This is a genomic window from Mesorhizobium norvegicum, from assembly GCF_004919685.1.
Lineage (GTDB): Bacteria > Pseudomonadota > Alphaproteobacteria > Rhizobiales > Rhizobiaceae > Mesorhizobium > Mesorhizobium norvegicum.
The window spans coordinates 1-45820 of sequence record NZ_SMYZ01000133.1 but is presented as its reverse complement, the minus strand read 5'-3'; the positions used below and the strand labels follow the sequence as shown (position 1 = coordinate 45820).

The 45820-nt window shown below is 62.3% G+C and carries 38 protein-coding genes; 6 read left to right on the top strand and 32 right to left on the bottom strand.

Going from position 1 to position 45820, the window contains the following annotated elements; all coding sequences use genetic code 11:
* The 4 genes from FCU66_RS37950 to FCU66_RS37935 form a co-directional block, all read right to left on the bottom strand.
* Positions 1-231: ABC transporter permease subunit (locus tag FCU66_RS37950; protein WP_425462888.1), on the bottom strand; the 231-nt coding region annotated here is incomplete at its 3' end.
* A gap of 2 nt (positions 232-233) precedes the next feature.
* Positions 234-1331 carry a putative B6 ABC transporter permease subunit 2 gene (locus tag FCU66_RS37945; RefSeq protein ID WP_136616605.1) on the bottom strand — a complete coding sequence of 366 codons (1098 nt, stop codon included), beginning with the start codon at positions 1329-1331 and terminating at the stop codon, positions 234-236.
* The gene (locus FCU66_RS37940) at positions 1328-2896 is read right to left on the bottom strand and encodes a putative B6 ABC transporter ATP-binding protein (RefSeq protein WP_136616606.1); all 1569 of its coding nucleotides are present in this window, start codon (positions 2894-2896) and stop codon (positions 1328-1330) included. The genes FCU66_RS37945 and FCU66_RS37940 overlap by 4 nt, the downstream gene beginning before the upstream one ends.
* A 77-nt stretch (positions 2897-2973) precedes the next feature.
* Entirely contained in the window at positions 2974-4002 is a 1029-nt protein-coding gene (locus tag FCU66_RS37935) for a putative B6 ABC transporter substrate-binding protein (protein WP_136616607.1), read from the bottom strand.
* A gap of 98 nt (positions 4003-4100) precedes the next feature.
* Here FCU66_RS37935 and FCU66_RS37930 point away from each other — a divergent pair, with 98 nt between their 5' ends.
* Positions 4101-4526: a hypothetical protein gene (locus FCU66_RS37930; RefSeq protein WP_136616608.1), complete on the top strand. Its 426-nt coding sequence runs from the start codon at positions 4101-4103 to the stop codon at positions 4524-4526.
* 38 nt (positions 4527-4564) lie between these two features.
* Here the strand turns inward: FCU66_RS37930 and FCU66_RS37925 are convergent, their stop codons facing one another.
* The 9 genes from FCU66_RS37925 to FCU66_RS37885 form a co-directional block, all read right to left on the bottom strand.
* Entirely contained in the window at positions 4565-5575 is a 1011-nt protein-coding gene (locus tag FCU66_RS37925) for an ABC transporter substrate-binding protein (RefSeq protein WP_136616609.1), read from the bottom strand.
* A gap of 39 nt (positions 5576-5614) precedes the next feature.
* Complete coding sequence (locus tag FCU66_RS37920) at positions 5615-6430, bottom strand: ABC transporter permease (RefSeq protein ID WP_136616610.1); 816 nt, start codon at positions 6428-6430, stop codon at positions 5615-5617.
* Positions 6427-7257, bottom strand: a complete 831-nt coding sequence (locus tag FCU66_RS37915; RefSeq protein WP_136616611.1) for an ABC transporter ATP-binding protein — start codon at positions 7255-7257, stop codon at positions 6427-6429. Before FCU66_RS37915 ends, FCU66_RS37920 begins: the two co-directional genes overlap by 4 nt.
* Positions 7258-7387: 130 nt before the next feature.
* Complete coding sequence (fhmpcd1, locus tag FCU66_RS37910) at positions 7388-8317, bottom strand: 5-formyl-3-hydroxy-2-methylpyridine 4-carboxylate 5-dehydrogenase (RefSeq protein ID WP_136616638.1); 930 nt, start codon at positions 8315-8317, stop codon at positions 7388-7390.
* Positions 8317-8937, bottom strand: coding sequence for a glutathione S-transferase family protein (locus tag FCU66_RS37905; RefSeq protein WP_136616612.1), 621 nt, complete (start codon positions 8935-8937; stop codon positions 8317-8319). Before FCU66_RS37905 ends, fhmpcd1 begins: the two co-directional genes overlap by 1 nt.
* Positions 8938-8963: 26 nt before the next feature.
* On the bottom strand, positions 8964-9374 hold the full coding sequence (locus FCU66_RS37900) for a RidA family protein (RefSeq protein WP_111546110.1): 411 nt from the start codon (positions 9372-9374) through the stop codon (positions 8964-8966).
* Between the two features lie 6 nt (positions 9375-9380).
* Positions 9381-10538 (bottom strand): LVIVD repeat-containing protein, encoded by a 1158-nt coding sequence (locus tag FCU66_RS37895; RefSeq protein ID WP_136616613.1) that lies wholly within the window; start codon positions 10536-10538, stop codon positions 9381-9383.
* 55 nt (positions 10539-10593) lie between these two features.
* Entirely contained in the window at positions 10594-11745 is a 1152-nt protein-coding gene (locus tag FCU66_RS37890) for a cupin domain-containing protein (protein ID WP_024505127.1), read from the bottom strand.
* 290 nt (positions 11746-12035) lie between these two features.
* Entirely contained in the window at positions 12036-13664 is a 1629-nt protein-coding gene (locus FCU66_RS37885) for a GMC family oxidoreductase (RefSeq protein WP_136616614.1), read from the bottom strand.
* A gap of 203 nt (positions 13665-13867) precedes the next feature.
* On the opposite strand from FCU66_RS37885, the gene FCU66_RS37880 reads away from it, so the two are divergent.
* A complete protein-coding gene (locus FCU66_RS37880; RefSeq protein ID WP_127265462.1) occupies positions 13868-14545 on the top strand; it encodes a FadR/GntR family transcriptional regulator in 678 nt (225 codons plus the stop codon).
* A gap of 43 nt (positions 14546-14588) precedes the next feature.
* Positions 14589-16172, top strand: coding sequence for a GMC family oxidoreductase (locus FCU66_RS37875; protein WP_246094188.1), 1584 nt, complete (start codon positions 14589-14591; stop codon positions 16170-16172).
* Between the two features lie 22 nt (positions 16173-16194).
* Here FCU66_RS37875 and FCU66_RS37870 read toward each other — a convergent pair whose 3' ends face one another.
* The 6 genes from FCU66_RS37870 to FCU66_RS37845 all read right to left on the bottom strand — a co-directional run bounded on the left by FCU66_RS37870 (position 16195) and on the right by FCU66_RS37845 (position 25579).
* Positions 16195-16947 (bottom strand): GGDEF domain-containing protein, encoded by a 753-nt coding sequence (locus tag FCU66_RS37870; RefSeq protein ID WP_136616615.1) that lies wholly within the window; start codon positions 16945-16947, stop codon positions 16195-16197.
* Positions 16948-17242: 295 nt separating this feature from the next.
* A complete protein-coding gene (locus tag FCU66_RS37865; RefSeq protein ID WP_246094187.1) occupies positions 17243-17923 on the bottom strand; it encodes a thermonuclease family protein in 681 nt (226 codons plus the stop codon).
* Positions 17924-17980: 57 nt separating this feature from the next.
* The gene (locus tag FCU66_RS37860) at positions 17981-19180 is read right to left on the bottom strand and encodes a type 1 periplasmic-binding domain-containing protein (protein WP_136616617.1); all 1200 of its coding nucleotides are present in this window, start codon (positions 19178-19180) and stop codon (positions 17981-17983) included.
* Positions 19181-19271: 91 nt separating this feature from the next.
* Entirely contained in the window at positions 19272-20030 is a 759-nt protein-coding gene (locus tag FCU66_RS37855; protein ID WP_136616640.1) for a lytic transglycosylase domain-containing protein, read from the bottom strand.
* Positions 20031-20062: 32 nt separating this feature from the next.
* Positions 20063-20434 carry a hypothetical protein gene (locus tag FCU66_RS37850; RefSeq protein WP_136616618.1) on the bottom strand — a complete coding sequence of 124 codons (372 nt, stop codon included), beginning with the start codon at positions 20432-20434 and terminating at the stop codon, positions 20063-20065.
* A 60-nt stretch (positions 20435-20494) separates the two neighbouring features.
* Entirely contained in the window at positions 20495-25579 is a 5085-nt protein-coding gene (locus FCU66_RS37845; protein ID WP_136616619.1) for a beta strand repeat-containing protein, read from the bottom strand.
* Between the two features lie 375 nt (positions 25580-25954).
* Here FCU66_RS37845 and FCU66_RS37840 point away from each other — a divergent pair, with 375 nt between their 5' ends.
* Complete coding sequence (locus FCU66_RS37840; protein WP_425462887.1) at positions 25955-26845, top strand: transglutaminase-like cysteine peptidase; 891 nt, start codon at positions 25955-25957, stop codon at positions 26843-26845.
* A 25-nt stretch (positions 26846-26870) separates the two neighbouring features.
* Here FCU66_RS37840 and FCU66_RS37835 read toward each other — a convergent pair whose 3' ends face one another.
* The 13 genes from FCU66_RS37835 to FCU66_RS37775 all read right to left on the bottom strand — a co-directional run bounded on the left by FCU66_RS37835 (position 26871) and on the right by FCU66_RS37775 (position 43300).
* On the bottom strand, positions 26871-27512 hold the full coding sequence (locus FCU66_RS37835) for a ribbon-helix-helix domain-containing protein (RefSeq protein ID WP_136616621.1): 642 nt from the start codon (positions 27510-27512) through the stop codon (positions 26871-26873).
* Positions 27502-28791, bottom strand: coding sequence for an HlyD family type I secretion periplasmic adaptor subunit (locus FCU66_RS37830; RefSeq protein WP_109659510.1), 1290 nt, complete (start codon positions 28789-28791; stop codon positions 27502-27504). Before FCU66_RS37830 ends, FCU66_RS37835 begins: the two co-directional genes overlap by 11 nt.
* Before the next feature lie 42 nt (positions 28792-28833).
* The gene (locus FCU66_RS37825) at positions 28834-30966 is read right to left on the bottom strand and encodes a type I secretion system permease/ATPase (RefSeq protein ID WP_136616622.1); all 2133 of its coding nucleotides are present in this window, start codon (positions 30964-30966) and stop codon (positions 28834-28836) included.
* A 39-nt stretch (positions 30967-31005) separates the two neighbouring features.
* Positions 31006-32454 (bottom strand): TolC family protein, encoded by a 1449-nt coding sequence (locus FCU66_RS37820; protein WP_136616623.1) that lies wholly within the window; start codon positions 32452-32454, stop codon positions 31006-31008.
* A 484-nt stretch (positions 32455-32938) separates the two neighbouring features.
* Complete coding sequence (locus FCU66_RS37815; RefSeq protein ID WP_136616624.1) at positions 32939-33487, bottom strand: invasion associated locus B family protein; 549 nt, start codon at positions 33485-33487, stop codon at positions 32939-32941.
* Positions 33472-33933, bottom strand: coding sequence for a DUF4189 domain-containing protein (locus tag FCU66_RS37810; protein WP_136616625.1), 462 nt, complete (start codon positions 33931-33933; stop codon positions 33472-33474). Before FCU66_RS37810 ends, FCU66_RS37815 begins: the two co-directional genes overlap by 16 nt.
* 37 nt (positions 33934-33970) lie before the next feature.
* A complete protein-coding gene (locus tag FCU66_RS37805) occupies positions 33971-34639 on the bottom strand; it encodes a hypothetical protein (protein ID WP_136616626.1) in 669 nt (222 codons plus the stop codon).
* Between the two features lie 13 nt (positions 34640-34652).
* Complete coding sequence (locus tag FCU66_RS37800; protein ID WP_136616627.1) at positions 34653-35210, bottom strand: invasion associated locus B family protein; 558 nt, start codon at positions 35208-35210, stop codon at positions 34653-34655.
* 7 nt (positions 35211-35217) lie between these two features.
* Positions 35218-39459, bottom strand: a complete 4242-nt coding sequence (locus tag FCU66_RS37795) for a YadA-like family protein (protein WP_425462889.1) — start codon at positions 39457-39459, stop codon at positions 35218-35220.
* Positions 39460-40069: 610 nt separating this feature from the next.
* Complete coding sequence (locus FCU66_RS37790) at positions 40070-40516, bottom strand: helix-turn-helix domain-containing protein (RefSeq protein ID WP_136616629.1); 447 nt, start codon at positions 40514-40516, stop codon at positions 40070-40072.
* A gap of 165 nt (positions 40517-40681) precedes the next feature.
* Positions 40682-41605: a helix-turn-helix domain-containing protein gene (locus tag FCU66_RS37785; protein WP_136616630.1), complete on the bottom strand. Its 924-nt coding sequence runs from the start codon at positions 41603-41605 to the stop codon at positions 40682-40684.
* 286 nt (positions 41606-41891) lie between these two features.
* Positions 41892-42095: a hypothetical protein gene (locus FCU66_RS37780; RefSeq protein ID WP_168991758.1), complete on the bottom strand. Its 204-nt coding sequence runs from the start codon at positions 42093-42095 to the stop codon at positions 41892-41894.
* Between the two features lie 167 nt (positions 42096-42262).
* A complete protein-coding gene (locus FCU66_RS37775; protein WP_136616631.1) occupies positions 42263-43300 on the bottom strand; it encodes a LacI family DNA-binding transcriptional regulator in 1038 nt (345 codons plus the stop codon).
* Positions 43301-43585: 285 nt separating this feature from the next.
* On the opposite strand from FCU66_RS37775, the gene FCU66_RS37770 reads away from it, so the two are divergent.
* Together FCU66_RS37770 and FCU66_RS37765 are read left to right on the top strand one after the other, a co-directional pair.
* A complete protein-coding gene (locus tag FCU66_RS37770; protein ID WP_136616632.1) occupies positions 43586-44605 on the top strand; it encodes a sterol desaturase family protein in 1020 nt (339 codons plus the stop codon).
* A 95-nt stretch (positions 44606-44700) separates the two neighbouring features.
* Complete coding sequence (locus tag FCU66_RS37765; protein ID WP_136616633.1) at positions 44701-45687, top strand: sugar ABC transporter substrate-binding protein; 987 nt, start codon at positions 44701-44703, stop codon at positions 45685-45687.
* Positions 45688-45820 lie beyond the last annotated feature (133 nt).

Sequence of the window (45820 nt, the reverse complement as noted above, 5' to 3'; positions counted from 1 at the left end):
GGTGCCGCCGGCGGCACCGGTGAGAAAGCCCAGCCACAGCGATCCGGAATAGAAAGCGCCGACAAAGCCGAGATAGGCGCCGGCCAGCATCATGCCTTCGATGCCGATATTGAGCACGCCCGCCTTCTCGGAAATCTGCTCGCCGAGCCCGGCAAGCAGCAGCGGGATCGCCGCGGTGACGGCGCCGAACAGCAGCGCGCTGAGAAAGACTTCGCTGAAGAGCCCGGTCATGCCTAGGCCCTCCGCGACTGGTTGTATCGGTGATCGAAATATTCGGCGAGAGCGAGCACGATCAGCACGATGGAAACCAGCACCAGCGTGAAATGATTGGGCACGCCGAGCCGCCGGGCCGCGCTCTCGCCGCCGATCGAAAGCACCGAAAGCAGGAACACGAAACCGATGGCCGCAAAGCCGTTCATGCGGGCGAGAAACACGGCGGGTATAACGGCAAGCCCGTAGGCGGGATTCCAGTCGGCGCGGACATTGCCCTGGACGCCGATGATGTCGACGGCGCCGGCAAGCCCGGCCAGCCCGGCCGAAATGGCAAAGACTGCAACGGTCAGGCCGGGGACGCCGAGCCCCGAGTGAATCGCCGCGCGTGGATTGGCGCCGACGATCCTCAGCTTCAGCCCGAACGCCGTGCGCGTCATCACCAGATGCACGATGACGATCGCCGCCAACCCAAGCAGCAGGCCACTGGTGATGGTCGTTTCGAACAGGCGCGGCAGCCGGTCTTCCACCGGCAGCGTACGGGTCTGCGGCACGGTCGTGTTTGGGTCACGAAACGCCAGCTTGACCAGCACATTGGCGAGCGAAGTGCCGAGGAACGTCATCATCAGCGTGGTGATGATCTCGTTGACGCCCTGATAGGCACGCAGCAGGGCCGGCACCAGCGACCAGATCATCGCCACCACCATGGCGATGAGGAATGAGCAGACCAGCGCCAGCCAGGCCGGCATGATCTGCACGAACACGGGAGCGCTGGCCGCCGCCGTCACCGCGCCGAGCAGGAACTGCCCGTCGCCGCCGAGATTCCACATACCGGCCCGAAAGGCCACGATGAGGCCGGCGGCAAGAAACAGCAGCGGCGCCATGCGCGTCAGTGTCTGCTGGATGCCGAGCGGCGAGAACAGTCCTTTCTCCAGCACGAAGCCATAATAGGCGAGCGGGTCGACGCCGACGGCAAGCAGGATACAGCCGGCTATGACGAGAGCGATGAGGATCGGACCAAGCGTCATCAGCAGCCGATGCAGGATGTCGCGACGCGTCGTCGCCCCGCTCGTGGCATCGAGTGCGGTGGCACCGACCGTGGGTGCGGTGTCGATGCTCATGCGGCAAGTCCGATCATCAGGCGACCGACCTTGGTGCGGGCGTCGTCGGCATTCTCGACGGTACCGACCAAAGCTCCATTCGCGATGACGGCGATGCGGTCGCACATACCAAGCAATTCCTCGAGGTCGGTGGAGATCAGCAGCACGGCAAGGCCACGCGCCGCCGTGTCGCGGATGCGCTGACGCGACGCCAATGTGTTGGCAAGATCGAGCCCATAGGTCGGTTTGTTGAAGATGACCACCTTGGCGCCCTCAGCCAGTTCTCGCGCCAGAAGCACCTTCTGGATGTTGCCGCCGGACAGCCGCGCGACCGGCGTCTTCAGGCTCGGCGTGCGCACATCGTATTCGCGCACGAGCTGGGCGGCGCGCTTGTCGATCTCCGCGCGCTGCTCGACGCCGTTGCGCCAGAACGGGGCCGCGCCGACCTGCTTGAGGAAGAAATTGATCGAGACCGGGAAGGTGCCGACAGTGCCCTCGCCCAGTCGGTCGTCGGTCAGGTAGCGAAGGCCGCGCCGGCGGCGTTCGCCGACGCTCAGCGTCTCGATGGCGGCGCCGTCCAGCCGCACCGAGCCGCTGGTGGCTGTGCGCTGGCCGGCCAGCGCTTCCGCCAGCTGCTTCTGGCCGTTGCCGTCGATGCCGGCAATGCCCAGGATCTCACCCGGGCGGATGTCGAAGGAGATCGACGACAGGCCTGGTGCATTGTCCGTCGCTGCGACCGTCAGATCCGCGACCTGAAGCAGCGGGGCCGTTCCGGCGCGGGCAGTGCGGACAGGACGCTCGACGGCTTCCGGATCGTCCTTCTGCTTGCCGAACATCAATTCCACGATCTCCGAGACGATCTCCTGTTCGCCCAGCGCGCGAAACCGCTCGGGCGGGATCTCGCCGACCTTGCGGCCGAGCTTCAGCACCGAGATGCGATCGCCGAACGCAGCCGCCTCCTTGAGCTTGTGGGTGATGAAGACGATCGCCAGGCCCTGCTCGACGAGGCGGCGCATCAGCGCGCCCAGTTCGTCGATGCCTTTCGGCGTCAGCATGGAGGTGGACTCGTCAAGGATGAGCAATCGGCTGTTGCGCACCATAGCGCGCAGGATCTCGACCTGCTGCTGCTCGCCGAGCGACAGCTCCGATACCTTGGCATGCAACTTGACGGTGATGCCGAGCGTGCTGGTGATCTCGGCGACGCGCGCCGCCAATTCCCCGGTCCTGGGGCGCCGCCACCACGGCCCGCCAAGCAAGAGGTTTTCCGCCACCGTCAGCGTCGGCACCAGCATCATGTGCTGGAATACGGTGCCGATCCCGAGAGCCAGCGCATGGCGCGGCGAGGTGATCGGGGTCGGTTTGCCGTCGACCAGTATGCGTCCTTCGTCCGGCTGCTGCAGGCCGGACAGCATGCCGATCAATGTCGATTTTCCAGCGCCGTTCTCGCCCAGCAGCACATGCACTTCGCCCGGGCGGATCGACAGGTCGACGCTGTCATTGGCGACGATGCCGGGGAACCGTTTGGTCACGCCTTCAAGCGCGACGATGTCGCGCCTGTCGACGGACGATGAAGAAAAACCGCTCATGAAAGCCCAGCACCAAAAATTGGGAATCGACCGGAGGGGTGAACGGATCACCCCTCCGGCAGCTGACCGTGATCGCCTTACTGGGCGACGCTGGTCATCAGTGCCCTGACGGCGGCCGCGTCATAGACCGGATCGACCTTGATCTTGCCGGAAATGACGTCTTCACGCAGCGCCTGGATTTCTGCCCAGACATTGTCCGGAATCGCGGCGGTTTTCAGCAGCTTGACCGAGTCGTCCTTGAGCCCGATCGTATAGTGTTTGGTGCCGAACGTGTCGGCCTTCAGGTCGGCAATCATCGCCGCATAGACCGGCTCGATGTTCCACACCACCGACGACAGCAGGAAGCCCTTGTCGATCGGCGACTTGTCGCCGATGACGTCGATGAAATAGACCTTGCCGCCATCGGCTGCCTTGGTCGTCTCGACCGCCTGCAGCATGCCGAAGCTCGAACCGTTGCCCTGGCCGAAGATGATGTCGGCGCCTGATGCGATCACGCTTTCGGTGACGCGCTTGCCGCCGGCCGCATCGCTGTAGGCTGCCGGGCCGATCACCGCATAGGTGATCTTGACGTCCGGGTTCTCCGCCTTCACGCCTTGCGCGAACGCCGCCGATTGCGAATTCCACGATGGCGGTTCGCCCGAGACGACGATGCCGACCGACTTGGAACGCGACACCTTGGCGGCGAGACGGCCGGCGAGATAGGCACCCTCGTGGCCGCTCAGCGTGTAGTCGGCTACAAGCCCCTTCTCCAGGCCGTTCGGCGTGTCGACGATCGCCACCGGAACTTTCAGTTCCTTGGCGATTTCCGGAGCCGAGGTGTTGTAGCCGCTGGCATGCGCAATCAGCAGGCTGGCGCCGTCGGAGGCAAGTTCCCGCAAGGTCGGACGAACATCGCCATAGCCGAGGCCCTGGGCCACGACCACTTCGACGCCGGCGGCCTTGCCCGCCGCCTTGGCGGCGTCGATGCCTTGCTGGTTCCAGCCATAGTCCGTGCCTTCTTCGGGCGTCAGGATGGCGATCGACTTGACCTCGCCGGCAAGCGCGCCGCTCATCAAGACACCGGACAATATAACTGCACTTACACTGTTCTTAAGAAGCTTTAACATGTTACCCTCTCTGCTGTTTTACCAATCAATATTCTTATTGTTATTGCGCGAAAGCGAGATAGACTGCCTAGGAAAATTACACATGGAGCTCAGGCAAAGTGAAGATCCGTTATGCCCTTCCGGTGATGCTGGCGTTATCGTCCTTCGCCAACGCGGTTGAGTTGCACCATGTCAGCGTCCGCACCGGCACTGACGGGCTCGACATGGTTCCGTTGACGATTTCGAATGCGGGCAGCGAAGGCCTGTCCTGCAACGCCGACTTCGCGCACTGGTATTCGGCCGGGATCGCAACGGTCGAACCGGGCAAGAGCGCTCGCATCGAACTCTGGTTCGATGCGAAGACCGGCACGTTCACGATCCTCAACGACAAACGCGAGAACCTGCCCGTCGAGCGGCTTTGGTGCGGCCTGTCTGGCCGCGCATATGCCACCCGCGTGCAGGTCACGCTCGACCACGCCGATGCAGCCAAAGGCGAGCGTGCGGTGTCCTGCGCCGTGGCGCAGGACAGCCTGGTCTGCCGATAGGCGCTCATCGCTCCGTCCGTTCGAACACCGCGCGCCCCTTATTCTTTTGCCAGGAATGCGTCGGTGAAGACGTCGTCCGCCGACAACGCCGCCTTGAGCACGCCCTGATCCGTCAGCGTCTTCAAGGTCTCCTCCCACTGTGTCTTCGTCATCCAGCCAAGACCATGTTCCTTGGTGTCGGGGCTGCTGAACGTCGATGCGATGTCGGCGTTGATCTGCGCCAGCAGCACATCCTTCTTCTCCGCATAGCCGGGCGCTGCCTTGGCCGTGATCTCGGCAGCCTCTTCCGGATGAGCCACGACGTAGTCGAAGGCCTCCCTGTAGGCCTTGACGAAGCGGCGCACGACGTCCGGCTTGTCCTTGATCATCGCCTGCGAGGTGAACAGGCCCGAGCCATAGGCCTTCCAGCCGTAGTCCGCCCCCATCATGATGCTGAGTGAGCCTGGGCCTCCAGCCTTTGCCTCCAGTTCGGGAACCTCCGCGTCGACATAGCCGACGACCGTCTGAACCCGGCCAAGCAGCAGGTAGCTTTCATAGGGCGGCGAGACGCTGTTCAGCGTCATGTCCTTTTCGGTCAGGCCGTTGGCGGCCAGGAAACCCTTGAAGAAGATGTAGGTGGAGCCGGCCGGATGAATGCCGATGGTCAGTCCCTTGAGGTCGGACGGCTTTGCGAGCTTCAATGTCTTGGCCAGCGAAATGATCCCCAGCGGCGATTGCTGATTGACCGCCGCCAGCGCCACGACCGGAACATTCTGCGACCGTGCGACGGCGAGCGTGGGAAGATCGCCGAACCCGAAATCAGCGTTCTCATTGCCCACCAGCCGCATCGCGTCCGGCGAGCCGGAGCCCTTGCGGATCTCGGCCACATCGATGTCGTTCTTGGCGAAGAAGCCCTTTTCCTTGCCGACAAAGAACATGGCGTGATTGCCGCGCACCACCCAGTCGAGCTGGACGTTGACCTTGTCGGCCGCCAGAGCCGCACCGGAGAAGCCGAGTGCTGTGACAAAAGCCGCGACGGTAGCGGCCTTGATAAGTGAGCGTCTCAGCATTTTTTGTTCCCTTTTATGACGTTGATTGATCGAGCGGGCCTAGGACTGGCTGAATTTCGGCGCCCACGGCACCACGATGCGTTCGAGGATTTCGGCGGCGTAGTAAAAGGTGATGCCCAGCACGGAAACCAGCAGCAGCGCTGCGAAGACCAGCGCCGTATCAAGCTGGGTCGAAGCGAACTGGATGACGTAGCCGAGACCGTCGGAAGCGCCGGCAAATTCGCCGACGATGGCGCCGATCACACTCAAGGTGGCGGCGATCTTGGTTCCGGCCATCAGGTTCGGCAGCGAGTGCGGAACGCGGATCCTGAACAGGATCTGCGTCGGGCTGGCCCCGACCGAATTCATCAGCGCCAGCAGCGAGCGGTCGACCGATTGCATGCCCGCCAGCATGGACAGCGTCACCGGGAAGAAGGCGATGACCAGGATCAGGCCGATCTTGGGCGCCAGCCCGTAGCCGAACCAGAGGATGAAGATCGGCGCGAGTGCGACTTTCGGTACGTTCTGGAACAGCACCACCAGTGGATACAGCGCGCGTCCCAGCCAGTCGAAGCGCACGATGACCAGCGCAATGGCAATGCCGACCACGACCGAGACCAGGAAGCCGAACAGGATCTCGCCCGCCGTCACCAGCGTCGCCTGCATGAGCGTGCCCCATTGCGCGACCAGCGACTTCGCGATCTCGGAAGGGGCGGGAATGATGAAGGCGGATATGGCAAAGATACGCACGGCGGCTTCCCAAAGCACGATTGTCACCAGCAGCAGGATGACCGCCGGAAGCCAGCTGCCGGTCGCAGCGCTCCAGCTGGAGGCGAGCCGCGGCTCGGAAAGGTCCGTGATGGGTTGGTCGCTCATGACGCGCCTCCCGGTTGATGGCTGGAGCGCAGCATCGTCCGCAACTGAACCACCAGCCTGACGAACTCCGGATCTTCGGTGACCGACAGGTCGCGCGGATAAGGCAGCGCAATGTCGAGGCTCTCGGTGATCCGCCCCGGCTTGATCCCCAGCACGTGAACATGGCGCGACAGATGGATGGCCTCGTCGATGGAATGGGTGACGAGCACGATCGTCTTGCCGGTACGCAGCCATATCTCCAGCAGCGACTGGCCCATGGAATCGCGGGTGATTGCGTCGAGCGCGCCGAACGGTTCGTCCATCAGCAGCACCGCCGGATCGAGCGCCAGGGCCCGTGCGATGGCGACCCGCTGCCGCATGCCACCCGACAGTTCGTTTGGGCGCTTGTGGGCGCTATCGCCCAGCCCCACCAGCTCCAGCATTTCCTGGCCGCGCGCGCGCAAATCCGAGCGCGACAGCGACTTGTCGGCGATGCCGAGCAGCAGCGACGCATTGTCGACGGCGTTCTTCCACGGCAGCAGATTGGCGTCCTGAAAGACGAGGCCGATCATGCGCTTGCGCGCCGCCTCGACCGGCGCGAGCCCGGCGATCGAAACGCTGCCCTGGGTCGGCTGCACCAGCCCGGCCAGCACCTTGAGCAAGGTGCTCTTGCCACAGCCGGAAGGACCGATAAGGGAGACGAACGACCCCTTCGGCACCGAGAGATCGATATCGCTGAGGATCAGCTGCCGGGCGATGACCACCGAAACGCCCTTGGCGGAGATCAGATCGTCATGGCGGATATGGACCGGCCTGTCGCCTGCGGCTCGAATGGTTTCAATGCGCATGGCTTGTCGCCCCGCGCACTGTTTTCTGCCGCACCCGCACCATCTTGATGGCGAAGGCGCCCTTCACACAAACAGCCGACCGGTGGAACTCCTCAAACCGGCCTGCCCTGTGCGCACCATGTGACATTGGCTACTCCCGGCCTTCCAGGATGCGCCGCACCGCGACGAGCTTGCGCGCCCGTTCGCCTTGCAGCGCCTTTGTCTGCTCGGGCGTGTAGGCAAACATGCCCTCGCCCGACTTGATGCCGAACTTCGACGCAGCCGTCTTCTCCAGCACCATCGGCGCGACATCGTCACGCTTGGAGAGATCGGCATTCAGGAAGGATGAGACGGATTTGTAGATGTCCAGCCCCGCCATATCGAGCAGCGCCATCGGGCCGATGACGGCGATCTTGTAGCCGATGCCCCACGACACGCAGGTGTCGAGATCCTCCGGCTCGATGACGCCGCGCTCGACAAGGTCGACGGCCTCGCGCAGCAGCGCATAGAGCACGCGGTTCTCGACGAAGCCTGGAACGTCCTTCTTCACCACCACCGGCAGCAGGCCGATCGAGCGGATGAGGTCGCGGATCGTCGCCACGGTTTCAGGCGCGGTCTTTTCGCCGCCGATCACCTCGATCATCGGGATGATGTGCGGCGGGTTCGACCAGTGCATGCCGACCATCCGCTCGGGATGCGAGATATGCGCCTGCAGCTTGGTGATCGGGATGCCCGACGTGTCGGAAGCGACGATGACCGACGGGCCGATCAGCGGATCGATGTCACGATAGGTCTGCGCCTTGATGTCGATATTCTCGGGCACATTCTCGATGACCAGTTCGGCGCCGTCGACGGCCTCGGCGATCGTTTCGACGAAACGCACGCTGCCTGCGCCTGTCCCGGGCGCCTTGATGTCGAGACGGTCGAGCACGCCGCCGGCAAGATCGAGCATGCCGCGGGCACGCTCGACTGCCCCCGGCGAAACATCATACGCCGTGACATCGAGCCCGCCGCGCGAAAGCCGCGCGGCAATGCCCGGACCCATCGTTCCCAGTCCGATGAGGGCGGCGCGCTTGATCATCATGCCGCCTTTGCGGGAGCAGCAGTGGTTGCCGTCTTGAAGGCCGGCCGAGCGGCGATCGCGGCAACCCAGCGCTCCAGATCGGGCATCGACGGCCGGTCGATCTTGAAATCGACGCAGCGCTTCAGGATGGGCGCGCAGGCGATGTCGGCGAGGGTCAGCTTGCCGAGCGCCAGGAAGTCCTTGCCGGCCAGGTGGCCGTCGACGATCTTGAGCTGCGCGACAAGGTCCTTCACCTGTTCCTTGTATTCCGCGGTCTGTTCCTCGGGTGTGAGCTTGGCGCCCTTGAAGGCCGCCAGGTAGCCCGGATTGACCGCCGCCAGCAGGAAGTCCATCCAGCGCTCGACCTCGGTCTTTTCCGCCGGCGTGGCGCCATTCAACTGTTCGCCGCCGGATGCCGCGAGATAGCGCAGGATGGTGTTGGACTCCCAGATCACGGTGTCGCCGTCGACCAGCGTCGGCACCTTGGAGGTCGGGTTGAGCGCCTTGTATTCCGCCGTCTGGGTGTTCTCGAACTGGCGGCCATAATCCTCGCGCTTGTAGGACGCCCCAAGCTCCTCGAGCATGAAGAGCACCTTCTGGACGTTGCCTGATGTCTGGCGGCCTAACAGCTTGTACATGTCGTCTCCTCGATTGTGTCCAAGGCCTACTTGCCCGCCGGCAGCGGCTTGTAGACGATGGCGTCCATTTCGATCTTGGTGTTGATGACCGCCTTTGCCTCGACGGTCGTGCGCGCCAGGACGGCGTCGCCGATGCCTTCGAGGAACGCCTTGTTGTAGCGGCCGAAATCGCGCGTATCTTCGAGATAGGTGGTGATCCGCACGACATCCGACAGCGTCGCGCCTTCATGCGCGATGACGCGCGCGATGGTCTTCAGCGTGGCCAGCGTCTCTTCCTCGATCGTGCCGCTGATCATGTTGTTGTTCTCGTCCTTCGGCACCTGGCCCGAGACGAAGATGAAATCGCCGGCACGCACCGCCGGATGAAACGGCAGGTTCGGGTTCTTGTTGCCGATGGCGTAGTGGCTGGCGGATTTTCGCGTGCTGTCGCTCAACATACCCCCCTAGAGAACACTGGTTTCGATGATGTCGACGCCACGGATACGATCGATCAGGTAGACGATGCCACGGTCGTCGATGGTCACGTCGTTGGACGAGGAACGCTCCGCCCCCTCCGGCGCGTCGGGTATGAAATGGCCGACTTCCTTTGGCGCGAACGGGTCGGCGATGTCGACGAGGCGCAGCCCCTGCGCGAACCATGCAAACGGAATGATCGTGCCCTTGAACCGTTCGGAAGGCTGATGGCAGCCCGTCATCGGCGGCTGCGGCGCGCCGTCCGGGTCGAGGCCCGGCACCTGGAAGGTCGAGATCGGCAACGGGTTGGTCTCGTCGGTAATGTCGTAGATCCAGGTAAAGGCCGGCGGCGAAGGGCGGAGTTTGGCGACGTCCTCGTCCGCCACCACCATGATGTTGCGGCCCTTGAGCGGCTGTGGAATCGGCAGGCAGGTGTGTGTGGGATGCGGAAAGCTTGGGCTCGAATTGACGTGCGAGATCAGCTTCGGCTTGGTGATGTCCGAAATGTCGAGGATGAACAGGCCGTGATGCCAGTAGCTGACAAAGAGCCGGTCGCCCATGCGCAGCGGATGGTGGCAACGCGGCGTGACATAGTCATGCCAGGGGTATTCTTCGCCGCCGCCGGTCCATTGGCCGGGTATCCACCAGCGTCCGACCTCGACTGGCTTCGTGGGATCGATCAGGTCGAGGATCATCACGATATTGCCGACATAACCGTCGGCTGTCGGCGAGATGTAGACGTAACGGCCGTCGAAGTCGTAGCGATGAACGCCCTTGCCGCCGGTTATCCATTTCGAGATGAGCTTGGGCTGTGTCGGCTTGGTGGTGTCGTAGAGCGCCAGTCCGCCGCCGAAATCGGCCGGGCCGGCATCGCCAAAGCGCTCGTGGTTGATGATCATCAGCCCGTCCTTGGCGCGCACCTTGTGCGAGTGCCAGCCAGGCGGAACATCGATCGTGGCTATCTTGCGCGGATTGCGTGGGTCGGAAATATCGACCAGCGTCGTGCCGCTCGGCGGCCGCATGTGGCCGATATAGAGGATGTTGCCGTCGACCCAGACCTGGCCGCCGCCTGGGCAGTCGACGTGGCCGATCTGCTTGGTGTTGAACGCCGAAACCAAATGCATACGCCCTTGCTGCTGAAACGTCATCTCGATGTCCCCGCCGCCATTGGCGGCAGGACAGTGCTTGCCGAAGGACCGGAAACTAGACGAGGCGAAGCAGATCGCCGGCCTGGTTGCGGCCCCAGCGCTTGTAGAGGAGCAGCGCCTTTTGCGTCGGCGCATCGGTGGCGCCGAAGAAGATCACCGGCTCGCTGGAAGAGCCGTTGACATGTTCGACCCACGAACCGCCGGGTATGGCGATGGTGTCGAACTGGTTCCAGTCATAGCGTTTGCCGTCGATGATCGAATGGCCGTTGCCGCGGAACGGCGCCAGAAGCAGGCTGGCGGTCTCGCGCTGCGGCAAGGTCTTCTCACCGGGGCGCAGCATCTGCACGTAGAAATTGATGGTGTGGAAGACCGGCCCGCCGGTGGTCGGATCGACATAGTCGATGACGATGCCTTCATGGGGGTCGCCATCCCAATCCTTGTGGGCATCGAGGACCGCTTCCATCTTCTCCCAGCGATAGACATACATCGGCGACGACAGGCCGCCGCCGCGCTTGTGGTCGACGAAACGCGGCATCAGCCCACCCTCGCCATAGATGCGCTGTGAGTAGTCGCTCGGATAGCGGGCGGTCTGCACCTTCTTCTCGACTTCCTTGCCGTCGACCATCTCGGTGTATTTGTGGTCGAAATGGACGGCATGCAGCGTTTCGACCAGCGGCAGGTCGAGCACCGACAGGTTGACCGCCTGCTCGCCGCCGACGGTGCCATGATTGTGCCAGGCGTCGTTGGGCGTCAGCACCATGTCGCCCGGGCCGAAGACCACGTCTTCGCCCTCGACGCCGGTGAAGTTGCCCTTGCCGGTCAGGCCGAAGCGGATGGCGCTCGGCGAATGCTTGTGCGGCGGCATGATCTCGTCGGGATCATTCAAGCGGTAGGCGGTGTACATGGTGCTGACCGATGCGCGTTTGGGCGCAAGGCCAGGATTGACCAGGATCAGCGAACGGCGCTCGCTGTCGTCCATGGTCACCAGCTCGGCGGCGCGCTGCAGCAGCGGCTCGATGTCCGAATAGGACCACACGAAGGGAACGGCCTTCGACGTCGCCATCAGCTGCTTGATCTCGTCATGGTCGACACCTTCCGAGGTCGCCCAGAACGGAAACATGTTTTTCGCGTAGAGGGCGTCATAGAGGCCCTTGAGTGCTGCCTTCTTGTTGGTGAGCACATCGTTAGCTGGTTGCGCCAGGGACATATCGGACACCTCTCGTCACGAAGAAAATGCTTCTAACCAACTCAACCGTATTCGCATTGGTTTTGCTCGACAATCCCCAAATTGCGAATTTTATAAGTTTTTGGTTGAGATGCATTTTCGGCAGGCAAATGCCTAAAAATAGGCAGAAATAGCCAGAATTCGCACAAAATACACTCAGAAAGGCGTAATGAAGCCTACCCGCCACGGCCGTGCAGGCTCACACGGCAGTCCAACCAACGTAGCTTTTTTATCTCAACCAAAAGATTTTGGTTGCATTCCGGCGGCCGCTATCAGGCCGCCACGCTCTGTTGAGCGCGGCTGCGGATCAGATCCACGGCCTTTTCGGCGATCATGATGACCGCCGCATTGATGTTGCCGCAGACGAGATCCGGCATCACGGACGCGTCCACGACACGAAGTCCGGCAACGCCGCGCACCCGCAATTCCGGATCGACCACCGACTCCGCATCGACACCCATACGGCACGTACCGGCCGGATGATGCACGGTGATCGACGTCTTGCGAATATGCTCGTCGATCTCTTCGTCGCTCTCGCATTTCGGGCCGGGGAAGAATTCCGCGCCAACGAACGGGGCCATGGACGGCTGGCTGGCAAGGTTGCGCGCAACACGAAAGCCGGCGCGAAGCGACTGCCAGTCGCGCTGCGAGGACAGGAAGTTCTGGTGGATCAGCGGAGCGGCGACCGGATCGCTCGACGCCAGCTTGACGCTGCCGCGGCTCTCCGGCTGCACGGCAACGATACGGGTCGCAAAGCCGTCGGCGAACGGCGCCTTGAACGGCGACATATAAGGCCATGCCCCAAGCGGGGCGGCGGTGAAAAGCAGCTGTACGTCCGGCAACGGCCGGCTTGCGTCGCTTTTCAGGAATGCCACGACGCCGCCAGGCACATCTCCCGAAAAGCCCTTTCCGGTGAGATAGGTCTTGACGAAATCCAGCCCGATACGATCGGCCCGCATCATCTTGAGAAACGGTCCCGGCTGTTTGCGTCGATACATCAGGATGACCGAAACATGGTCCTGCAAATTCTTGCCGACCTGCACACGATCAACCTTCGTCTCGATGCCATGCGCCGCCAACTCGCCGCTATCGCCTATACCCGACAGCATCATCAGCTGCGGCGTGTTGATGACGCCGCCGGCAAGCAGAACCTCGCGCCGCGCCAGAACTTCATGGCTCGACCCGCCTCTGCTATAGGCAACGCCCGTTGCGCGCCCATCCTTCAGCAGGATCTTCGTCGCCATCGCGCCGGTCAGCACCTTGACGTTGCCACGGCGCATGGCCGGCCGCAGATAGGCGGTCGCGGTCGAGCATCGCCGGCCGTTCGCAATTGTCATCTGCAGACGGCCGAAGCCTTCCTGTACGGCGCCGTTGTAGTCGTCGGTCTGCGGGTATCCGGCATCACGGCTGGCCGTGGCGAAGGCATCGATCAATTCGTCCTTGTAGCGGCAGAACTGGGTGTTCAGCGGCCCGCTGCCGCCACGATACCGGCTTTCGCCCGCCTCCCAGCGCTCCTGCTTCTTGAAGTAGGGCAGCACCTTGTCGAACGACCAGTCCGTCAGGCCGCTTGCCGCCCAGCGATCGTAATCGCCGCGATTGCCGCGCACATAAGCCATGGCGTTGGTGGAGGAAGAGCCGCCGATGACCTTGCCGCGCGCGCATTCGACCTTGCGCCCGCCGACATTGGCCTCGGGCTCGCAGAAATACATCCAGTCGTGGCGGCGTTCGGTCAGTATCTTGCCCCAGCCGAGCGGGATGTGGATCATCGGATCGCGGTCCCAATCCCCCGCCTCCAGCAGGAGCACCGACACCGCAGGGTCTTCGCTCAGCCGGTTCGCCAGCACGCAGCCGGCCGATCCCGCACCGACAATGACGTAGTCAAAGGTTTCGCCAGCCGGCATGCGTGATCCTCGGGAGAAAGACGGTCCGCCGCGATGGCAACCGTCGACGAAGGCAGTCAACCATCGCGCAACTGGTGTTGTCAACCATTGCGTACAGTTGTAGATTGGTTGAATTGGTTGAGTGCCGTCCATCAGGTTTCGTGTCACAATATGATGTCAGGACGTTGAGTCGGCGATCTGCCGATCAGACAGGAGATTTGGTTTTGAGCGCATTCGAGCCGCAGGTCGGACCATCGGATCTCGACGACATCATTGCCGCGGTCCGCCAGTTGCAGCAGGGCGGCGGCAAGCTTCCGTCCGAGCGCGATCTTGCGGAACATCTGAGCGTAAAGCGCCATCAGCTTCGCAAGGCGCTTGAAGTGCTGCGCCATTCCGGCGACCTCAAACCAGCGCGCGCCAGGCGGGCGCCGACCGCCCTTCCAAGATATGGGGAGGAACTGGTCAGGGTAACCAATCCAATCGAGGTTCTGGAATTGCGCCTGATCATGGAGCCGGGCCTTGCCCGGTTGGCGTCGCTGCGCGCCTCCTCCTTCGAGACGGCGCGGATCCTCGACGCGGCAACCACGCCGGAGAATGCCCCGTCGGGTGAGGTCGACTTCGCCTTCCATCTCGCGATCGTCGCCGCCGCTCGCAACCATCTCGCCGCGGAATTCTACAAGATGCTGCGTCAGGTCGGCGTAGATGCGCGGGTGAAGGTTGCGCGCACCGCGGCCCCCACCTGCCCCAAGCGGATCGCCCAGCGCGACGGCGAGCATCGCCTGATCGCCGAAGCGATCTCGCAGCGCGATCCCGAAGCGGCGGAGGCCGCAATGCGCGCGCACCTGCTGTCCGTGCAGAGACAGATCATGGAACGGTCGAATGCCGGCGCCTTTGCCGCGTGATCGTATCGCCTTCTGACATCGAGCCTGTGCGGGGAATTTCAAATTGAAACGTCATTTCGACGTGCTGGTCATCGGCGCGGGGTCCGCCGGCTCGGTTGTTGCCAGCCGGCTCAGTGAAGACCGGTCGTGCCAGATCGGCCTCATCGAGGCAGGGGCGATGCCGGCAGATCCCGATATTGCCGACCCGCTGAAATGGACGATGCTTCAGGGCCGCGCCTATGACTGGAGCTACCGGACCGTGCCCCAGCCTTTCACCGCCGACCGCGTCCATGAATGGCCCCGAGGCAAGATCGTCGGCGGCTCGAGCTGCCTGCATGCAATGGCCTATGTGCGCGGCCATCCCGATGATTTCGAATCCTGGGCGCAAGCCGGCGGCGAGCGCTGGTCCTATCGGGGATTGTTGCCGGGCTTCATCCGCAGCGAAGCCTTCACCGCCTTCGACGGGCCGACACGCGGCAGGAGCGGCCCGCTGGACGTCTATCTGCCGGACGCCGAGGTCAGTCCGGTCGTGCGTGCTTACATCGCCGCCGGGCGGGCCATGGGGGCTCCCGCCCTGACCGACCACAACAGCGGCGAACTGGTCGGCACCAGCCTCAATTCGCTCAACATACGCGACGGTAGGCGCCTGAGCGTCGCCGACGCCTATCTGCCGCCGCAGGTCATGGCGCGGCCGAACCTGGCCTTGCTCGCCGGCCACGAGGTCGAGCATCTGGTGCTGAACGGCCACAAGGTCACAGGTGTAAGCGTGGTGTGCGAGGGTGAGACCAGAACGCTCTGCGCCGACCGGATTGTCCTTTGCGCCGGCGCCGTGTCCACGCCGCTCATCCTCATGCGGTCGGGCATTGGCTGCCCGGATACGCTGAAGCAGGCGAGGATACGCTGCCTTGCCGATCGACGCGATGTCGGTCGCAACCTGCAGGACCATCTGCTGGCTCTTGGAAATGTCTACAGCACGAAAAAGCCGGTGCCGCCGTCCCGTCTGCAGCACTCCGAATCGCTGATGTACCTGCATGGTGACGACCCGAGCCGTTCCACGGGAAGTCCCGACATTGTGCTCGCCTGCGTCGTCGCTCCGTCAGCGGCCGAGGGCCTGAAGGCCCCGCCCTATGGCTCCGCCTTCACGATCCTGTGCGGCGTCACCCATCCGACAAGCCGCGGGCGCATCGCCCCAAGCGGGCCGGGCCGCAACGACACGCCGGTCATCGATCCGCATTATCTCGAAACCGAACACGACCGCACGGTCTTCAGGATGGCGTTGAAGCGGGCGCGCATGGTCGGCCATCATACGGCTCTGGACGAATGGCGCGATGCGGAGATCCTGCCGGGTGCACCGGTTCAGTCCGATGACGAGCTCGACGCCTTCATCGCAAGGGCTGCTTCCACCCATCATCATCCGGCCGGCACATGCCGGATGGGTCGTGACGCCGACGCCGTCGTCGACCCCGACTTGCGGCTGAACGGTTTTGACAACATCTTTGTCGTCGACGCCTCGGTGATGCCGGCGATCCCGAGCGGACCGATCAACGCCGCAATCGTCGCCATCGCGGAAACCTGGGCGGCGTCTTCAGGGGTTACCGCGTCGGCAGCATCGACGGCGGCAGTTGCGTCTGATTCCCCTGGGGTTTAGTGGCGCTGGCGCCCGGCGGTTGTCAGCTGTGGAGATGCGTCAATTCAAACGCGGCTCCGTCCTGGACGCCGGCCATGCGCTGCTCGGCCGACCGGAACATGTCCGCGAACTCCACCTCGTTTTCGAACACCACGCCGCCGACTTTGACCGTCAGGGTATCCTCGGTTCCTTTTGGTGCGAAATAGACTTGCGCAATACGCGCCCGGATACGCTCGCCGATTTCCCTGGCTTCTGCTTCGGTGGCCCCTGAGAGGAAGACCCCGAACATCGAAGTCCCTATGCGTCCAACCAGATCCTCCGCGCGCACCGAGGATTGTATGGTTGAGGCTACGAGCCGCAAAGCCTCGTCGCCCCATTCAAGACCAAAGCGCAGGTTGATGGACCGCAAATGTTCCGAATGGATGACCAGGAAGGCACCCGATCCCGGACCCGGCGTCGCTGGCCTTGCTGTTCTTCGTTCGACCATCGACGTGAAGACCGCTCCGTTCAGGCAGCCTGTCATGGTGTCGAAGGTTGCCGACTTGTCGAGTTCCCGGCGATAACGACGAAGCTCGATCTGCTTCAATCCAATGAACAGAAAAACCGGAACACCAAGGACAACAGGCAACAGGATTGCCGTGACCATGCTGCGCCCAAATGGCGTCAGCGCCTCCGAGAACAGGAGCAGATAGTTGAGGCCGATGGAAAGGGCCAGGATACCCGTGGTTCCCAGAAAGGTCAGCCAAGTGACGCCTTTCCATGCCTGGGCGGTGGTGGTCGCCATCGTCTTTGTCACTGGCCGATCTCCTGTGGATGGGCTGGTATAGGGCCGGTGTGTTGCAATTTCAGTTTCAAGGAACCTTGCAATTTAATCGATTGCGCGATGACCCCATGAAAGGCTGCGGACGAAATTGGCTTGCTCCCAATGCATGTCGCCCAAAAGTGACCTCGGTTTTGGGAAAACGACATGCATAGAAAACAAAGACCTAAAGCGCGTCGCCTGAATCCGTTAAATGGATTCAGGCGACGCGCTTTAGGAAAGCTGCGCCCGTGACGGTTAACAAACAAAATATCAGGGGTTGAATGGCCAGCTATTGTGCCGGACCGAATATGCCCATCTGCGCGTTTCTGGCTGTCGCCTCCGCCTTGCCGTAGATGCCGCTCGGCAGAGCAGTGGCCCAGCCGTTGGAGACTAACCAGGCGCCGACATCCTGCTTGCCCAGGCTGCACGGTGCGGCAATGGCAAAACGCTCGACCGCCGGCGGCACGGAACATTTCAGCCCGCGTCCCCTTAGCCAGGAATTGAAAGCGGCGCGTGCGCGCTGGCCGCAGGGCCAACTGACCTCGTGGAACGAGCAGGATCTGTCGAGATCGATGCCTTGCACCCCGCTGATGACAACCTTCCGGCCCATGGATTCGAACATCGCCGACGATGTGGCAACCGGGCGGTAGAGCAAGACCTCCCGCCAATCTTCAGGCAGCGGCGTTTTCAGGGGCACGGCGAGACCGAGCTCGCTGAGTGGCGGACGGGGCTCGGCCCGTTCGATCTCCGCGGGATCAAGCCGTGGCGGAGCGATGAGGTCTTGTGCAACCTTGCGTGCCGGTTCTCGGCGCTGTGCGTCGGCAACGGGGGCAACCGGCCGGATTGGCTGCATACCGTCAACATCCTTCGAAGGGGCAAGGACAGGCCTATCGACCGAAAGCAAAGCCCGGGCCTGAATGATCAGCAGGACTCCGGCCAGAAGCAACAGGCTTCCGAGCGCGATCGCCAAGCGGCTGCGGCCCGGCCCGCCCATCAGCTCGAACAGCTTCTCAAGGAGTCACGCCGGTCAGAAGCCCGACGTTGATTTGGCAACCAGCTTGAGCGCACCTTTTTCAATCCGATAGAACGGCATCGATCGTTCGCTGGATCCGTCGGCCCGAAACCGAAACAGGCCGGTCGACCCACGAAACCCGTTTGGATTCTCGAGAACCTTTTTGCTGAAGCCATCAGGCCCGACCGCGCTGGCAATCCCTGCAGTCAGGGCAACCATATCATAGGCGTAGGCCACATTGACGTCGGCCGGATAGTTGTATGTCGTCCTGAAGCGGTCGGCGATCGGTCCGGTTTCACTCGGATCGAGCGTGGCGATATATGCCCCCCCGAACAGCGGATCCATGGGGTGTTCCAGCCAACGGTTCGTTCCGACGACGGAGATGGTCTTTCCCGGAATGCCCTTTGATTTGAGGGCGGCAAGGATAGGCGACGGGCTGTCATTGCCGCTCGCAACGATGACGGCGTCGGGATTGTCTACGAGTGAGCCCATTTCGTCGACCGCCTTCGCGCCACCGTCACCGGCCGAATACGGGAGAGTGACCGCGAGCGTCGCGCCATAGATGCTGAGGCTGTTGGCGACCCGCTTCTCCATGGCGCCGGCGTCTGGGCCCTCCGCGACAAACAATACGAACTTCTTGCTGCCTTTCGCAGCCAGTCCCGCGGCGCCCGCCGCGGCGCTGTCCGCTTCGCCAAGGAGCACGGCATAAACCCCGGCGCCGCCGGCGAAATTATCGGCAAGCGCCAGGACCGGTGGCCGCTTCGATCCAGACAGCGTGGCAATATGCTGGGCTGCCGGCAGTTCGGTCGGGCCGATCACGACCTTCGAGCCCGTCGTTATGGCCGTTATCGCCATTTTGCTGGCCAGTGCGCTGTCGCCTTTGGTGTCTTCTACCGTCAGCGTAAGCAATCCGTTGCCAATATCCGTCATCGCCAGCTTGGCGGCATCCAGCATCTTCCTGCCGTTTTCCCCTGCCGTCCCGGCGGCGGACAACGGCAGCAACATCGTGATTTTTGTCGAACCGGTACCCAGCGACTGGGTCGCTTGGACCGGGCCAGCAACAGCGGCGCCATTCTGCCCGGCAGGCACGGTAACCGCCGCCGGATCGAGCACTTCGGAAACGCCGCCTTTCGACTGGCAGCCAGACACCGTCATGGCGAGCGCAAAGGCGATTGCCCGTGTCCGCGGACAGTGGACCTGTCGGCCAGCTTCCATGATTGCTCCAACCCTCTGTGCCGCCGGGTATTCTTCCCGGTCTGATCTTCAAGCCATGTTACGGCGGACTTGCTGTGCCGTCTGCATTTCTTTAGCCATCGAAAAGCCTGGCTCTGAGCGCCTTGATCTGTCTTGCCTGCCCGGCACTTCGATAGTCGGCGCATTTCATGTATCGCGGCCCGGGCACGAACAGGCGGCGCACGCAAACGCCCTTTCCCTGGGCAGGGGCTCCACCTTCTCCTCCTGGCGAAAATGCGGAAAAGCCGAATGTCGCCACCGGCAAAGGCCCGGTCACTTCAATCCCTTCCCTTGCCAGGATTGCCCGTGCACGTTGGCAGTAGCGGACCGAAAGGGCCGAGAACCGGCTTTCATTGTGCCCGGCGCGATACTTCATGACGGTGGTACACAGATCGCCGGCGGCGAGCCTGTTGGCCTGCGCAAGATATTTGACCCCAAGCGCGATGTTGGTCGCTGGCGCGCTCAGATCGTCCACGGAACCTCGAAAGCCGAGCATTCTGGCCGTAGCCGGCATCACCTGCATCAGGCCGACTTCGCCGTCGGCGCCCTGCACGCCGGGATCGAACCCGCTTTCGATCTCCATCACGGCATGCGCCAGCATCGGCTCCAGGCCATAGATCGATGCCTGACAGCTGGCGAACGCCTTGAATGTCTGCCGGGTCCACTCCGTGACTGCGTCACAGTGCACCGGCCGCGGCAGATGGGACGACTGACGTTGTTCCACGAACGGTCGTTCCAGCCAGTTGGCGTGGGCCAGCGTGACAGTGAGGCCAAAGCCGACGAACGCGATCGCGCCTGCGATCGCCTTCAAGAATGATCCGTCGGCTGTCATGATGGCCAACAGGCGTGGGTTCGCCTATCCAGTCAGTTCATGTACTCGACCATGCGATCGTGAAAACACTCGCATTTGTTGAGGTAGTCTTCGTCTTTGTAGTTCGTCTTGAGGTAGCCATAGGCCTTGCCGCAAGCGACCTTGGCCTCCGACGCCCAGACGAACACGGGACGCGACGAGTGGATCCACTCCGAGCTGTTGGCGACGGCGACCGACTCGTCCATCAACTTCACCACCTGCTCCCTGAGATCGACGATGTTGTCGTTCAGCACCAGGTTGGACGTCCCCACGACACGGCAATAGTCGCCCGTCGGACCTTCGATGATGTCGGCGGCATAACCCGTCGACCCGACTGCCAGCAACAGCGTCGCAGCGGAAACCAGCAGTCTTGCAGAACGTTTCATGTTGAGCTCCCCTAGATATTAGCGATGTATAACATAGTCGAGTGGCCGCGCGCTATGCCGTTAGATCGTGGCTGTGTGCTGTGTGTGTGCCGTGTCGTCGTAAAGTATGTTGATGGTGCCGGACGTGGCCGGTCCGTTCTGCAGCACGGCCACGTCAACGAAACTGGCCGCATTGCCCGAACCATCGGTGTCGACGCTCAGCGTCTTGGTGCCGGTGTCGTAGTGCACGTAGTCGGCGATGGTCCCCGCAGCCTTGTCGAACAACGCAGTCAGGTCGATCTGATCTCCTTCTCCTTTATTGTAGTCGATGATGAGATCCTTGATATTCAGTTCGAGATGATCGAGCTTGAACGTGTCGGCGCCGGTGCCGCCGGTAAGCGTGTCCTGGCCGAAGCCTCCGATCAGCAGGTCGTCGTTGGCACCGCCGTTCAATTGATCGGCTCCCGAGCCACCGAAAAGCGTGTCATTGCCCGCGAGTCCGTTGATGATGTCGTTACCGGACGTCCCCGCCATTGCCTCGTCGCCCGCCGTCCCAGAGATCGGGGTACCCGCCGGGTGTTCGCCCAACGTCGTGATCGACAGGGTTTGATTAGCCGAATGATCGCCATCCCCGTCCACACCTGACACGGAGAAATTGAACGTCTGGTCCGACGGCAAGATAAGCTTCGAATAGCCGAAATTGTCGAACTTGGCTTTGCCTTCCGTGACGGTGAACGTGATGGAGGTGAAGTCACCTGTCGGATCGATGGTAAGCAAGCCGTCCACGGAGGTCGTGGCGGTGCCCGTCAGACCGGTATTGGTCGTGTAGGTCATGGTGAAAGCACCGGCAGCCTCGTGCTCGACGAAGAAGTTCAGCTTGTCGATTGCTGTTGCGAAGTTGATCTGGAACTGCTCTCCAACATCCAGATTTCCATTTTGGACGCCAAAGCCATTGCTCGTCGGCTTCAGCTCTTCGGCGTTGCCGATGCTTCCATTGCCGTTCGTATCGACCGCCTTGAACGTAGCATCTCCCAAGGTGAACTGTATGGTGCTCGCACCACCAGACACGCCGCTGAAATCGAATGTCTGATTGGCAACGGGGCGAGATTCGATCAAAGTAAATGTATAGGTTCCGTCCGCACTGACCTTCAGATCGAAGAAATTCGATCCACCTGCCTGCGCAATGAGATCCGACGAGCCATCGGCATTGTGGACGACAGGCAGATATGTCAGTCCGCTGATATTGGTCAGCGGCATGATCTCGATCGACTGCTCGCCATCGGCGCCGAAGGCAAGGTCGTGCGTGCCAACCACAACATTGTTGTCTTGATTAGCGACGATACCATTCGTGATATGTGTGAAGGTTGGCGTGTCGTCGTTCACCTGCACCATTAGCGAGCCGTTTGCCGTATCGGAGTCACCGTCCGTGACCGTGAAGCCGATCGTCACATTCATGGTCTCTTCCGTCGTGCCGACGGTGGGGTGCACCAGCGGTTCCGACAGAGTGAAGGCGTAGGAACCGTCCGGCGCAACGTCGAGCACGAACACTATGCTGCCCGAGATCACACCAGTCGCGGTGAGGATCGTGTGTCCAGCATTCGTCGCCGTTGTGTATTGCACGCCCTCCTGTGCGGCGAGCCCGCTTGGGGTCTTGTAGATCGCCATTACATTGGGACCGGCAAAGCTGAGTGCTTTCAGGCCGTCCGCGCCAGCCGTAAACAGCGACCCCGCGCTGCCCGACAAGACTTTCGCATCTGCGACATCGCCCGTCCCGCCCGGATTGCCAGCAAACAGCGCCTGCGCATCGTCGTCCAGTACGGGTGTTGCCGCCACGACTTTCGCAACCGGGATGTCGTCGTCGACGGTCACGGTCAGCGTGCCGGTCGCGGCCGTGGCCGCCGTGTCGTCGGCGTCGTAGACCTTGTAGCTCAGGTTGAAGCCGAGATTGTCCTCGGTCCCCGCCGTCGGATGCTGGACCGGCGACAGCAGCGTCACCGTATAGGTGCCGGTGACCGCATTGGTCAGGTCGACCTGGAACACATTGACGCCGCCGGCCGACGCGATGATCTGCGTGCCCGCTCCGTTCGCCGTGTAGGTGTAGGTGGTGCCGTTCACCGTCTCCGAGCCCGACACCAGCGCGATGTGGCCCGCGCCGTCCGCACCATAGTTGTGCGTCAGCGTTCCGGGCTGCGCGCTCGGCGCATCGTCACCCAGAGCGTTGTCGTTGTTGCCCGTCGCAAGGTTGTCCTCGTCGACCAGCGTTGCCGACACACCCGCCGTCGCATGGTTGTTGTCGCCCGAGAAGGTGAACGACAGAACCGCCTGCGAGGTGTCCCCGTCCGCGTCCTTCATCGTGTAGGTGAAGCTGTCCACCGTCCCAGCCGGCACCGACGCCTTCGGGGTATAGATGTAGGAGCCGTCGCCGTTCAGCGTCAGCGTGCCATAGGCCGTCACGATCGGATTGCCAAGCGTGCCGCCCGTCACCGCCGTCACCGTGCCGGGCTGATCCGCACCGACATGGTCGTTGGCCAGAACACCAGTGGCCGCAGTCGCCACGATCGCCGCGCCGCCTTCCGTCGCGGCCTGACCGTCATTCACCGCAACCGGGATGTCGTCGTCGACGGTCACGGTCAGCGAGGCATTGGCCGTGTCGTTGTCGCTGTCGGTGACCTTCACCGCGAAGTTTTCCCCGGTCGCCTGGTCGGCGGCCCCGGTCTGGTTGGGATCGGCGTTCGCCACGTTGTTCGAGAGCGTGTAGCTGTAGCTATAGACACCGCCGCTCACGGTCACCGTCAGCACGCCGTTGACGCCCTGGACCGTGCCGCCAGAAGTGACATCCACCAGGGTGCCGTTCTTGTCCATCACCTCGAGCTTCTGCAGTGTGTCGCCGCCCGTCGTGATGTTGAACGTGCCCGCCGTGGTTTCCGATTGATCCGAGTTCAAGGCCGGGTCGGCAACCTCGCCTGTTCCCGCCGGCAGGCCCTTCTCGTCGACAACCGCGGTCGCGTTGACCGACGGCGTCCCACCATCCGGCGTCACATCGATCGTCGGCGTCGAGTCCTTCAACAGGTTGATCGTCACCGTCGCCACCGACGGGTCGCCGTCGCCGTCAACGATCTGGTACTGGAACGTCACCGTCCCCTCCTCGCCGGCAACCGGCGCGTAGGTGAAGGTGCCGTCATTGTGGTAGGTGACCGTTCCGGCGCCGCCGTTCAGCGAGTTCGCCACATAGCTCACCTTGGTCGGATCGGTGATGGCCACTCCATCCGCGCCAGGCACGTCGTTGGCGAACACGTTCACCGTCACAGCAGCGTTCTCGGTCGCCTGCGTGGCACTGTCATCATGCGCCGTCGGCACGTCGTCGACGATGTTGATGGTGAGCGTGGTGGAGGCCGGGTCGCCGTCGGTATCAACCACCTGGACGGCGAAGTCGTCATGCGTGGTGTTGCCCGAGGTGTTGTCCAGCAGCGTGTAGGAATAAGTGTAGCCGGTCCCCGGCGTGCCGGTGATGGTCAGGTCGCCATACTGGCCGTGCACCAGGATGCCGCCGGCCGCGTTGGTCACCTCGATCTGGGTGTTGTCCTTGTCGGTCACATAGAGGTGGCCGATCGTGTCGCTGCCCGTGGTGATGTTCAGCGAGCCCGTCGCCGTCTCGCTCGGATCGCTGTTGTTGGTGCCGTTGTTGTCGGCAATCTCGCCCGAACCCGCCGGCTCGATACCGCGCACCGCAAGGCCCGCTTCGTCCACCGCGCTGTGCCCCGAGGCATCGGGAGACTGAGGCGTCACATCGATCGTCGGCGTCGAGTCCTTCAGCAGGTTGATCGTCACCGTCGCCACCGACGAATCGCCATCACCGTCGATGATTTGGTACTGGAACGTCACCGTCCCTTCCTCGCCGGCAACCGGCGCGTAGGTGAAGGTGCCATCATTGTGGTAGGTAACCGTTCCGGTGCCGCCCGCCAGTGATCCCGCGACATAGCTCACCTTCGTCGGATCGGTGATGTTCACCCCGTCCGCGCCGGGCACGTCGTTGGCAAACACGTTCACCGTCACGGGCGTGTTCTCGGTCGCCTGCGTGGCGCTGTCGGCAACCGCCGTCGGCACGTCGTCGACGATGGCGACGGCAAAGGTGGTGCTGGCCGAATCGCCGTCGACATCCGTGACAGTGATGCTGAAATTATCCGGAACCGTGTCGTTGGGATCGAATCCGTCCGTGTGCTCGGGATGAGTGACCGATTCGGTCACCGTGTAATTGTATTCGATGGCACCGGTGCTCGGATTGTAGGAGACGATCGTCAGGAAGCCGAACTGCCCCGGGATCTCCTGGCCGACGGCGGTGACGGCGACGCCGTTGATGATGATTGACCCAATTCCATCCGGTGCGGTGATGTTGATCGTTCCGATGCCGGAGGTTTCCGAATGGCTCGGCGCGTCGCTGCCGGGCGATTGAGCCGGACCGCCGTCAAGGCCGGTTTCGCTGGCAGCCTGGTCCGGGCTGAGCAAGGACGTGGCCACCACTGAAACCTGCCTGTCGACGATAGACGGGAAGAGTTCGCGGCGATCCAGAAGCCCAAACTGCAAGGCAGTCGGGGGCAGCAGGGCCGACAGGTCGAACCCATCGCCGATGCCGCCGGGGGGAACCGAGAAGTCTCCGCCTGCGCTCGAGTTCGAACCGCCAGGGCCGGCCGAGATGGAACCGTCGGCACCGAAGGCGACATCGACATGGCTGGCTTCCAGCGCTGCCAGCAACGCAACGCGCGGCACCTCGACGTCGCCAATGATGAAGGTCGGCACGTTCAAGGCGCCATCCTTGATCACGATCACCGAGCCGTCAGCCTGTTCAAGCACAAGGTTATGGCCGTCGACCTTGATGTTGTCGATCGAGACGTTGGCTGGAAGCCTTACCACGTGGCTGGCGTCGGCCACATATTCGTGCGGCGCAGCTGCCGGCGGTGCCTTTGCTTCCGCGGGGGCTTCTGGTTTGACAGGCGCTCCGCCGCCGACATCGACCGGCACCGGTTCGGACGCTGCCGGTGCGGCCTGCTGCGTCGAATTTGCTTGTGCGACCTGCATCTCTGCCGGCGATGTCTGACCGCTGTGTTCATTGGACGCGGAATGCTCGTTCAAGGAACCCGAAAAACTGTCCAACTCGATATTGGTCGTCATGGCTGAAACCCCTCCGATATTTCCCGGAAAGAGACAGCGGCCACTTCTACTTTGCAACAGTCCCGAAATCTATTTCATATATTCCGATATGCATTGATCGGCATTTTTTACACGTGGTAAACCTCAAACATATAACCTGATATATGTTGGCTTCCGTGCGGCTTACTTGGCGGATGGCAGGTCGGGGTTTTCTGGTAAATGAAAGTATAAAATTGAATAAAATTTTATAGAAAATAGACGTAGTGATTTGCGAGAAAGTTATCCACCTTCCTTTCCAATAATTTGAGACAAGATTGGTAGCGTCCACAGTCAAAGGTGGGCGTTATGAAAAAACAAAAATCAGCCCCGGGAAAAACCGGGCTCCAAGTGCTCCTGATGGCAATCGGGCTTGTCGGCCTAGCCGGGCCGTCATTCGCGAACGCAGTTTCGAGTGATGTCGCTATCGGCACGCCTCTGGAAAAGGCCCAGACGCCGCCCTTCCTCGGTGGCGTTTCGCTGGTGAGATCCCAGCCCTGGCAGCCTGCGGTCGCTTACCGGATCGGCATGGTGACCGGCAGCTATGGCGCGGCGGTTGCCGACCGCGGCGACGGCTCGTCAATGGCACAAGGCGAGGCCGGCATAGATCCGGTGCAGACGGCGTCGATCATTCCGGGCGTGTTCGGATCGGTTGCCTTGTCGATGCGCAATTTTCCCGTCGCGGCGCGCTGGGCACCCGTCTACCGGGCCATCACCGCCTGCTCGGCAGGCAGCCCCTGCGAGCGCAAGAGCGCGGCTTTTGCCGGCATGATCTCCGCCGCTCAGGGCAAGGGATTCAGCGAGAAACTATCTTTCGTCAACAGCAGCGTAAATCGCCTGATCGCCTACAGGAAAGACAGCGTCGTCTACGGCAAGCTCGACTATTGGGCAAAGCCTTCGGAGATTCTCGAGCGGCGCGCCGGCGACTGCGAGGATTTTGCCATCCTCAAGATGACGGCTCTGTTGAGGGCCGGCATTCCAACGCAAAGCATGGCGCTGGTTGTTCTCCAGGACCGCAAGCGAGGCTTCTTTCACGCTGTGCTGTCGGTGAGCACAGGCAGCGGCACCTTCATTCTCGACAGCCTCAGCAACAGCGTTGTGCGCGATAGCGATCTCCCGGATTACGTTCCGCTCTATTCGTTCAGCACCGACCGGGCCTGGATCCACGGCTCAAGACCGGGCGGAGCCCAGATGGCCGACATCAAAGGCGGTTTCGCAACCGTCGCACCTGGCGAAGGTTTTCAGCCATAGGTTCTCGTTAGGATTGGCGGTGCATTCAGCCGCCGAAGACGAACGCCATCAGCAACTCCGGCTCGACCACCGGGGCCCGCACCGCATTTAACTGCCCTCGGTATCGACGGTCACCGGCGCCGATGACAAAACCGGTCGCCACCGGCGCTTCGCCGTTGGCATCGAGCCGCGCGAATATGTCGGCCACATTGAGGTCCAGCGCCAGCTTGAGATCGTGCCGTGCATCATCGCTTGGGGCTATGGGCAATTGACGCTTGACCAGCTGCTGGAACGGCGCGTTGAACGACAGGATCTTCTTCGACGATGCCAGGGCAAAGGCTGGTGACGGGCAAGCGACCAGTATGGCGTTGATGGTATTGATCGACGCAAGCCTTCGCAAAGTCAGGTTTTCGTCTCCCAACCCACGCATGCAAGCCACCCTGATCGCGGATGTCAGGTTCCCTGTCTGCGCCTGGCTTTCGGCGATCTCGTCGATGAGCATGCCGATCGTGCACTTCCTGCTTTCAGCCATCTGTTTCAGCGACATCCAGAATGCCCGCTCCAAACGGATGCCGCGTCGTATGCCGCCACGTGCCACAACCCGAAATTCCAGCCCAAAATCCTGGGCCGTGACCGCAGGAAGCAGCCGCTCGCCATCGGGATGATGAAAGCTCGCGCTACCGCTCACTCATCGCCTCCTCACGCGCTTTGTTGATCGGCTTCAAGAGGTAGTGCAGGATCGTCTTGCGCCCGGTCTTGATGTCGACTGAACAGATCATTCCGGGGATGATCGAGTAGGCCTTGCCGTCTCTCTCAAGTGTCGATTTGTCCGTCGACACGCGCACCTGATAATAGGGTTCCCCTGTCTTCTGATCGACCAGGCTGTCGGCTGTGATATTCGAGACCTTGCCCTCGATGCCGCCGAAGATCGAGAAATCGTAGGCGGTGACCTTGATGAGCGCTTCCTGGTCGGGGCGGATGAACGCGACATCCCGTGGCGAGACCCGTGCCTCCACCAGCAAGGTCTCGGAGGTTGGCACGATGCCGGCCACGACGGCGCCAGGCTGGACGAAGGCGCCGACCGTGTTCAGCTCCAGCGTGTTGACGATGCCGTCCACCGGAGACCGGATATCGGTGCGCGCGACCTTGTCGGTCGCCCCCCTTATGGTTTCATCCACCACCGAAAGGTCCGCCAACGCCTGGGTAAGATCGTCCAATGCCTCCTGCTGCAGCTGCAGGCCGAGCTCTTCGACCTGAAGCTGGGCTTCCGTGATCGACGATTTGATCTTCTTTATTGTTTCGCCGGCCAGGTTCAGCTGGCCGTTGAGTTCGGTCTGTTCGCGCTCCACCCGGAGCTGCTCGGTCCTTGCCATAAGGCCTTTCTTGACCATCGCGTCGACCAGTTTTGCCTCCTGGTCGCTGACGACCAGGTTCTTGGTCAGACGGTCGGAATTGGCCACCGCCTCGGCCAGTTCCCTCTCGCGCTGATCAAGGCGTGACTTGAGCACGGACAGCTTGTTATCGAAGTTCTCGCGTCGGGCGATGAGCAGCTTCTGTTCATTGTCGCAAATCTGCGGAGCGACTGACTGAATGTCCGGCGGGCACGGGAATGGTCCCGAGAGATTGCCGGCCTGTTCGTATTTCAGCCTTGCTATGCGCACTTCCAGCGCACGCGCCTTGGCCTGCTGCTCGCCAAGGCTGGACGTGTTGAGCGTGTTGTCCAGGCGGATGATGAGATCGTTCTTCTTGACGATCTGGCCAATCGTGACTGCGATTTCCTGCACGACGCCGGCTTCGCTCGCCTGAATGATCTGGGTCTTGGAAGCGGGTATGACCTTGCCGTCGCCGCGTGCGATCTCATCGACCTCGGCAAAGGACGCCCAGGCGACAAAAACGACGAAGAGCGCTCCGATGATGAATATGGACGCCGACGCAAACAGCGGCGGTCGATCTTCTCTGGCAAGCATTTCCCACGCCCCAACGCATTGGATGCAGCAATATTTGTTTTGTCAGGCGCTTGTTTTCTGCAACGCCTGTATGACTTGGTCCTTCGGTCCGTCAGCTACGATTTTGCCCTGTTCGATAACGATCAGGCGGTCGGCCAGTTCAAGCATGCTGAAGCGATGTGTGGAGACGATCAGCGTTGTGTCGCTGTCAAAGGCGACTTTGAGCTGCTTGATCAACTGGCGTTCCGATGCGAGATCCATCGAGCCCGATGGCTCATCCAGAAAGACGATTTTCGGTTTGGTCAGCAGCAGGCGTGCGATCGCCACCGTCTGCCTCTGGCCGCCTGAAAGATTGGTGCCGCGCTCGCCCACATTCATGTCGTAGCCGCGCGGGTGGCGCGAGACGAAATCGTCGACGCCTGCCGCCTTCGCCGCTTCGATGATCTGCTCATCGGTAGCCTCGGGGCATGCCATCAGGAGGTTCTCCTTAATGGTGCCCGAGAACAGATCGCCAGCCTGCGCAACGATGCCGACCGCGGCGCGAACCTCGGACGGGTGATACTGGCGAATATCGATCCCATCCAGCAGCAGCTCACCGGAGGTCGGCAGGAAAAGCCTGCCGATCAGCCGACCCATCGTCGTCTTTCCCGATCCTATGCGGCCGATGATGCCGATCCGCTCACCCGGCTTCACAGAGAAATTCAGGCCGGTCAAAACCTCGTTTTCCGAGCCGGGATAGACAAACCCGACATTCCTGAACACCATCGCCCCCTTGCGAATGGGGCGGTTGACGAAACCCACCGTGTCCGGTCGGTCTTCCGGTTGAGCCATGATCGAGTTCACCATTCTCAACGAGAGCATGGCCTGGCGAAACCGGGACAGCGTGATGGCGATCTGGCCGAGCGGCGCCACGGCCCTGCTCGCCAGCATCACCGTCCCTATGATTGCTCCCGTCGAAACATGGCCTTCCGAGAAGGCATAAGCGCCGGCCACGACCAGAGCGACGGTCACCAGCTGTTGTATCGACTGGGTTATGTTGCCCGCGGCCGCCGAAAGCTGCTTGATCTTCTCGGACGTGTTGGCGGCGTTCTTGGAGTGCTCCCCCCATTTGCGCAGCAGATACGCCTCGGCGCGCAGCGACTTGATGGTCTCCAGCGTGGAGATGGATTCGACCAGCAGGGCCTGGCGCTGCGAAGCTTCGTTCATCGAGGCGGCGACACGCTTGCCGATGCGGCGCTGGGTGATCAAGCCGACGATGACGGACATCACGAAGGCCAGCGCCGGTATGATCACCAGCCAGCCGCCTATCGCATAGATGACAAGAAGAAAGATGAAGACGAATGCCGTGTCGATGAACACGCTGATGGTGTTCGAGGTGAAGAACTCTCTGACGAACTCGTATTGCGTGACCCTGTTTGCGTATTCACCGGTCGAGCCGGGACGCGCCGACAGTGACGAATTCAGCACTTTCTCGAACAGAAGATAGGATATCCGAAGATCCGCTTTGCGCCCGGCATAGTCGATGAGAGAAGCCCTGGCCGTCTTCAAAAGCAGGTCGAACAGGATGACGGCGCCAATGCCGATTGCCAGAACCCACAGCGTGGATACTGCCTTGTTCGGCAGGATCCTGTCGTAGACGTTCATGGTGAAGATGGGCGAGGCTATGGCCAGCACATTGATGAACACCGCCGCCAGAACGACCTTCGAATAGGTGCGCCAGAAAGCGCCCATCGTTCCGGTCAGCCAATGTCTCCGCTCGATCTTGGCTGCCGAGCCGACCGTCATGCCTTCGGCGGCGTTGGCGTAGGTTATCGAGAACGATACGCCGCCGCTGATATAGCTGGCGGCGAGTTCCGATCTGTCGATTGCGGTGCGGCCGTCTTCCTGCGGCGCGGTGATGTATGCACCGCCTTCGATTTGGGCGAGCAGGGCGACTGGCAACTGGCTGACGCGAAAGACGATGGCGGGAAGGTCTACGCGTCCTCTCAGAAAGTCGCGGTGGCTGAATTCGGTGACTTCCAGGCCGATGCGCTCGGCAAGGTGCCTGATGTCGTCGACTTCAATTCGCGTGTCCGAGAGCGGCACGCCGGCGAACAGCACGGTCTCCGCGCTCGGCCTGCCGAGATATCCGGCAACCGCCGAGAAGCAGGCCTTGAACGCCTCCTTGGGGGAGAGGATGTTGGGTTGCTGGTTCACGATCTGCCCGTCAGGACTCTCGCTGGGCCTTGTGCCGTCTTACTTCTTCCTTACAGGGGCGAGGATATCGAAAGGCAGGTCGTTCTTCTGCTCCGACGGCGTCCGCGCATAGGTTTCAGTGTCTGCGGTTTCTGGTGCCGCAAACTCGGTTCGCGCATAGGCCGTCGCTTGTTTTGCCGGCTGGAGGTTCATCGTTTTCAGCAACTGTCCGGTCGCGGCCAGAAGCCGGTACTGGGCAAACAGCGATGCATAGGACGCGGTATCCGCCAGCGTTGCCGTGTTGAACCGCGTATTCTGCGCATCGAGCACGTCGAGTAGCGAGCGCTGTCCGACTTTGAACTGCTCGCGATAGGAAGCAACCAGCTTCTCATTGGCGGCGGCTTGTTGCCTCAGGGTCTTTGCCAGATCGGCTTGCCGGAAACGGCGATCCCACGACGTGCGAACAGCTTCCTCAATTTCGCGCTGGACCTGATGCAGCGCGAGACGCTGTTCACTGGTGCGGCGGATCTGCTCCTGCTCATTGGCCTTGTCGATGCCACCGCGGTAGAGGTTCCAGCGCAGGACCAAGCGCGCTTGCAGGTCGGAGGTGTCGCCATCGTCACCGTCAATGTCAGTTCCCGCCCGGGCGACACCTTCAGCGATGATGGAGGGGCCAAATTTGGCCCGCGCAGCATCCACGAGGGAGGCCGCCGCGTCGATGTCGCTGTTGGCCATGTGCACGCGCGGATTGCTTTCCCGCGCCAACCCTATTGCCTCGTCAAGCGAGCGCGGGAGTGCGGCCGAGACATCGCCCGGCCTCGAAGGGCTGGTCAGCGGCTTTCCGACGGTCTTGAAGAAGCGGATCTTGGCCGCTTCCAGTTCCTCGGTCGCCTCCTGCATGCGCGCCTTGGCGGCGAACAGCCGTTCCTCGGCCTGTTGCCGGTCGGCCTCGTTCAGCGCGCCGCCCGAGATGCCTTGCCGGATGTCGCCGAGAATTGCCTGGTGGAAGCCGAGATTTTTCTTCGCTTCGGCAACGATCGAAGCCTGCAGCATGTACTCCAAATAGTCCTGGACAACGGACAGCCCGATGAATTCGGAGCGTTCCAGCACCCGGAACGAAGCGCCATCGACGCGCGATGCCTGACGATTCAATTCGGCCCGCCTTGCACCGCTATCATAAAGCGTCTGCGAAACGGTAAGGTCCGTTTCAGCCGGATAGAGCGCGTCGTCTTGGATGGAAAGCGAGCGCCGGGATGGATTATCGAGCCGGCGAACGCCAGCCGATGCCTCGACATCGACACTGGGAAGATAAAGGCCTTTGGCCTGCCGCAACTCGAACTCGATTGCTTCGCGGTTTTCGATTGCCTGTCCAATCTCGGGATTGGACTCCACCGCAACAGCCATCGCCTCCTTGAGCGTGAGCGCATGAGCTCCCCCGCAGGTCAGCATGGTGGCTGCCATCAAAAGACCAAGGCGCTTGCCTATGGTCGACATACTTGTCGTATTCATCCAACCCACCCTAACGTTTCCCCAGCGCCCTTTTTAAGAGCGCTACAACCAAGCCAAGGCCTGCCCGTCGACCGATTATCCACAAATTCACGAAATATGTGAGCGATTATTGATTTAGTGGCCGCTAAAACGCGGTTTCAGGCAACAAGGCTGCGAGATGTAGCAAAAATGGCACATAAACATCGGCCCGCTGCGGTTGCAGCCGGGGGCTGCCACGTGTGGGAAAGCACAGAAAACAGAGGCCCTCGGACCGGTGTAGCCAGAATCATAGCAGGCGCGGATAGCCGCTCTTGACGACTGAATCCGGAGTTGGATCGCTGTTTCGGACAACGCCACCCGAGATGCCGCGTCGAAAAATGCGCCGTCGGCGGCAGCCAACGAAAGCGTCATGCCGCAGACATCGCCCGCTACAGCCGCATGGCTTGGCAGTGGCGAGACCGCTCCGGAAAAACACAATTTTGGTCGCGGGCTGACCCGTTTCGCCTCAACGCGCGCTCAACGCCACCATGCGGTCGAGCGCCGCGGTCAGGCCGTGGAGCGACACCGGGAATGTCAGCGGGGTCTCCGCGTCCGTTGTGACATTGAGCTTCAGCACCGAGCCTCCCCTCATCTTTCCAAGCGTCGGTCGATCGATGGCAAAGACCGCAATGCAACCCGTTGGCAGGCAGGTCCTGAATCGCTGCTGGGACAATGGCGGCTGATCGTCGATCTGCAGCGTCACGCCCTGATCGAGCAAGATGCCGAAGGGCAGAAGCAGGGTAGCCGTCGTCGAACCGTCCGCGCGTCCCGCGATCTCCACGGCAAGAAGCCTTTGGCCGTTCTGCTGCACCTGGTCCTGCGCAAGCGAGCACGCTCTCGCCTTCTCGCGAACGGAACAGGTCACGCTCCAGTCCTGGTAGACTTCACGCAGAGACGACGGTCCATCCGGGACAGCCGCCACCTGCTGCTGCGCCGAAGCCGGCGACATCAACGAAAATAGGATTGCCCCGCATGCGCAGGCGGCCTTGAGGCCACGCTTCATGTGCAGACCCACTCACGGATCTTGCATTTGCCTCCCGCCGCCTCACAGGCCTGCAAAGCGAGGTCTTCGGCTTCCCGGCGGGTCTCGGCCGAGTTCACGCCCCAGGGCGTGAAACGGTTCTCGACTTTGTCTGCCAGGGCGAGCGCACCGCAGTGCTTGTAGGGAAAGCCGGTCTCGTCGTCATCATTCCAATGGCGATGGTTGCGGAAGACGGCGACGACGTTGCAGGCCTTTCCGCCCGCGTTCTCGCAATATTTCTGCGCGATGTCCTTCGCCTCCTGCCGCTTGTCGGCGCCCCAGAAGAAGCCGTATTTGCTATCGGCCTGCGAATAGGCGATGGCCGCCCAGATGCCTTTTTCCTCCTGCTGCGGCTCCGACGGCGCCACCAGGTCGGCCGAGACGACTTGCCCGCTCCACAACAAGGTCAAGCCCAAAACCGCCAAAGCCTGCAATCTCATGGTCGGCACCCCTTTCCTCAATCCCAGTCGCTTCGCCTTACTTTGCCGCCGAAGCGACGGAGATCACCACGCAGCTTTTGCCCGTCGGCAAGAGAAGGGCTTCACCGGCGTTGCCGCCGAGCTCGTACACCTCGACCTGCCCAAGATGGTCGGTGATCTTGCTGCCCTGCGGAAGAATGGACGGGATGTCGGCACACGGGCTGGCGAATGGCGCCACCCGCACCATCGCCCCCTCGCAACCCGAAGCGGTGGGCGATGCGAAAACGACGCCGGCGGCCGGGCCGCTATATCTCTCCGTCGCATAGTCCATGCCGACAAAGGCCTGGACGGCATGTTTGTCGGCGGCCTGGTCGTTCCACAAGGATTTGACGCTGTATTTGGTGCCGGTCGTCAAAATCTGTCCGAGCACCGGATAGATGGTCGAACAGGCCTGCACCCCGGCTTGCTTGACGTGCTGGAGGAAAGGCGTGTCCGGAAGCGCCGGGTTGGCTGTCTCAGGCTGTGCGGCCGTCGCGCTGCCGACCAGATTGGCGATCGCGGCATAGTTGCCGGCGGCGAAGCCAAAGCCCGCCACGACAAGCCCCAACAATGAAAATCCGACGACACGCGGCCATCGCCGCCGCGTGGGTTCGACCAGCCTCTGCCGATCCGCCTCGACGGTTGGGCTGCTGCGTTTTGCGGATATGAACTGGTCCTGCTGGCTCATGGTGCTGCCCCCGTTATTTGACTGGCGAAAGGGCCGCTGTCAGCCCCTTGAGCGTTGCGGTCACGGTGATCGTCCCGCCATCCACGGTCGGGTAGGAGATCGCCGGCGTCGCATTCTGCGCTATCTGCCGGCGCATGACGGGGCCTACCGGCAACATGCCGACACAGACCATGTCGTTGCAGCCGTTGAGGTGAACGTCGATCGCCTGGTTTTGCCCATCGAACTTCAACGACACCAGGCCATCGCTCCTGGCATTCGGCGCGGTGCGCAGGATCATGTAGGGCTTGCCGTCCTGTGTGGCGGCAAGCGACCAGCTGAAGGCCATCTTGCCGGACGCGTCCTCGATCACCTGCGAGACATTGCAGACCTTCTTGCGGGCTTTGAGGTTCTCGTCGCAGATCAGCGTCCAATTCTCGAATGGACGGATGGTGCGCTGGTACTCGCCCAGTTTCACGTCGGGCGGTAGCACCACATCCGAAGGCTTGATTCTGTAGGGCGAGGCAACCTGCCCGGCAGCCGGTGCGAGGCCGCCGCAGAGCACCAGGCAAGTCAGTGCGGCAAGTCCTTTCATTCCTGCCTCAGTTCAAGGTGAAGCTGATGCCGGCGCCGACGCCGACGTTTCCACCCGCCGCCGTGCCCGACACATTGCCGCGGATGCGGCCGTCCTCGCTGGTGTAGCCCGCACCGAAGGCGAACGCGCTGGCGTCCCGCCAGAAGCCGCCGCCCGCCGCGACGCTCAGCTTTCCGGGACGGTCATCGTAGCGCAGCGAGGCTGCGGCGAGCCCGATCGCCGCCGCTTGCCGGGCTTCGTCACGGATGCCGGCGACGTCCGTATTGAGCTGACTGAGCTTCTGGTCGGTGTAGTCATTGGCCTGCTGCAAGGTCGTGGCCGCCACCTTGTCGGTATAGGCGTTGGACGTGTCGATGGCGTAAGCTACCCGGTTGTCCGTATAGCTCTTGCCCTCGGTCAGGCCCTGGTTCAGCTGGTTGACGTTGACCGCATCGGTGCCGGCAACGCCCGGGCCGACATTGGAGATGACGACCGGCGCGTTCACGTCGCCGCCCTGCAGCGTGATGCTGTTCTTCTTGCTGCCGTCCGGATTGGTGTCATAGACCACCGCGTTCTGGCTGAGCGTTCCGATGCCGGATTTCAGATCCTCGATCGCCGTGTTCGTGGCGTAGAGCTGCGAGCCGTTTATCGCATCGGTGCTGTCGGCGGAAACGCGGCCGGCAGCGACATTGGTGATCGTCCGCTCGGCGCCGGCATCGCCGACGCTGACGGTTCCGACCGGTGTCGTCCCGGCATAGGTGTAGGTCTTGCCGTTGATGACGGTGCTGGACGTGCCGACGGCGGTCTGCGTCACCGAGCCGGAACCGAGCGCCACGTCGTTGGCATTGTTGGCCTGGGCGCCCTGCCCGAGTGCCACGGCGCCTTGCGCACTTGCCGTGGCGCCGTGCCCGGCGGCAAGGCTGTCGGTGCCGCTGGCCACGCTCTCCGGCCCGATCGCAACGGCGTCGGTGCCGCTGGCGGCGGAGTCGGCCAGCGTCGAATTGGCGTGGAAGTACTTGATGCCGCCGCCATTGCTGATGTTGGTCAAGGCATTGTCGATGGCCGTGAAGCCGTCATAGACGGTCGAATAATTGTTGCCCTGGATGGTATAGGTCGGGCCGGTGATCGAGCCGTCCGGATTGACCGTCGTGCCGCCGCCGAACAGGTTGGTCACGTTTTGCGACACGCCGCGAAGCTGCGAGACATTGACCGCGTCGGTATCGGCCGAACCCGCCGCGACATTGGTCAGCTTACGTTCGGCCCCGGCAGCGCCGATCGACACTTCGCCGACCGAGGTCTGGGGGGCGGTCAGGGCAAAGGCCGTGTAGCCGGCCTGCGCGCCGACCGTGGTGATGGACTGCGCGCCCAGCGCGACGCTGTTGATGAAGGTGCTTTGGGCGCCGGCGCCGAGCGCCACCGACTGGATGCCGGACGCCAGCGAATTCGTGCCGAGCGCGAGACCGTCGGCCAGCATCACATGAGCGTTCTGGCCGATGGCGGTTCCGCCGGGCGCTGTCTGGTCGACGATAGCGCCGTTGCCGATGCCGATGCCGTTGTCACCGTTGACGACGGTCGTCGGGCCGACCGCGACCGACTCTGCTCCGACCGCGAGCGAGTCGCCCGCCGCCGAATTGGCATGGAAATACTTGGTCGACGTTACCGAGACCGAGGCGATCGCCCCCTGCAACTGGCGGAGCGTCACCGCATCCTGGGCTTGCGTGCCGTCCGCGACATTGGTGATCTGCCGGTAGGAGGTGGCGGTGCCGACCGAAACGGCGCCGAGCAGCGTCTTGTCGGTCGTGTTGTACTGGATGAAGTTCGATGGGCCGGCCGCGATCTGGCCGCTGGCCGGAGCCAGCGCTCGATCGGAGACCGAGCCGGAACCGAGCGCCACGCCGCCGTCGATGCTGACATTACTGTCGCGGCCGAGCGCCAGTCCGCTGACACCGGTCGCGGTCGCCTGGTAACCGACGGCGGTGGAGCCGACCCCTTGAGCGAAGGAATCGGTTTGCGCCAACCCGGTCTCATTGGTGCGGGCATAGCGAATGCCCACGCCATTGGCGTCGGTATAGGCGGTCGAGGTATCGCCGGCGATGTTGTTGATCGTGTTGCCGAGATTGGTGACACCACTGCCGATATTGGCAATGTCGGTCGTGTTCTGCGTGACCTGCTGGTTGGTCGCGAAGAGCTGCGAGCCGTTGACGGCGTCGGTCGAGCCGCCGTTCAACTGTCCGGCCGCGACGTTCTGGATCTGGCGCTCGGCTCCAGCCGAGCCGACCGAGAAAGCGCCGGCCGGCGTAGTGCCGGCGAAGGTATAGTTGACGCCTCCGATTGTTGTTCCGCCGACATTGGTCGTTGCGCCCGACGTCGAATTCAGGCCGATCGCCACATCACCGGCATTGTTGGCCACCGCGTTCGGGCCGACAGCGACGGAATCGGCTCCCAGCGCCTGGGAATCCGCCAGCGTCGAGTTGGCATGGAAATACTTGACGCCGCCGCCGACGTTGATGTTGTTGACGACGGCGCCGATGGCGTCGACGGCCTGGTTGGTGGCGAAGAGCTGCGAGCCGTTGATGGCGTCGGTCGAGAGCGCGCTGATCCGCCCCGCCGCCAGATTGGTGAGCGTGCGTTCCGCCCCGGGCGCGCCGATGCTGACCGTCGAGGTCGGATTGGTGCCCTGGAAGGCGTAGGTCGTGCCGTTGACCACCCCGCTGGCCGTACCGACGGCCGTGGCGGTCACCGAGCCCGAGCCCAGCGCCACGTCGCCGGAGCTTGCCGCCGCCGTCGCGCCATTGCCGAGCGCGACATTGCCGGCGAGGCCGGCTGCGCCCGCCGTCGAGCCGTTGCCCAGCGCCACCGAGCCTTGCCCGATCGCCTTGTTGCTGTTGCCGATGGCGACAGCGCCGTTGGCCATATTGGCCGCGGTGGCCGACGCCGTGCCGTCGCTGTTGGCGATGTTGTTGGCGCCGCCGGTGAAGGCGCCGGTGCCGCTGGCATAGCTCGGATCGCCGATGGCCACCGCGCCGTCGCCATAGGCAACGTTGCCGTAGCCGATCGCGACCGCCTTGCCGCCATCGGTAATCGCGCCCGTGCCGATGGCCACGGAGTCGGCGGAGAGCGCAGTGGACTGTAGACCGACCGCGATGGCGTTGGTTGCAGTCGCCTGGCTGTCGCGTCCCATCGCAATGGCGTCGTCCTCGGATGCCGTCACGTCCGTGCCGATGCCGATGGCGTTGTCTCCACTGGCGCTCGTTGCAAAAGTGCTCGAGCCGACATAGACGGAACCTATCCCGGACGCCCTCGTCCCGGCGCCGAGGGAGATGGAATTCACGGCGCTGCTTTGGGCGCCGCGGCCGAGCGCGGTACTGTTGAGTCCGGTGGCGCGGGATTCACGTCCGACGGCAGTGGAATTGTCGGCGCTGGCTACGGTGCCGATGCCGAGAGCGGTGCTGGCGCTTCCGCCGGCGTTGGCGCTGACGCCGGCAGCGAGAGAATTGTCTCCTGCCGCAGTTGCTCCCGACCCGAATGAGGAGGCGTTTATGCCGCTGGCGACGGCCGTGTTGCCGACCGCCGTGCTGTCTACACCGCTCGCGGTGGCGCCCAGCCCCAGCGCGGTCGCCTGCGCGGCGCTGGCGGTGGAGTTCGCGCCCAGGGCGGTCGAATTCAGGAAGCTGGCATTGGCGTTGAAGCCGAGAGCGGTCGCTTGAACGCCGGACGCAGCCGTGTTCTGGCCGATCGCGGTGCTGGACGTCGCTGAGGCATTGGCGTTGGGTCCGACGGCAGTGCTGTATTGGCCTGTGGCCTTGGCTATGTATCCCAACGCCGTTGAGTCGAGGGCCGATGCGACGGCCTCACGTCCTAGGGCGGTGGAATCGGCACCGCTGGCGACAGATCCCCAGCCTGCGGCTGTCGCATAGTTGTTGCTGGCCGTGGAGCTGGTGCCGAGGGCGGTGGAATTCCCTCCGGAGGCAACGGAGAAAGTGCCCAAGGCGTTGGCGCCAGCCCCGAGGGCTTGGGCCTGAACGCCGAGCGCTACGGAATTGACGCCGTTGGAGATCGTGCCTTGGCCCAGCGCCATCGCGCCACCTGTGCCTGTTGCTTTCGCGTTCAGGCCGAGAGCCACCGAATATTGCGCCGACGCAACGGATGACCGTCCGACCGCGATGGCATCAACCTGGGATGCCGTGACATCCGTGCCAATGCCGATGGCGCTCTGGGCGGTTGCACCTGTCCCGGCGGCGGTGCGCGAGCCAAGATAGATGGAGTTTATCTGGGTCGCGAGCGACTGGAAGCCGATTGCGACGGCATTCTGGCTGCCCGCATTGGCGTTGGTGCCCTCGGCTATTGAATCGGCTCCGTTCTGCACGGCTCCGGATCCAAACGCGATACCGCGTACTCCGTTTGCCGTGCCGCCGCCGCCGAAAACCTGTGCTAATGCCGGCGTGGCGATGCCGCCCAATGCGATCGCACCCAGCGCCGCCGCCAGGGTCCTGCCGTTGCCGAGCATGCCGAGCCCATGTCCCTTGCGGCGCATACCGAGCACGCGGTGCGCCATGCGCAAGACTGCCATTAGGCGGCGGCGCAGCGAGCGAGAGCCGAAATCGGCGCCGGCAATCCAGTGCACGGCGAAGTGCGTCGCCCGATGCCAAATAGACAAGTCACTCGAAATGCGATTGTCGGTCATGGTTCCCTCTCCGCTGGCCGGCACGAAATGTCTGACAATTCCGTTCCACGGCAGGAAGACATGATTCCTGCCTGCGGTATTTCACGAAATTGCTGCCTTGTGAGAAAAGATCGGAGCATATCGGCGGAGGTTAACAGCTCGTTACCTTAGCAACTTCTTTAAAGCGAAGTAAACAAGCAATTCCATAAGCGCCGCCTCATCTATTCTTGGCGTTAAGCTTGCTCAGCCGCGCCTGCAATGGCGTTACCCCTCGATATTTCTTCATCACGGTGGTAAAGTGGCTCTGGCTTGAAAAACCGCTCAGATGAGCGATGTCCGCAATCGTCATGCGACTGTCGGCAAGCAGTCTTTCGGCGAAGTCCAGCCGCAGATCGAGAACATACTGATGCGGCGGCGCCCCGAACGTCCTGGAGAACGCCCGCACAAAATGATAGGGGGAAAGCCCGCAAACCGCAGCCATCTCGGCAAGCGCCAGCTTGCGCGAAAAGTTCTCGTTCAAGAACGCCTGCACGCGGCGTGCACTGCGGACGGAAAGCCCACCCTTTACGTTCAGCGCCAACTGTCGCACAGCCGCTTTGACCCTTGGAGCGAAGGCTTCAATTTCCGCGAACTGAATTTCCGTGGACGACCCCGCATCCCGCATCCAAAAGCTCGTCTCAAAGCGCCAAAGCGCACCAACTGATGACTCACGCCGACGATGGGCACATTCGTGATGGGCGTATTTTGAAAAATTCCGGAACCTTTGTAAGAAATTCCGGTCTTGGACCGTTGAGCGGTAGGTGTGTCCACTTTGCCATACTCGAGCTGTTCAGTTTTTGACCGACGTGTACCCGGCCTTGGTTGGCGTTCGTCCCCTGTATTTCTTCATGGTCGCGGCCAAATGGCTTTGATCGGAAAAACCAACCAGGTAGGCGACTTCGGCAATCGCAAGCTCACCATCGGCGAGCAGCTTTTCGGCGAGGTCCAGCCGCAGATTGATCAGATACCGATGCGGCGGCATTCCAAACGTCCTGGCGAACCTGACTATGAAATGATTGGGGGAAACCCCTGCGACCGACGCAAGTTCGGCGACCATTATTTTCCGCACAAAATTCTCGTTGAGATACTCACGCACGCGTCGGGCGCCAACGGCGGAGAGCCCGCCTCTTGGCAACACGGGCTGCCTGTTGCGGCTTGTGTAGGCGCGCAGCAGATGAACGCCGAACACCGTGAGCAATGAGTCCAGATAGAGTTCGTTCGGAGGTGCTTTCCCGGTCAACTCGGCGGTGATCATCTGGGCTATGTTGAGAGCGCGCAGGTCGACCGTGCCGAACGCGGGCGGCTCGAGTTCGACATCGCCGACATCGAATTCGTGAGCCGCCAACTCCGACAGCGCTTCAGGGGATATGGAAACGACGGCATTTTCCCTGGTCGCCGACCAGGCGAGACTGCTGTCCACACCCGCCGGATTGACGACGAGACACCCGATCGGCGCATCGTACTCTGTGACCCTGTCGCTGCCGAGCGAAGCTCTCAGCTTGCGCATGGGCGCAAGCACGATACCCACGGAGTGTTCCTTGGCCAGGAACGTCTGCGATCCAGGGCTGCGGACGGAGTATATGACGCTCCCCCGCGCGGTGGCCCTTCTGGGGCCTGCACTTTCAGGAATTATGTCCAGGACATATCGAGCTGTCTGTTCCCGACCGACGCCTCGGGAATCGCCGCTTTCCCGAGCCTCGTCCGCATTTTTCATCGCCTGGCCTCAGCCGCTTTGCCGCCGCTTGAATTCCCCTTAGCCCGACCCGGACCCAACGTAACGCACATGCTGCGGATAGTGAATAACATCCGTGCGCAAAGAAAAAATTTTGTTCGGGATAAGAAGAAAAAATATGGCCGACAAAGGAAGTTCTAGAACATTTTTTCCTACTTGATGGAGAGCCCCTCCATCAACGCAGCGCACCCATTGAGCTTGGGGACAATCCGGCCACTTCGGCGGGCCGTGCAACAAGCCGACGCAGAGCTACCGGGTTCGCTGCCGGTCATTGCAGATCATCGCGACGATTCTCGTACAAACCCCATGCAAGTTCCACAAAGGCCAAAAGAACATCGTCCTGGTTCCACCCGGCAGCGACTGCCGCCTGAACGATTTCACGGATGAGAGGCAGCAACTGGCGTTGGCATTCGGCCGATGTGTCGACAGTTTCGTGGTCCACAGGAGGCCCATCGAAGTTGAACTTCACCATTCGGCGCCCCCCTCGCCATCAATCGAAATGTTACATCGTTAATTTTATTCGTGCTGATATACATTACATCCAGGACCAAAGCATAGGAAGCCTTGAAGGACCAACGGCGCAGTAGGACAACGCGCCGAAGCAGCCGCCCATGCATGCCGTTGCGTTAGCGTTATGAGCTAGATGTTCTCGCGGGTGTAGATCTCGAAGGGCAGTATCGTCGTGAAGTTGCCGCCTTCGTTCGGGGCGGAAACGGCGCGGACCATGCCGGCCAGCGCTTCCTGGGCGATGCGGGCGAGCGGGTGCGAAATGACGAAGGTCAGCGTGCCATCGAGCAGCGCCGGACGCGTCGAGTCCATCAGCTCATAGCCGACGACGACGAGGCTGCCGGCCCGCCCGGTGGAGCGCAACGCCGCGATGGCGCCGGTGATGCCGCCGCCGGCGACATAAAGGCCGGACAGATCCGGATTTTCGTTCAGCAGCTTTTCGGTCATCTCCTGCGCGATGGCGCTCGATTCGAAAGTCAGCAGCGGCTCCAGAAGGGTGAAGCCAGGGGCGTGCTCGCGGAAATAGGAGCGAAAGCCGCTTTCGTTCATTTCCTGGCAGCGGTAGCGATGATTGCCGACGAGGATGCCCAATTTGCCGGGCGCCCGGCAGACGTGCTCGAACACCCAGGCCGCGGTGCGTCCGACCTTCCAGTTGTCCAGCCCTATATAGCGCACATGTCCGGTCGCCGAGATCTGCGAGATCAGCGCAAACACCGGCACGTTGCGGGCATTGAGCGTATCCACCGCCTGGGTGACGAGGGGATGGACCGCCGCGACGACGCCGACGGCATCGCATTCGGCGCCCAAGGCCAGCATCCGCGAGGCAACGTTCTGCGGTGACAGATCGTCCAGAAACTCCGTGCGCAGCTCTATCTCGCAGTCGGACATCGTTTCGGTTGCCAGGCGCAGCGCCTCGGCCATGTTGCGGTAGAAGGCACGGCCGGGCTGGTGCAGCAGGAAACCGAACCGGTAGCGCGGTCGCGCGGCCGCCACGCGGCTGCGTAGCGCGCCCATGCCATAAAAGCCGATCTGCTCCGCCGCCAGCCTGACGCGCTCGCGCGTACCCTGGCGCACGGCACCCGCACCGCTCAGCACCCGGTTGACGGTGGCCACCGAAACATTCGCCTCGGCGGCTACATCCTTGATCGTTGGCCGCTTGCCGTGATCCATTTTATCTCATCATCCCGTAGCGATTGATATAAAGATATCATTCTCTCTGCAAGATTGATATGAATGACACAATCAATTTGGAATAAACATTCTATTCTTGATTCATTTTGGATCAAGATGTTTATCTCCGGAAAAGCAAGCAAGGCGGAAGCACCGCCAGCCCAGGGATAGCAGCAGCACAGCGCAGACAAGGTTCTCGCCTCCACCCGTGGCGGTATGAGGCAGCGTGCGCGTGCGGCCCATCCCAAGGCGTTGCGGGTGCGGCATTGCGGGTGGAGGATCTGCATGGACGATCTCAAATACGGCGTGCGCGACAAGCGCGGCGACTGGAAGCCGAACGGACGCATTGAGGGAGCGCCGTTGTTGAACTGGCCGCCCAAGCTGCCGAAAATCCTGGCATGGCTGCCCGGCTATATCTGGCCGTGGAATGCCTTCCACATGGCCACTGCCCTGCTCTACTGGTTCTATATCGTGCCGAGCGTCGAGACGATGAAGACCATCGGTTGGGGCTGGGCGCTATGGCTCTACGCCGTCAACGCGGCGGCGATCCTTGTCTTCTACGGCATCTTCGAACTGCGCTACTACATCAAGCGCGCCCAGGCGACCCGGTTCAAGTACAACCACAAATTCCCCGGCGACGCGCCCTCCGACGTGTTCTGGTTCCAGAGCCAGAACCTCGACAACTTCCTGCGCTCGTTCTTCATCACCATCCCCCTGTGGACCGTGGTCGAGGTCATTTTCCTCTGGTGCTTCGCCAATGGCTATGTGCCGTGGGTCGGCTGGCAGGATCACCCGGTCTACCTCGCCTTACTGGTGCTGATCGCGCCTGCCATTCACGAGGTGCACTTCTTCTTCATCCACCGCCTGATCCACTGGGGCCCGCTCTATCGCTGGATCCATTCGGTCCACCACAATTCGATCAACCCCTCGCCCTGGTCCTCACTGTCGATGCATCCTGTGGAGGGGTTCCTCTATCACGCGGTCGCCTTCTGGCATCTTGTCATTCCGTCCAATCCGATCGTCGCGCTGTTCCAGCTGCATGTTGCCGGCTTCGGCGCAGTCAATGGCCATCTCGGCTTCGACAGACTGGAGGTGACCGAGGACACGGCCGTCGATAGCCACGCCTACACGCATTACCTGCACCACAAATATTTCGAGGTGAACTATGGCGGCGACGGGCTGATCCCGCTCGATCGGTGGTTCGGCACCTGGCACGACGGAACCAGAGAGGGCGAAGCCATGATGGACGCCCGTTTCCAGAAAAAGAAAGAGCGCATGAACGCCAAGGCAGCGGCGGACCCTTGATCACGTCACGCGGCGCGCAACCGGGAGAGAGGCGCGCAGGAGAGGTCACAGTTTTTCAAAAACCCGTCTGAAGACGGCAAATGGGAGGAGACGACATGAAGCGTATCACAAAACTCTTGGCGGCGGTCATGCTTGCCGGCGTGGCGGCGACATCGGCCACATCGGCGATGGCACAGTCCAAGGGGGCAAAGATCTTCGTCATCGGCGGCAAGGCCGACGACCCGTTCTGGTCGAAGGTCAAGAAAGGCGCCGACGATGCCGGCAAGGTCGCCGAACTGACGGGCGGCTCGGTCACCTGGCTCGGTCCGCAGAACTACGACAATCTGGGCCCCGACGCGGCCAAGCTGATCCGCACCGCGCTCAGCCAGAATCCCAGCGCCATTGTCGGTCCCGACTGGGTGCCAGAGGCCATGGATGACGCCTTCAAGGAAGTCGTTGCGGCAGGCGTGCCGCTTATCATCTACAATTCCGGCGGCATGGATGCAGCCAAGCGGCTCGGTGCCATGAACTATGTCGGCAATGAAGAATACGCGGCCGGCCTTGGCGGCGGCACCTATTTCGGCGGCCATGGCGCCAAGAACGTGCTGTGTGTCAACACCTTGCCAGGCTCTACCAACACCGAAGACCGCTGCAAGGGCATTGCCGACGCCATCGCCAAGAGCGGCGGCAAATCGAGCCAGTTGCCGCTGCCTTCGTCCAGCTTCGGCAACCCGACCGCGGTCGCCGAGGCGATCAAGGCCGCCGTGCTGAAGGACAACACGCTTGACGGTGTCATCACCATCAGCGCCGGCGACGCCAACAGCGCCGCCAACGCCATCAGCCAGGCCAGCGTCGGCGACAAGGTCAAGCTCGCTTCGTTCGACATGGACGAAACCGGCCTGCAGCGCATCAAGGACGGCACGCAGATGTTCTCGATCGACCAGCAACCCTATCTGCAAGGCTTCCTTGCCGTGTCGCTGCTCAACGGCTTCGTCAACTACGGGCTCGACCTGCCGACCAAGCCGGTGCTGACCGGACCCGGGATCGTCGACGCCGCCAATGTCGGCGCGACGCTGGCTGGTGCGGCGGCCGGCGCCCGCTAACTGCGCGCCCTGCCTTCTCCCCTTGTGGGAGAAGGTGTCGCCGCAGGCGACGGATGAGGGGTGTTCCAGCTTGGCAAGGACGGCGATCCGTCACGCACCTCTCATCCGTATCGGCGCTGCGCGCCGATCCACC

Coding starts and splice junctions, on each gene's coding strand:
- FCU66_RS37935 (WP_136616607.1), bottom strand. CDS start 4,002: ATGTTAAAGCTTCTTAAGAACAGTGTAAGTGCAGTTATATTGTCCGGT.
- FCU66_RS37915 (WP_136616611.1), bottom strand. CDS start 7,257: ATGCGCATTGAAACCATTCGAGCCGCAGGCGACAGGCCGGTCCATATC.
- FCU66_RS37860 (WP_136616617.1), bottom strand. CDS start 19,180: ATGGAAGCTGGCCGACAGGTCCACTGTCCGCGGACACGGGCAATCGCC.
- FCU66_RS37850 (WP_136616618.1), bottom strand. CDS start 20,434: ATGAAACGTTCTGCAAGACTGCTGGTTTCCGCTGCGACGCTGTTGCTG.
- FCU66_RS37900 (WP_111546110.1), bottom strand. CDS start 9,374: ATGTTGAGCGACAGCACGCGAAAATCCGCCAGCCACTACGCCATCGGC.
- FCU66_RS37770 (WP_136616632.1), top strand. CDS start 43,586: ATGGACGATCTCAAATACGGCGTGCGCGACAAGCGCGGCGACTGGAAG.
- FCU66_RS37775 (WP_136616631.1), bottom strand. CDS start 43,300: ATGGATCACGGCAAGCGGCCAACGATCAAGGATGTAGCCGCCGAGGCG.
- FCU66_RS37920 (WP_136616610.1), bottom strand. CDS start 6,430: ATGAGCGACCAACCCATCACGGACCTTTCCGAGCCGCGGCTCGCCTCC.
- FCU66_RS37780 (WP_168991758.1), bottom strand. CDS start 42,095: ATGGTGAAGTTCAACTTCGATGGGCCTCCTGTGGACCACGAAACTGTC.
- FCU66_RS37890 (WP_024505127.1), bottom strand. CDS start 11,745: ATGTCCCTGGCGCAACCAGCTAACGATGTGCTCACCAACAAGAAGGCA.
- FCU66_RS37785 (WP_136616630.1), bottom strand. CDS start 41,605: ATGAAAAATGCGGACGAGGCTCGGGAAAGCGGCGATTCCCGAGGCGTC.
- fhmpcd1 (WP_136616638.1), bottom strand. CDS start 8,317: ATGATCAAGCGCGCCGCCCTCATCGGACTGGGAACGATGGGTCCGGGC.
- FCU66_RS37925 (WP_136616609.1), bottom strand. CDS start 5,575: ATGCTGAGACGCTCACTTATCAAGGCCGCTACCGTCGCGGCTTTTGTC.
- FCU66_RS37940 (WP_136616606.1), bottom strand. CDS start 2,896: ATGAGCGGTTTTTCTTCATCGTCCGTCGACAGGCGCGACATCGTCGCG.
- FCU66_RS37810 (WP_136616625.1), bottom strand. CDS start 33,933: ATGAGATTGCAGGCTTTGGCGGTTTTGGGCTTGACCTTGTTGTGGAGC.
- FCU66_RS37800 (WP_136616627.1), bottom strand. CDS start 35,210: ATGAAAGGACTTGCCGCACTGACTTGCCTGGTGCTCTGCGGCGGCCTC.
- FCU66_RS37895 (WP_136616613.1), bottom strand. CDS start 10,538: ATGACGTTTCAGCAGCAAGGGCGTATGCATTTGGTTTCGGCGTTCAAC.
- FCU66_RS37840 (WP_425462887.1), top strand. CDS start 25,955: ATGGCAATCGGGCTTGTCGGCCTAGCCGGGCCGTCATTCGCGAACGCA.
- FCU66_RS37830 (WP_109659510.1), bottom strand. CDS start 28,791: ATGCTTGCCAGAGAAGATCGACCGCCGCTGTTTGCGTCGGCGTCCATA.
- FCU66_RS37820 (WP_136616623.1), bottom strand. CDS start 32,454: ATGAATACGACAAGTATGTCGACCATAGGCAAGCGCCTTGGTCTTTTG.
- FCU66_RS37805 (WP_136616626.1), bottom strand. CDS start 34,639: ATGAGCCAGCAGGACCAGTTCATATCCGCAAAACGCAGCAGCCCAACC.
- FCU66_RS37790 (WP_136616629.1), bottom strand. CDS start 40,516: ATGCGGGATGCGGGGTCGTCCACGGAAATTCAGTTCGCGGAAATTGAA.
- FCU66_RS37855 (WP_136616640.1), bottom strand. CDS start 20,030: ATGACAGCCGACGGATCATTCTTGAAGGCGATCGCAGGCGCGATCGCG.
- FCU66_RS37885 (WP_136616614.1), bottom strand. CDS start 13,664: ATGCCGGCTGGCGAAACCTTTGACTACGTCATTGTCGGTGCGGGATCG.
- FCU66_RS37905 (WP_136616612.1), bottom strand. CDS start 8,937: ATGTACAAGCTGTTAGGCCGCCAGACATCAGGCAACGTCCAGAAGGTG.
- FCU66_RS37845 (WP_136616619.1), bottom strand. CDS start 25,579: ATGACGACCAATATCGAGTTGGACAGTTTTTCGGGTTCCTTGAACGAG.
- FCU66_RS37765 (WP_136616633.1), top strand. CDS start 44,701: ATGAAGCGTATCACAAAACTCTTGGCGGCGGTCATGCTTGCCGGCGTG.
- FCU66_RS37945 (WP_136616605.1), bottom strand. CDS start 1,331: ATGAGCATCGACACCGCACCCACGGTCGGTGCCACCGCACTCGATGCC.